Source organism: Caloramator sp. CAR-1 (assembly GCF_030546345.1).
GTDB classification, from domain to species: Bacteria; Bacillota; Clostridia; order Clostridiales; family Caloramatoraceae; genus Caloramator; species Caloramator australicus.
The window spans coordinates 1-57,671 of record NZ_JAUONW010000044.1; the positions used below are offsets into that span (position 1 = coordinate 1).

Genomic DNA, 57,671 nt, shown 5'->3' on the forward strand with positions numbered 1-57,671 from the left:
GTATATACAAGGAAGATATTGAAACATTTAGATTAAATAAAAAGAAGATAAAAGAAACAATTAAAAGAATAAATAATTCTTCACGAGAAGGAATAAATAATATAACAATATTAAATATTGGAAAAGTAACGCCAATGTATAAGATATTAAAATCAATTAAATATGAAAATATAATTTAAAGTTTAAAAGTTTACGAAAGTCTTGATTTTAAACATTTTAGGGGGTTGTCTATAAAAATTAACCTACAATATCTTGACACTATCCACTTAAAATTAAGATTTGACTTATAGGCCAAAAAAGATTTATAATTTTAAAAAACTTAAATATTAAGTGCCTGGCACTTGAAGGAGTTGATGATATGAAAAAGAGGTTGTGGACTGGACTATTAAGTCTTATTATTTTTATTACTTTTAATGTAACTGCCTTTGCAGCGACGGTTGATGAGGTTAAGGAAATATTAAAATATTACTATGTCGATGATGTTCCACAAAGCGCATTAGAGGCAGATAATGTTTATGATGTAATAAAGGCTCTTAATGACCCTTATACTCAGTATTTTACTAAAGAAGAATTTAATGATTTTATAAACAGTGTAAACAATACCTTTTCAGGCATCGGAGTTCAAATCGAAAGGGTTGATGAAGGCATTAAGATAATGACAGTATTTGAAGGTTCACCTGCAAAGGAAGTGGGACTTAAAAGTGGGGATGTTATTATAGAAGCTGACGGGACAAGCCTTGCGGGCCTTCAGGTAGAAAACGCAGTAAAGCTAATAAGGGGTCCGGAAGGAACAGTAGTTAATTTAAAGGTAAAAAGAGGAACAGACGTTTTAGAGTTTTCAGTGACAAGAAGAAAAATAGTTCTTCCAACAGTTGAATTTAAAAGAATGCATAACTTTGGATATATAACTATTTCAAGCTTTGGTGAAGATACAGATTCTTTCTTTAGGAATTACGTAGAAAAAAATTCTGATTTAGATGGTTTTGTAATAGATTTAAGAAATAATCCAGGTGGATTTTTGGAAACTGCAAGGGTAATAGGTGGATATTTTGTTGGAAAGAGAAATATAGTTTTATTAAAGGGTAAAGACTACACAGAAGAATTAGAATCACAGGATAGTGAGATTTTTAACGGTAAAAGAGTTATTATCCTTGTTAATGAAAACAGTGCATCAGCCTCTGAAGTTTTAACAGGAGCAATTAGGGATTATAAAAGGGGGCTTATAGTAGGTAACAAAACCTTTGGAAAAGGAACAGTTCAAGGTTTTGTTCCCCTTTCCGATGGAGGAATGTTAAAACTTACGATACAAAAATTTTATTCTCCTCTTGACAAAGAAATCAATAAAGTAGGAATAACTCCAGACGTTCTTGTAAAGGATGCCGATATGCAGTTAAATATTGCTGCAATACTTATGGGAAAATCAAAAACTAATGATAAACGCGGCTTTGCTATGGTTAAAATTGATAACTATTACTATGAAATAAATAAAAGCCTCCTTAACAATAAAAAATATTATGATGCATTTATGTTCCTTTTAAATAATAATTATATTAAGGAATACTATGAAGGAACTTCAGATAAATATGTTAAAGTTGCAATGATAAAGCAAAATATAGAAAAACTGGCTACAAATAAAGCTTATATTGCAAAGGTTAAAACTAAAAAGGGCTATTCATATACTATAAAGTTTAGAGCCGTTTCAGTAATGAAGAAAGGAGCATAAACATGATTTTAAAGGCTATAATACTTGGCATAATAGAAGGTCTTACAGAGTTCTTGCCTATATCCTCAACAGGCCATCTTATAATCGCCAACAAATATATAAATTTTACAGGTGAGTTTGCAAATGTATTTGACGTTGTAATACAGGTTGGAGCAATACTTGCAGTTATATTTTATTTTTGGAATAAAATCTTCCCAAGCTTTGACGATAAAAAACAGGCTAAAAGGGTTTATTCCCTTTGGTTTAAGGTTGTAGTGGGATTTTTGCCTGCTGCAGTGTTAGGGTTTTTGTTTGAAGAAAAGATTGATCAATATCTATTTAATCCCACATCGGTTGCTATTGCCCTAATATTTGGTGCCATACTTCTTATTATTGCTGAAAATAGGCTAAAAAGGGTTAGAATAAATGATACGGATAAAATGGGATATACCGATGCTGCACTGGTTGGATTATTTCAATGCCTTGCCCTATGGCCGGGAATGTCAAGGTCAGCCTCAACGATAATAGGAGGTTTACTTATTGGGCTTTCCCGTGAGGTTTCGGCTGAGTTTTCCTTCTTCCTTGCAATTCCAACCCTTGTTGGGGCATCAGTTTTAAAGCTTTTAAAATCCAGCCTTGCCTTTAGCTCAATAGAATGGATAACCCTTTTTGTAGGAACTTTAGTATCCTTTATCGTAGCACTGCTTGTTATAAAGCTTTTTATGGGGTATATTAAAAAGAAGGATTTAAAGCCCTTTGCATATTATAGAATCATCCTTGCAATAATAGTTCTTATAGTTGAACTTTTGTAGCACTATATAGTGCTACTTTTTTATGTAAATATGACATAAATCACATAAATTTTTTAAAAAACTTATGTATAATCTACTTAGAATTTGAAGGGAGGTTTTATTATGATTAGAAAAATTGTTCACATAGACGAAGAAAAGTGCAATGGATGCGGACTTTGTATTCCAAACTGTGCAGAGGGAGCACTTCAAATCATTGACGGAAAGGCAAAGCTTGTTAAGGATAGCTTTTGTGATGGACTTGGAGCATGCCTTGGACACTGCCCACAGGGTGCTATAACGATTATAGAAAGGGAAGCCGATGAATTCGATGAAAAGGCGGTTGAAGAGCATCTAAGCAGAATGGAAAACGAAAATCACGGGAAAAACCAAAAGCCTGCTCATCATAATGCTCATCACCACATTGGGGGATGCCCTGGAAGCATGATGAGGCAGATAAATAGAGAGGTAAAGGATGAAAACGTAAAGGTAGCATCAAAGCTAAGACAATGGCCTGTGCAGCTTGCACTTGTGTCACCATCTGCACCGTATCTATATAGGTCAGACCTTTTAATCGCTGCAGATTGCACAGCCTATGCCTATGGCAACTTCCACAACGACTTTATAAAGGACAGAACTGTTGTTGTTGGGTGTCCAAAGCTTGATGATAACGACTACTATACAGAAAAGCTTACCGAGATTATTAAAAACAACGATTTAGAGTCAATTACAGTTGTTAAGATGGAGGTTCCATGCTGCAGCGGAATTGCTATGGCAGCAAGGATAGCAAGGGACAGGGCAGGCGTTAATATACCTGTTAAAGTTGTTACAATAAGCGTAGATGGTGAAATATTACAAAGGGAATATCTATAATTTTCTTTACAAATACCCCCAAGAGGGGTATAATTTTTTTGTTTAAAGAAGGATATGTAGCAAAAACTGGAAATGTCAAAATGTCAAAAAGTCAAGTGGCAGGCACTAAGGAGGGAGATTATGAACACTATACAATTGATTTCCATTGCAGTATTTTTAATTACTTTTGTCCTCATCGTTACAGAAAAAATAAACAGGACAGTTGCTGCTATGATTGGAGCTATGGTTCTTCTTATTATTAGAATAATAGATCAAGGTAATGCAACCGAATTTATAGATTATACCACCGTTGGGGTTTTAGTTGGAATGATGATTGTGGTTGCGATAATAAAAAGGACAGGACTTTTTCAATATCTTGCCATAAAGGCTGCTAAAATGGTTAAGGGGGATCCGATGAAGATTATTATCCTATTTGGTATCATGACGGCAGTTCTTTCAGCTTTTTTGGATAACGTTACAACCATCCTTCTTATGATTCCAGTGACATTAGTTATATCAAAATTATTAAAGCTAAGTCCCATACCCTTCATTATGTCGGAGGTTTTGGCTTCTAATATAGGTGGAACAGCAACCTTAATAGGTGACCCGCCAAACATCATGATAGGTTCAGAGGCAGGGCTTGGATTTATGGATTTTATTATTAATTTAACACCACCAATAATAGTTATTTTAATAGTCAGCGTATATATAATTAGAGCTATTTATAAAAAAGAACTTCATGTTGAAGATGAACTAAAAAGATATATAATGGAATTAGATGAAAAAACAGCAATTGTAGATAGAAAACTTCTTGTAAAGAGCCTTACTGTTTTATTTCTTATAATACTTGGATTTTTCCTCCATGAGCATTTAGGCTATGAATCTTCAACGGTTGCCCTATCAGGTGCTACAATTCTTCTTTTAATTAGTGGGATTGAAATCGATGAAATTTTAGTTGAAGTTGAGTGGCCAACTATATTTTTCTTTATATCGCTATTTATCATAGTTGGAACCCTTGAAAAGGTTGGAGTAATAGAAATGCTTGCAAAACTTGTAATTGAATTTACAAAAGGGAACTTAATATTTACGGGGCTTGTAATCCTTTGGGCATCGGCAATCCTATCAGCCTTCCTTGACAATATACCCTTTGTTGCAACAATGATACCTCTTATAAAGGGACTTGGGGCTATTGGAGGAATAAACATAACTCCTCTTTGGTGGGCACTTTCCCTTGGGGCATGCCTTGGAGGAAATGGAACATTAATTGGTGCCTCTGCCAATGTCGTTACTGCAGGAATTATGGAAAAGGAAGGCTATAAAATCACCTTTAAGGATTTTACTAAAATAGGTTTTCCACTTATGATTATTTCAATAATAATATCAACTGTCTATTTACTTTTATTCCAATTAAGATAGAAAAGAGGGTGTGGGTATGAAGGAGATTAATGTTAAAGAAACGATGCATGAGATGCTCCTAAGGCAAATGGGGGCAAATGTTGTCTGCTTTATTGGAAAGCAGTGCTTTGTGAAATTTAATATTGAAGGATATGAAATTAGCTATGCATATAACATAAATGCTAAGGAAAAATACTTTCTTCAAAGGGTAAAGCCGTATCCTATGATTGCAGGTGTTTTTGAAGATCTTAAGGATGTGGTTGAGATGATTGAAATAGACCTTGAACAGTTTAAAAATGTTATAAAAAGTGGAAAGTTTGAAAAGTTTTTAGAGCTGAATAAGAAGATTTTAGAAACGGCAAGAAATTTAGAGGATTTATTTTTCTATTATATTGTAGATGAAAAGATGTTTGATGATATAGACCATTGTATAGAAAGGGTTAGAGACAGAATAAAAAATAGTGCTACCGAGGACAAAAGGGTCTACTTCAAAAAGGATCCAGAAACTTTATAAAAGTATAGGATTTTTCCTATACTTTTTTTATATCTCAATAGTATAATAATACTAAGAGTTGTGTTGAGGGTGATAAGATGAAAAGGATGGAGGAATTTTTAAAAGATTTTAATAGATTAACAGAAGATTTTGATAAAATCAAGAAGGAGGAGCTTTTAGATAGAATTACAATTCTTTCAAAGGAGGCGGAGGATAATGCCTTATTTGAAGTTCATAAAGCTCTTTTGAATTTACTTGTTGATTTTGATATAGACAAAGCTAGTTTAGTCATTAAAGAATGCATAGATATTATTCAAAAATATTTTTTAAGGGAGGATGAATTTTTAATAATCACAGAAGATGAACCTTCCTTTAGTGAGCTTATAAAATCCCTTAAATTAGAGGGTTTTAAAGTTTCTATTAAAAACTATGATTTCGAAGTTGTTGATTATATTTATTCAAGAAGACCAGACGTTATATTAATCGATAATGATTTAAAAAGTCATGGGATTATTACTTTAAATATATTAAACGACGAAGAAATCCTAAAAAAGATGCCTGTTGTTGCCTTTGGTAAAGGTTCTAAAGAAGAAAAATTATATTTCTTAAGTTTAGGTGTAGTTGATTATATTGAAAAAAATTTTGATGTGGATGAGGTTTTGCTTAAACTTAAAAATATATATAGACTTTCTAACACCTATATTAAAAACAATATCTATGATGTGTTTACCGGAGTTTACTCAAGGTATCATGGCGATATAATTTCAAAAAAAGAATTTTTAAGGGTTAAAAATGCAGGGGATACCTTTTTATTCATGCTTCTTGATTTTGACAACATGGCTAAAATAAATTTATCCTTAGGAAAAAGTAAAGGAAATGATATTCTAAAGGAGAGTGCTCAGGTATTCAAAAAACTTACAGCAAATAGCGATATAATCTACAGGGTTCATGGCGATTCCTTTGCCTTTATGTTTTTTAACAGATCCCTTTTGGAAGTTCTAATGCTTGCCGATAAAATGCAGAGGGAGATAAGAAAACTTGGGGAAAAATATGGAGTAAACTTAACCTTCTCAGCAGGTATTGCAGAGTTTAGAAGGGATATGGAGGACATCGATGAGCTCTTTAGCCTTGCAGAAAAGGCCCTTATAAAGGCAAAACAAGAGGGCGGTGCAAGGGTATTAACATCAAAACAAATAGTAGAATATAATAAGAAAAGAATATTAATCGTTGATGATGATAGGATAATTTTATCTATATTGAATAAAAGATATAAAAATAAGGGTTACGATTGTTTGACTGCCCAAAATGGCGAAGAGGCTCTTGAAATATTTAATAACAATAAGGACATAGATCTTATAATTACTGATTTTTATATGCCTGGAATGAATGGCGATGAATTTACTAAGGAGATAAGGAAACTAAATAAAAACGTAAAAATTATAGTTTTATCGGGGCACAAATCAGAATCTCATGTCCAAAGGGCTTTAAATGCAGGTGCTGATGAATATGTGACAAAGCCTTTTTCACCCGTTGAGCTTGATATTAGAATAAAAAAATTAATAGGTTAGTGGTGATAGTGTGGAAAGATTTGTTATTTTATCGATAATTGTTTTCTCTATTTTTATTCTTATGCTTTATTTCTATCTACTTTTTGAAAAAATAATAGAGTTAATCAAATACAGACTAAGAAAGAAATACGAAGATCATATTTTTGATTTTGTTGATAACTTGGTTTTAAATCTCGAGGAGGGAATTGTAACTGAAAATCAAATTAAAGAAATAAAAAGAATAATAGATGATAAGATAAAGATGGATCTTTTCGAAGGAAGGATAATATATTATTTTAACATTTATAAAGGAGAAATTATTAAAAAGCTTATAAAGCTCGTAGAAGATATAGGAATCGTAGATATAGAATTACAAAACTTAAAATCCAAAAATATATATAAAGTTTCCCTAACCTTGAAAAAGCTTGGGGAGTTTAGAAGCAAAAGGGCAATAGAAGGAATTTTAGAAGCTTTAAAGATAGAATCTACGGATGTTAAATATAATGCTTTTTTGGCCCTTTCTAAAATAGGAGATGAAAAAGCTTTTATTAAAGCCTTTGAAAGTCTTAGTGGGAATATACTATTATCCGAAAGGAGCTTGATTGAGATAATAGATGATTTTGAAGGAGACAAGCAGTATGTTTATAAAAAGATGTTCAACTCAAAGGATAATTACCTTGCATCAATTTTTATAAAATCTGCTTCCAACTTTATGGACATTTCTTTAAATGAAATTGCAGTAAAGTTTTTAAAAGAGGACAACAAGGAAAAAAAGATTGCAGCGATAAAGCTTATTGGAAATACTGCGGATGTTAGATTTATTGATGAAATTATAAAATGCCTTGAGGATGAGACTTGGGAGGTTAGGGCAGTTGCTGCCAAGGTTCTAGAAAGATTTTCGGATGAGAGGGCAGTAATTCCACTGGTTAAGGCTTTATCCGATAAAGTGTGGTTTGTAAGATATAACGCAGCAATATCTCTTATTAAAATTCCCGGTGGTATTGACGCAATCGATGAGGTTATGAAGGGTGAAGATAGGTTTGCAAAGGACATAATACTATATGCAGCCCAACACATCGCAGGGGACGATAAAAATTATGAAAAAGAAAAGCTTGCAAACATCCTAGAAAAATATAAAGGGTGATGATAATGATTCGAGAGATAATTTTAAAATTTAATATTTTTATCATATATTATGTTATATCTATTAACTTTATATATTTTCTTCAACTTATTCTCTCAGCCTTTAGTTTATACAGATATATAAGAAAAATTCGCTATTCTGATTATCAAAATTATACAAAATCCTCCAATATGATTCCTATTTCTATACTAGTTCCTGCATATAACGAAGAGGAAACCATAGTAGATAATGTTAAAAGCCTTTTGTATCTTAACTATCCGGAGTTTGAAGTGGTTGTGATAAATGATGGTTCTAAGGATAATACTTTAGAAAAACTAATAGAATCCTTTGAACTTAAATTAATCGATCAGCCAGTAAGAACCCTTTTAAAAACACAAAAAATAAAGGGAGTATATAGAAATTTAGATATTCCTAATCTTGTGGTAGTAGATAAGGAAAATGGAGGAAAGGCAGATGCCCTAAATGCAGGAATAAATGTTTCAAGATATCCTGTATTTGCATCAATTGATGCAGATTCTATATTAGAAACCGACTCATTAGTCAGGGTTATAATGCCTTTTATAGAGGATAAGGAAACTGTTGCTGTTGGTGGAATAGTTAGAATTGCTAATGGTTCAAAAATTAGAAGGGGGCTTATACAAAAAGTTGATCTTCCAAAGAGTAGGATTGCCCTGTTTCAAATCATTGAATATTTAAGGGCCTTTTTAACAGGCAGGATGGGTTGGGATGCCCTAAATTCCCTCCTTATAGTTTCCGGTGCCTTTGGTGCCTTTAGAAAGGATGTGGCGATTGAAGTTGGAGGATATACAACAGGAACAATCGGAGAGGATATGGAGATTATCGTAAGGCTCCATAAGTTCATGAGAAAACAAAAAAGAAAGTATAAAATTAAATTTATTCCGGATCCGGTTTGCTGGACTCAGGCTCCAGAGAATTTAAGGGACCTTAAAAGCCAAAGGAGAAGATGGCAGATAGGTCTTATGGATTCCCTTTTTAGACATAAGGAAATGTTCTTTAATCCAAAATATGGTGTGATAGGCCTTTATGCATATCCTTACTTTTTCTTTTTTGAAATGTTAGGCCCTATAATTGAAGTTGTTGGATATATTTTAATTCCTCTTTCATATATTTTTGGAATTTTAAATGTAAGATATTTTATTTTATTCTTTGCAGCAGCTGTTCTTTATGGAATACTTTTATCTATTGGTGCTATATTGCTTGAGGAATATACCTTTAATAGATATCCTTATCTTAGCCAGGTTTTAAAGCTTACTTTATATGCAATTTTAGAAAACTTCGGTTACAGGCAGCTAACAAGTCTTTATAGATTTGAAGGAATATTTAAGTTTAGACGATTGAAGCATAGTTGGGGTAAAATAAAAAGAACTAGCTTTACTAAATCCGCATAAAAAGAAAACCTCTACGCAAAATAAGCGTGGAGGTGATTTTTTTGAAAAGGCTATTTAAGAGCTTAAGTATATTGTTAATTTTTCTTTCTTTGAGCCCGGCGGTTTTTGCAAAGGAAAAATCTTATCAGGATACAAGGACCTTTGAAAGGGAAGTTATAAGGCTTGTTAATGTTGAAAGGGCCAAAGTAGGTTTAAAGCCCTTAAGTGAAAATGTTAAGCTTAGTAAAGTTGCAAGGATAAAGTCGCAGGATATGATAAATAAAAAATATTTTTCCCACTATTCCCCAACCTATGGTTCACCCTTTGATATGATGAAAAAGTTTGGAATAAGATTTAGAGCTGCAGGTGAGAATATAGCGATGGGACAGAAAACTCCAAAGGAGGTTATGAATGCCTGGATGAATTCTGCTGGCCATAGAAGAAATATATTAAATCCTAATTTTACTCAAATTGGTGTTGGAGTTGCAAAAGACTCTAAAGGAAGGCTATACTGGACACAGATGTTTATAAGACCATAAGTCGCTATCGACGGATAGCGACCTTTTTGCATAAATTTTCCATAAATTTTTTACAAATTTTAGAAGGAAAATGAAAATTTTAGTAGAATTATAGATATTGACACGTTAAATAGGGGTGGGGGATATGTTTAACATATATCTTGAAGAACTTTTGGAGGCAATGCAAAATGTTTTTTTCTTCATAGATAATTTTTGGAATATTATTTACGTTTCTCGTAATATAAAAAAAATATTAGGATATACTCCATCAGATGTAGTAGGGAATAATATAGTCGACTATATTTATAAAGATGATTTGAAAAAAACTTTTTCTGAAATAATGTATGCTATTCAAACCCGTGAGAGCAAAAGGGTAGAGTGCAGGGTGAGGATAAAAACAGGGAATTTTGTGTGGGTGGAGGCAATCTTTAGTCCTTTTTTTGATCAAGAGGGAAACTTAAGCGGATTATATGGTGTTCTAAGGGATATAGAGGATAGAAAGAAAATAATAAAGGAAAAGGACAAAAACATAGAAAAATTTAAAGCCATCATCGAATCCACAAAGGGTGGAATTTGTGTTCATGACGATAAAAATATTTTAGAAATGAATAGCTTATTCAAAAAAATGTTTAGAATTGAAGGTGAACAATGTGCAGCAGAAAAAATATTAGATTTTACAAGGAATAATTTAAAGGATCCGGATACTTTTTTTAATAGATTAGAAGGTATATTTAAAAGTAAAGGGATAAGAAATGGAAGGCTTGAAACCAAGGATGGTAAAGTTTATGAATATTACACAAAGATGATTTATAAAGATAAACATGTTTACGGTAGAATATGGCAGATATTTGATGTAACTGCTCAAGTAAAATACGAAGAAAAATTAAAGAAAAAGGAGGAGCAGTATAGAAAGTTTTTTGAATTGATGCCGGACCCTATAATCGTCCATAAAAATGGACTTATATTATATGCTAACAGGGCAGCAGAAGAAATAGTAAAGGTTGAAAATCTTGTAGGTCGATCTATGTTGGACTTTTTGCACGATGATTTTAAGAAAATTGTAATGGAAAGGGTTAAGGAGACCTATGAAAATGGAGTAACCTTACCTTGGCTTGAAGAAAAAATAATAGATATGGATGGGAATATCATTGACGTTGAAGTTGCAGCAACACCTGTTGATTTGGATGGGGAGATTGTATCCTTAGTTGTAATAAGGGATTTGAGACAAAAGAAGGAACTTGAAAGGAACAGGATGATACTCAATGAGGCTATGGAGCTTGAAAGGGTAAGAAGTGAATTTTTTGCAAATATATCCCATGAGCTAAGAACACCCCTTAATGTAATATTGGGTGCTGTCCAGCTTATGCAAATCTATATAAATAATGAAGATATTAAAACCCAGGAGAAATTATCAAAGTATGTTAAGATGATGAAACAAAACTGCTATAGACTTTTACGCCTTGTAAATAATCTTATCGATATAACCAAAATTGATTCAGGCTATTTTGAAATTCATCCACAAAATGTGGATATAATAAAGCTTGCTGAAAACATTGTGTCATCAGTTGTGGATTATGTTGAAAGGTTCGGGCTAAAAATATTTTTTAAAACGGATCGAAAAGAAAGAGTAATAGCTGTGGATCCGGATAAAATAGAAAGGATACTTTTAAATCTTATATCAAACGCCATTAAGTTCACGGATGCAGGAGGCAGTATATTTGTAAATATAAGCAACGATGAGAAGTATGTTAAAATATCAGTTAAGGATACTGGAATTGGTATTCCAAAGGAGAAGTTAGGATTAATATTTGACAGGTTTAGACAGGTAGATAAATCCTTAAGCAGAAATCATGAGGGAAGCGGAATAGGTCTTTCCCTTGTTAAAGCTTTAGTTGAAATGCATGATGGAGAAATTGCTGCAACAAGTGAGGAAGGAGAGGGAAGCGAATTTACTGTAATTCTTCCTGCAAAGACTATAGAAACAAAAGATATAAGTTTAGTTGATAGAAGTATAACCAATGGTTATGTTGAAAGAATCAATATCGAGTTTTCAGATATTTATTCATAATCTGTAACCAAAATTCCCCCGATGCATATTATAAAAATATGCGGGGGGATTTTTTATGATATATGCAGTTATATTATCCGGTGGTTTAGGACTTAGGTTTTGGCCAAAATCAAGAAAAAATTTACCCAAACAGTTCCTCAAGGTCCTTGGCGAAAAGACGATGATAGAAAATACCGTTGAAAGAATATCCAACATAATCCCTAACGACAGGATATGTATTGTAACAAATAATATTTATGTCGATAAGATAAATGAAATTTTAAAAATTAAAAGCTCCAATATATTTAAAGAGCCCTTAAACAAAGAAACGGCATCATGCATAGGCCTTGCTGCAATAAAACTTTTAAAGAGGGACTTTGAAGCCACAATGGTTGTTCTGCCTTCCGACCACGTCATAGAAGGACAGGAGGAGTTTGAAAGGGCAATCGTAAAGGCGATAGATGTTGCACAGGATGGGGATTATCTTGTAACCTTTGGAATAAACCCCACAAGGCCGGAATCAGGCTACGGATATATAGAAGTTGGTGATACGATAGAGGAAGGAGTTTACAAGGTTAAACGCTTTATAGAAAAGCCAAACGTAGACGTTGCCGCATCTTTAATTGAAAAGGGAAATTTTCTATGGAACAGCGGTATGTTCGTATGGCGTGCAGACCCACGACTTACCAAAGTGCGATAAACTGGCTGTCATATTATGGATTAATATGCTTGTTTATTTGTATTTATATTATGGTAAAATTATATAAAAGGCACTTTTTTGGAGGGATATTATGAAAAGAAGAATCCCCTTGGGAATTAGCGATTTTAAAAGCCTAATAATAGATGGATATTATTTTGTAGATAAAAGCCTTTTTGTAAAGGAAATACTTGAAGATGGAGCTCAGGTTCTATTGTTTGCACGACCAAGGCGCTTTGGAAAAACTTTGAACATGAGTATGTTAAAATATTTTTTTGATATAAATGGCGACAATAAAAGTTTATTTGAAGGCTTAAAGATATATGAGCATAAGGATATCATGGAAAGGCAGGGGAAATACCCTGTAATATATTTAACCTTTAAGGATGAAAAGTATTCAAGGTGGGAGAGCACACTAAAGGGGCTCGAGATACTTGTAAGTAAACTTTATGAAGGCTTTAGCTATCTGCTTGATAGCAGCGAATTGTCGGAACATAACAAGGAGGAGATAAGAAAAATAATAAAAAGAGAAGTAGACGATGTAGAGCTTTCAAAGAGCCTTTTGAGTTTGAGCGAATTTTTATATAGGCACCATAAATCAAAGGTAGTAATTTTAATTGATGAATATGATGTTCCGATTCAAAATGGATATCTTAATGGATTTTATGATGGAATCATTGAATTTATGAGAAATTTTTTAAGTGGAGGGCTTAAGGACAATCCATACCTTGAAAAGGCGGTTATAACAGGGATATTGAGAATATCAAAGGAGAGCATTTTTTCAGGTCTTAACAATTTAAAGGTCAATACGATGCTAAATGACCAGTATAGCGAATACTTTGGATTTACTGAAAAGGAAGTAGAAAAAATTTTAGATTACTACAGCTTAGAATCAAAGATGGATGATATTAGAGGATGGTATAACGGGTATCTTTTTGGAAAGGATGTGATTTATAATCCTTGGTCTGTTTTATACTATACCTCTAATCACAATGAAGGCTTAAGACCCTATTGGATTAATACAAGCACAAACGACATTGTTAAAATGCTTCTAACAAAAGGTGGACAGGAGGTTAAAAAGGACCTTGAGGATTTGATAAAAGGTGAAAAAATATATAAAAGGATTGACGAGAATATCATTCTTCCTGATGTCGATAAAAGTTCTGAGAGCGTATGGAGCTTTCTTCTCTACAGCGGCTATCTGAAGATTTGCCAAAAATACCTTAAGGATGGGAAAATTTATTGCTACTTAGAGATTCCAAATTTAGAGGTTAAGTATCTTTATAAGGAAGTCATCTTATCTTGGATAACGGATAATATAAGCATAAATAAGTTTGAATTGATGCTAAATAGCCTTATTAATAAAGACATAGAAACATTTGAAGATATTTTAGGAGAATATGTTCTAAAGAGTGCAAGTTATTTTGACATAGAAGGCGAAAGCGAAAGGTTTTTCCATGCATTGGTCTTAGGAATGTTAATTTCAATGGAGGGAGATTATCATATAAAATCTAACAGGGAAAGCGGATTAGGAAGATATGATATAATGATGATTCCAAAGGATAAATCAAAACCAGGGATTGTAATTGAATTTAAGAAGGTAAACACAAGAAAAAAGGAAACCCTTGAAATGGCAGCAAAAAATGCACTAGAGCAGATAAAAAACAAAAACTATAGCAGTGAATTAATAGAATTAGGGATTAGTGATATTTTAGAACTGGCAATTGTGTTTGAGGGCAAAAAGGTTATGGTGGCTGTAGAATAATAAAAAATGTAAAGGGTGATGAATGTGAAAAATGTTACGATATAAGGATTACCTACAATGGGATGAAAAGCATAGATATGAATTAATAGAAGGAGTGCCTTATCTTTTAGCATCACCATCCGTTCTTCATCAAAGAGTTGTTGGGAATATATACTTTGCCCTTAAAAATTCAATAAAGGAATGTAGTGTTTTTGTTTCGCCATTAGATGTATTACTTGTAGAAAACAACGAGTCGGCAATGGACTCTAAAAATGTAGTTCAACCAGATGTCTTTGTTGTTTGTGATGAAAGTAAGATAAAAGAAAAATACTGCATCGGGGCTCCTGATATTATCGTTGAGGTTGTTTCACCTTCAACTGCAAGTAAAGATGCCATAGAAAAATTTAATCTCTATGAAAAGTTTAAGGTTAAGGAATACTGGATGGTAAGGCCAGAAGAAAAGACAGTAACGGTTTTTAGATTAGAAAACGATAGATATGGAAGACCAGATGTATATGATGAAAATGGAGAAATAATTTTATCAACTGGAAATACAAAAATTGAGGTTAAAAAAATATTTGAGTGATTGATACTGTGGGGTGATGGGGATGGGTAGGAAAATGCCGCCGATTATAAAGTTTTTTATTCTTTTACTTGTATTAAATATTTTAATTCTTGGTTTTAAGCTAACTTTGAAAAACACAACTCCAGAAAAGTGTATTAATAATGTAATCAAGGATGCTTTAGCAGGCAATATCTCACATTATCAAAACAAAGAAAAGCTTGTGAAGATAAAGGATGCTTTTGATGAACATAAAAAACAAGGGCTTTTATATGCATTTCATAATGTATCTTATGATAAAGATAAAAAAATATATGATGTTTTGATTGCCTTCAGGAATAATACTGGCGATATTGCTTTCGAAAAACGCATAGAAATTGCAATAAAATTAAAAGAAAGGATTTTGACTTACGAATTTGATGATGCTACTATAATCTATTCAAAATAAATTTATGGGTGAGGTTAAAATGGGAGAAAATAAGTTTATTATATGCAACCATTGTAAAAGATTTATTAATGATAAAAATGATTTAGTAGTAGCTTATGATTTCCTTGTTATGAATGCATACCACTCTGAATGTTTTGCTAGGAGAGCCAAAGAGAATTTCTTTTTAAGCAAAAAACCAGTTAATGGTTTAGTATCAAATATAGTTACGGTTTTATTTGGTATAGCAGGTTTGTCGGGATTATTTACGGATTTTTATGTTTTTACTGTCATGGCTATTCTACAATTGAGCATCAGGCTATATTCATGGTTAAAGTATGAAAGTATTCTTGAAGATTAGACAAATTTATGAAAATATTTTTGGAGTGAAGTTTATGATTCAAAGTAATTTACAAGAGGTAGAAAATATTCTCAAGGAGAATATCGATAAATTACTTTCCCAGTTTGACATAAAACTTATATATATTTTTGGCTCCTATGCAAAGGGAAACAATAAAAAGGATAGCGACCTTGATATTGCAGTTTTAATGGGTGCATATTCACCCTTCGATAAATTAAACTTGATAGGAGAGTTTATGGATATTTTTAAAAGGGACGATATCGACCTTGTTATATTAAACGATGCAAATGAGGTCTTAAAGTTTCAGGTAATAAAATACGGTAAAAATATCTATAAAATAAGCGAAGATGAAAGAGTCTTATTTGAAGCAAGGGCTATGGACGAATATATGGATATGGAGTTTTTCAGAAGAAGGCAAAAGGAAATAATGGACATGGTTTTTAAGGAAAAATGGGGTGATTTAAGTGACAAGAAATATAGTTGATTTGATAAATTTTAAAATTAGAGAGCTTCAGAAAAATTTATTGCATTTAAAGCAAGCATCCTTTGAGGTTAATAAAGAAAATCTTAAGGAAGATATTATAAGATATTGGGGAATTGAGAGGGGAATACACATATGTGTAGAATGCGTTCTTGACATTGCAAACATTATAATATCCTCTTTAGGCTTAGAAAGGCCAGACAGTTACAGGGAAACTATATTAACTTTATACAAACAAGGCGTTATCCCAGAGCAGTTTGCAAAACAAATTGTAGGAATGGCATCCTTTAGAAATATACTTGTTCACGACTATACAAGGGTTGATGAGGATATTATTCTTGATGTATTAAAAAATAGACTAGACGATTTTGCAGTGTTTGCACAATATATTACAAAATGGCTTGAAGAAAATCACTAAGGCAGGTTAATCACCTGCCTCTTTGTATTTAATATCAATTGTTCCATTATCCCCATCCCAATAAATTGTATCTATTATGTCCCTAAGAAGCATTTTTTTATCTTCAAAGGATGCACTTTCAAAGAGGGTTTCAAACCTTTCCATAGATTTTACGAATTCATCGATTTTCCTTTTCCTTGTAACTTCAAGTTGATGAGTATCTTTAAGTTCTTGAAGTTTTTTCTTTAAGTTTAAGTTTTCCTTTGAAAGGGAGTCTATTTTTTGAAGAAGAACTTTAGATAAATTAGAATCTTCTGTTAGTGAAAGGGTATTTGTAAGGTTATCTATTGATTTTTCATTTTGTTTTATTTTCATGTTTATGCTTTCTATTTCTTCATTTATGGATTTAGATGAGAGACTTTCCTTATATTTTAAAAGCTCATCTATAAGTTTTTTCTTATCAAGACAAAGTCCCTTTAAAGTTTCAATTACAGCTTCTTCAATTTCCTCTCCCTTTGCATTTTTATTATCACATCTTGTTTTGCCTGAATTGAGCTTTAAAGTGCAGGTATAATAGTAGGGCCTTTCATTAGTCTTTTTATTTAACACTCCGTAGGTAACCTTCATGACGCTGCTGCATTTTGCACATCTTAAAAGGCCAGATAAAAGCCCTGATTTTGATTTGCCAAGCCTTGGGGCCTTTTCTTTGTTTTTTTCAAGGGTGCGCTGAACTTCAAGCCAATCTTTAGCTTCAATAATTCCTTCATGTTTTGCAACGGCACACACCCAAAGATTCATATCCTTAAACTCTCCTTTGCCTTTTCTTTTGTTGTAGAGTAGAAGACCTTGTTTCCCATTAGGCTCCCCTATAACTGTAATCCCTTTTTCCTCAAGGTAGTCAAAAACTTCTTTAGTTGCTTTAACATAGGCTGGATTGTTAAGTATCGTTTTAATCTTCATCTTAACAAAATCTTTTCCCCTTTTGGTTTTGATGTTGTTTTGAAGAAGATACTTTTCAACCTGACTTAATGACTTATACTTAAGATACTTTTCAAATATAAGTTTAACAAGTTCAAGTTCCTCTTTAATAGGTTCAAGTTTAAACATCTTCCTTTGTTTGCCGTCTTTATCGGTATATATAATAGGGACGCTTTTAAATCCTGTAGGGGTTTCCCCTCCAAGCCACCTTCCGCTCTTTGCAAGCTCAAGCATATTATCCTTTATTCTTTCGGCTATAGTTTCCCTTTCAAGCTGAGCAAATACGCTGGCTATATACATCATTGCCCTTCCCATTGGAGTTGAGGTATCAAACTGCTCTGAAACCGAGATAAACTCAATCCCAAGCTTTGATAGAAGCTCAATAAGGTGGGCAAAATCTGCAATGTTTCTGCTGACTCTATCTAGCCTATAGCATATAAGGACATCGAATTTTTTAGCCTTTGCATCCTTTAGCATCCTTTGAAATTCAGGCCTTTTTATGTTTTTACCCGAAAAGCCTTCATCTTCATATATTAAATACTCTGTTATTCCTATCTTTTCAAGATAGTCCTTACAGATAGAAATTTGATTATCTATCGAATCGCCTTTTCCTGTGAACTTGGATTTTCTTGAATATATTGCTGCGACCTTCACCTACACATCCTCCTGTTTTTTTGCTTCTTTCAGAACTTCGATTAAATAATCTATTTCATCTAGGCTTGTAGAAAATCTTGATTTAATAAGATCAAGAACTGCTTGAGTATATAATTCATTTAATCTTTTGGGATTTTCACTTGACGTTATAATTATTTGATTTGACATAACCCCCACCAAAAAGATTGCTATGAAAATAAGGACTCTTTATTTCAGTCTTACCATCATGGGTAATAATGATTTTGTCTATAAGGTTATACAAAGAATACGAATATATTTTTATCTCTATTTTTATCTATTGTTTTGGCTTGACTTATTTCATTTATAATTTTTCAGATATAATAATCTCATTCCAAGTGTCATCACTATTAATATAATATAAGCTTAATATAGAATTAATTACATCATATGCTAGAGATTTGTTAGAGTTATATGATTTAAGTTTGTAGAATAATCAAAAAATTTTATAAAGTATTCAATTTATGTTAATATATTGTAAAATTATATTTAGGGGTGATAAGAATGAATAACTTTAAAGAAAAAGTTGATTTTATATGGAGCATAGCTGAAATATTAAGAGGTCCTTATAGAAAAGAAGAATACAGAAATGTAATATTACCAATGTGTGTTTTAAGAAGATTTGACTGTGTTTTAGAAAATACAAAAACAATGGTTTTAGAAGAATATAAAAAAATAAAGCATCTTCCTCAAGAAGCCATTGATGAAATTTTAAATAGAAAGTCAGGATGTAATTTTAGTAATGTTAGCAAGTTTGATTTTAATAAATTATTAGCTGATCCAGATAATATCGCTGATAATTTAAAAGATTATATTAATGGATTTTCTAGAAATGCAAGAGATATAATAGAACATTTTGAATTTGATAAAGAAATAGACAAAATGGATAAAAATAATCTTTTATATCTGGTAGTAAAAAAGTTTAGCGAAATTGATTTGCATCCTGATGTAGTTTCAAATGCTGAAATGGGACTAATATTCGAAGAACTTATAAGAAGATTTTTAGAGGATGCAGAAGCAGGCGATCACTATACCCCAAGGGAAGTTATTAAATTAATGGTAAATTTATTATTTTTGGAAGATGATGATATATTAACAAAACCAGGCATAACGCAAACAATATATGACCCATGTGCAGGAACAGGAGGAATGGGTTTAATAGCACAAGAATATTTAAAAGAATTAAATCCTTTAGCAAAATTAGAATTCTTTGCCCAAGAAATAAATCCTCAGTCTTATGCAATATGTAAAGCAGATATGTTAATTAAAGGACAGAATGCTGATAATATTAAATTAGGAAATACATTGTCCCAAGATGCATTTCCAAATATGAAATTTGATTATATGATAACTAATCCGCCTTATGGAGTTGAATGGAAACCAGCAGAAGATGTAGTAAAAAGAGAACACGAAGAAAAAGGATTTAGCGGTAGATTTGGAGCAGGACTCCCAAGGATTTCAGATGGACAACTTTTATTTGTTCAGCATCTTGTTTCCAAAATGAAACCTATAACAGAAGAAAATAAGAAAGGCTCAAGAATTGCAATCATAATGAACGGTTCACCTTTATTTACTGGTGATGCAGGTTCTGGAGAGAGTGAAATAAGAAGATGGCTTATTGAAAATGATCTTGTTGAAGGAATTGTGGCATTACCTACTGAACTTTTTTACAATACTGGTATAGCAACATACATATGGATTTTAACAAATAACAAATCATCTTATAGAAAAGGTAAAATTCAACTTGTAAATGCAGTTGATTTTTACGAAAAAATGAAAAAAAGTCTTGGCAATAAAAGAAATCAAATTACAGAAAAACAAATTGAAGAAATTGTTAGGATTTATGGAGAATTTAAAGAGAATGAATATTGCAAGATATTCGATAATGAAGATTTTGGATATAGAAAAATTGTAGTTGAAAGACCTTTAAGGCTTAACTTTAAAATAGATGAAGAAAGAATCAAAAACTTACCTAATGAAACAGCATTTAAGAACTTAGCAACTTCAAAGAAAAAAGGAGAAGCAGGACTTAAAGAAATTGAAGAAGGGAAAAAACTTCAAAAAGAAATAATTGAAGCTTTATTTTCTATAAAGTCAGATAAAGTTTATAAAAAAAGAGAAGAATTTATTAAAATTTTAAAGAATCTATTTAAGGAAAAAGAAATAAATGTTAGTGCATCCCTTTTAAAATCAATATTATCTGCATTATCAGAAAAAGACGATACCGCAGATATTTGTATAGATTCAAAAGGAAATCCTGAGCCTGACCCAGATTTAAGAGATACAGAAAATGTTCCGTTAAAGGAAAATATACATGAATATTTTGAAAGGGAAGTAAAACCACATGTTCCTGATGCTTGGATAGACGAAAGCAAGACTAAAATCGGATATGAAATTCCATTTACAAGATATTTTTACAAATATAAACCATTAAGAAGTTCAGAGGAAATAATGAAGGAGATTATAGAGCTTGAACAGATTATACAGGAAAAGCTAAAGAAGGTGATTGAGTTATGAAATATAAAAGATATGAAAGGTATAAGGATTGTGGGGTAGAATGGATAGGAGAGATACCAGAGCATTGGGAAGTAAAAAAACTTAAATACCTTACAAATTGTCTTGACGGGAAAAGGATTCCTTTAAGTTCAGAACAAAGAGGAAAAATGCAAGGAGATATTCCTTATTGGGGAGCAAACGGTATTATTGATTATGTAAATGATTGGATAATTAATGAGGAAGTTGTTTTATTAGGAGAAGATGGCGCACCCTTTTTTGATAAAACTAAAGATGTTGCTTTTTATTCTAATGAGAAAATCTGGCCTAATAATCATATTCATGTATTAAAAACATCGCAATTAATAAGTGCTAAACTCTTAACATATATTTTAAATACCGTTGATTACGGAAATTATATAAATGGAAGCACCAGAGATAAGCTTACTCAATCTGATATGAAAAATATATTTATTCAATTACCTCCTGAGAATGAGCAATCAGCCATAGTCAATTTCCTCGACCAAAAAACTTCTGAAATAGAATCACTTATTAAAGATAAAGAAAAACTTATAATCTTAGTTGAAGAAAAAAGACAGGCAATAATAACAGAAGCGGTTACAAAGGGGTTGAATCCAAATGTAAAGATGAAAAATTCTGGGGTAGAGTGGATAGGGGAAATACCAGAGCATTGGGAAGTTATTCCTCTTAAGTATCTTACTAAATTTGTATCTAGAGGTGATAGCCCAGATTATGTTGAAGAAAGTTCTATAAGAGTTATAAACCAAGCCTGTATTTATTGGGATGATATAAAAATTGAAAATATTAAATTTCAAGATGATAGTAAGAAAGATATTAATGATTTTAAAGGTATGTTAAAATATGGAGATTTAATGATGAATTCAACAGGGACAGGCACTTTAGGAAGAGCAAATATATTCAAATTAAAAGGTAATTTTATTGCCGATAGTCATGTAACTATCATTAGATGCAAAAATGAATTATTGAATTTTAATTATTTAAATTATTTATTAAGAACTCAAGTTTATCAAGGTTATGTGTATAGTTCGCTTATTAATGGGGCTACTAATCAAATAGAATTATCAAGAGAGAGATTGATAAATACTCCAATTATACTTCCACCAATTGATGAACAAAAGAAAATTGTAGAATATTTGGATATGATAAAAAATCTTAACGTTAAACTTATAGAGGTAATAAAACTACAAATCGAAAGACTAAAAGAATACCGTCAATCCCTTATTTACGAAGTTGTTACAGGAAAAATTGATGTAAGAGATTTTAATATTAATAATTAACATTTACCTGGGGGGATTTTTGTGCCAATAGATTATAAAGAAAAAGGTTTTGAAAGTAATATTGAGGAAGCCTTAATAATAAAAAACGGTTATAGAGAACGTAAATTAAAAGGACAATCTTTAGATGATTTTAAAAAATATGCAATTGATGTAGAAATTTTATTTGAGTTTTTAGAAAATACTCAACCTAAGGAATTGGAAAAATTAAAAAATATACATAAAGAATCATACAAAGAAAAAATAATAGACAGAATTAACAAAGAGATAAATAAAAGAGGATTGATTGACTGTTTAAGACATGGTATTAAAGATTATGGTGTGCATCTAAGACTTGCATATAATAAGCCTGCAAATAATTTAAACTATACATTATTAAAATTATATTCAAACAACATATTTACTGTTTCTAGACAAGTTTATTATAGCCAGAAAAACAATAAAAGTGTTGATATGCTTATTATGCTTAATGGATTGCCTATTATAGTATTAGAGCTTAAGAATCCTCTTACAGGACGAACTGTTGATGATGCTAAATTACAATTTATGACAGACAGAGACCCTAAAGAGCTTTTATTCCAATTTAAAAAGAGAACAATAGTTTATTTTGCAGTAGATACAGATGAAGTTTACATGACAACTAAACTTGATAAGAATGAGACTGTATTTCTACCATTTAATAAAGGTAATAATGGAGGCAAAGGTAATCCAGAAGTAGAAGGTAATTATAAAACTCATTATCTATGGGAAGAAGTGCTTCAAAAAGATAGTTTGCTTGATATTTTATTTAACTTTGTTTTTATAAAAAAAGAGCAAATAAAAGATAGCACAGGTGAAGTCGTAGAAGAAAGGGAGATGTTAATTTTCCCAAGATACCACCAATTAGATGTTGTTAGAAAATTAGAACAGGATACTAAAATTAATGGGACAGGTAAGAGTTATTTAATTCAACATTCAGCAGGTAGTGGTAAAACAAATAGTATATCTTGGCTTGCTCACAGATTAGCAAAGCTTCATGATGATGAAAATAAACCTATATTTCATAGTGTAATTGTTATCACAGATAGAAGAGTGTTAGATAAGCAGCTTCAGGATGCTATTTATCAAATAGAACATAAAGCAGGAATGGTTGCAAAAATAGAAAAAAACTCTAATCAATTAGCACAAGCTATTATAGACGGGACAAGAATTATAGTAACAACTTTGCAAAAGTTTCCATTTATAATTGAAAAAATAAAAGGTATTGAAAAAAGAAATTATGCGATAATAATTGATGAGGCTCATTCATCTCAAACAGGCAAATCAGCTTCTGCTTTAAGGGAAGTATTGTCAGCGGAAAGTTTAGAGGAAGCAGAGAAACTGGACAATCAAGAAGAGGATGATATTGAAGAAAAAATCAATAAAGAAATAACTAAACTTGGTCCACAAAAAAATATCTCATATTATGCATTTACAGCAACTCCAAAGGCAAAAACTTTAGAATTATTTGGAGTCAAAGGCAATGATGGTAAATACTATCCTTATCATATTTATTCGATGAGACAAGCAATTGAAGAAGGGTTTATTTTAGATGTATTAAAAAACTATGTAACATATAAAACGTTTTATAAAATCGCAAAACGAATAGAAGAAGACCCTGAGGTTCCAGCTAAAAAAGCAGCAAGGGCGATTGCAAAATATGTATCACTACATCCACATAATATAGCACAGAAAACAGAGATAATGATTGAACACTTTAGACAAGTAACGAGGCATAAAATAGGCGGTAGAGCCAAAGCTATGGTTGTTACAAGCTCAAGATTACATGCCGTAAGATACAAACAAGCATTTGATAAGTATATTAAAGAAAAAGGATATAACGATTTAAAAGCTTTAGTAGCATTTTCAGGAACCGTAGTTGATGAAGGTATAGAATATTCTGAAGAAGGAATCAACGGAATAAGAGAAAAAGAATTACCTGAAAAATTTAAGGCTGATGAATATAAGATATTGCTTGTTGCTGAAAAATACCAGACAGGATTCGATGAACCGCTGCTTCATACTATGTATGTTGATAAAAAATTAGAGGGAATTAAAGCTGTTCAGACATTATCAAGATTAAATAGAACATGTAAGGGTAAAAATGATACGTTTATACTTGATTTTGTTAATGACCCAAAAGACATAAAGAAGGCTTTTCAAACTTTTTATGAAGTAACTGAATTAGAGTGTACAACAGACCCTAATATTTTATATGATTTACAAAATGAATTAAATGCAATGCAGGTGTATACAGATGAAGAAATATTGGAAGTTGTAAAGCTTGAGTTAGATAGCAAGTTAAAATCATCTAAAGGGCAGGAAAAGCTTAATTCAATTCTTGATAAAGCTGTAAGTAGATTTAAGAGCATTACAAAAGAACAACAAGAACAGTTCAAAAGCGTAGCGGCAAAGTATATAAGAACTTATTCTTTTATACTTCAAATAGGACCATTTGCGGATTCTGAGCTGCATAAGTTATATATATACTTGAATTTCCTATTAAGGAAATTACCAAAAGCAGATTCAATAAAGCTGGATTTAGCTGATGAAATCGCTTTAGAGTATTATAGAAATGAAAAGACATTCGATGGAAGTATATCCTTAGTTAAAGAAGGAGAAGCTGTTTTACAGCCCACATCATTTGGTAAGACAATACGTGAAGAAGAAAAGACAAAGTTGTCATCTATTATTGAAAAATTGAATCAAAGGTTTGGGACAGATTTTACAGAAACAGATAGATTGACATTAGACCAATTAGAACAAGACAGCATGAACAATGAAGATATAGTATTAAGTGTAAATAGCAATGATTTTGACAACTTTAAATTAGATTATACAAAAACGTTTATGGATATTCTTATTAACAGAAGAGAAGAAAATGAGAAGTTGTTCTTAAAGATAATTATGGAAGAAGATTTTAGGAATGTGATAATTGATTACTTAGCAAAGAAAGTTTATGACCAATTAAGAGCAAAATCGGTATAAAATTTGTCGGCAATCGGGTGGTTGTGGTATACCACAACCGCTCAATTGCCGATAAAAAATTTTGATTAATTATTCTTATAATGTTATAAATGGGGAGGGGAGGCTATCTAAAAGGCCGCAAATATGGGTAGATTTTTTATTGATGATGATTTTGATATATTTGATATTAAATATGCAGCATTAGAGGATACACAAACTATTAGCAGAAGAAAAAGAGTTTTTGATAAATTTAAAACGTTACATGAATGTTCTTTAAAATCTTACTGTTCACAATTAGATTTGAATCCCCATTGGAAAAAGGAACACTTAACAAGCGTTTATTTTCCTTTTGCAGAAGCTAATGGGGGTTATGTTGATTATATGCGCCTTGGATATGGAAAATCTAAAGACGCTATTTATAACATGTATAGAAAAGCTGGACTTGTGGGAGAAACAATGTCTTTTTATAAAGTAACCCAATTGCAAATAGGCATTGATTATAATGGTTGGTGGATAAACTTGTATCTTGATAAGTCGGATGTGATAGAGCATGCAAACTTAAGAATTAAGTTAATGGACAAAGCAAATTATAATAGGATATCAAAGTTAATAAATTCATTAAAAAACGATTTCGAGTTAGGATTTTTTATAGGGAGTATGCATTCTAATATTAAATATGAGAGTTACAATTCTGGAAAAACTTATTTGGATAGATATATTGATTTGTGCAAAAATAAAGAAATGTTTTCACTTTCAATAGGTATTTTTTTAGATAGATATGATAAGTATAATGATATTATTTTAATAGAAGGTTTCATAAAGGAGAAATTTTATAAGCTGTATCCTTTATATAAAGAAATTTCTTGGGCTTTATCTAATGATTATTTATAAGGAGGTAATAATTATGTGGTTTATAATTTTAACCTTAATAATCTGGGGATTTTATGTTTTTTATATGAAAAGACAATTAAAGGATGAGTTTAGATTTTCCGAATCGCTTATTCCATTAATATTGCTTTGCATTATTGCAGCAATCTGCCTGGGCGTAAATTTTGTAGCCGCAGCTATTCCAAGCCTTAATGATGGGATAGCTATTCATAGTTTTTTAGCAAGGCTGATAATTGGAGATGATAGGTGGAGCGTTCAGCTTTTTAAGGCATATTTTGACGGGGCTGTTTATGTTAGCATATTTTGGATTTTGGTTTATTCGTTATTGAAGTTATACAAAAAATAACAATATAAAAGGGAACTAAATTAAAGTCCCCTTTTATATGTTCTAAATAAAAAGAAAAGATTTATTAATAATCCTATTAGTAAAACGTAAATCGAAAAATCTGTGTAACCGATAAAAACATTATTACTAACCTGAACGTAAAGATGGTTAAAATCCATACTAACTCCTATTGGTGTAAGTTGACTAACTTTTCTAGCTTCAATGAAATACCAGATTTTTGTCCCTATAACTGTTAAAAATAATATTATGTTTGTTATTATAACTTTCTTTATAATAATCCCCCATTTAGTTATTGTTTTTTCACCTTCCAAGCAAATGGACTTTTGTGCCTCTAACAGAGCAGAATTTGTCATCAGTGATTATTTTAGTAATCTTTAGCTGGCCTTTTATTTGCTTAACAAATACCAATTCAGTTGCAACCCATTTTCTATTCATATAGCTTATCTCTGTCAATGATTCGACGATATAATTTTTTTCGTTGTTATTGTAATAAACACCCCTTACCCAATCGTTAGTTTCAGCTGGCAGATTTACAATATAATCTTGATTATTTCTTAGGTTTTCTATATCCTTATTTAAAGCTGAAGCATCATAATCGAATAGGGATAATGCTTCTCCGTAATTTTTATTATGCAAATTATCATAATATGAAGTTACTAATTCCTTTACTTTGGGTTCTAAGCGTGAATTGTTAAATGTAAAACTGTTTTTGTAGGCTATATAAATTGTTGGCAGGATTATAATTGTTATTAAAACTATCAAAATAAGTAATTTTTTTGAATACAAAATAGCACCTCCAATTAAGTTTCAATACAGTTAACATATATTAACAATTATAGCATTATATACATTAAAATAAAATATTTTAATAAAAAATTGTTGTAATCACATGACAGTAGTAATAAAATAACAAGTAAATAATTTTTTTAAGGGGAGATGGGAATGAAGGAATTAATGATTGATGATAAAAAGATTATCATAAGGCCAATTACTGTCGATGATGCAGCAGCGATGATTGATTATATGAATGTAATCGGAGGGGAATCGGATTTTTTGACCTTTGGTCCTGGTGAACTGAATATAACGATAGATACAGAAAAAAGCATAATAGAAGGTTTTACTAATAAAGATAATGCTCTGTTTATAATTGCAGTTGTAGATGGGAAAATAATTGGAGCGCTATCTTTTAGTGGCGGTGCTAGAAAAAGACTAGCCCATGCGGGAGAATTTGGGGTAAGCGTTTTAAAAGAATATTGGGGTAAAGGAATAGGACAAGAGCTCATTAAATATATGATTGATTGGGCAAAGGAGACGAAAATTATTAGAAAGATAAATTTAAGAACTAGAAGCGATAATGAAAGAGCAATTAGACTTTATAAAAAGCTTGGATTTGAAGAAGAAGGATTACTTAGAAGGGATTTTCAGATTAATGGAAAGTTTTATGATTCGTTGATGATGGGGATGTTGATTGATTAATTAAATTAATAGCCTGGCCTAATTTAGAATTTAGGGCAGGCTTTATAAATATATACGACAAAAAATTATATTATCACAACACATACTAAAAATTTTATAATTGTGCTATAATAACAATAGAAAAATAAAAATATTTAACCAACTTTGGTAAAAAGTGGTGATAGACTGCTTAGGGAGATTAAAAAGTATCTTCCGGATCTTTATAAGAATCTTATGAGGATTTATGAGTATATTGGAACTCCCGATGAAGAGAGGGTTATTAGGGAAGAATATGAAAAGATAGACGGAATTTCGATTGATTTTGGCGTTATGCAAAGAACCCACAGGGCGGTTGTTATACCAACTAATTTTGTTTGGGACGATATTGGAAGCTTTACATCCCTTGAAAGGTTCCTAAATAGAGATGAGCATGGTAATGTAATATCCAACTGCGAGGCTGCGGTTCTTGATGTAAGAAATACTACGATTATAGGCGAAAAGAGGCTTATTGCGGCCATAGGTGTTAAGGATATGCTTATTGTTGATACTGATGATGTTGTTTTGATTTGTCCAAAGGATAGAAGCCAGAGTATTAAGGATCTTGTAAAGAAGATTTCAAATATAGAGGAGTTAGAGAGATTCATATAAACTTAAACTTAGGTGCCTGGCACCTAAGTTTAAGTTTTTTTGCTAAGAAGGATTTTATCTTTTTTTGTAGAATAAATATATTACACTAAAAAGAAAAGGGTGGAATGGATGGAGTTTTTAAAGCTTATTGGAATTACTGTTTTAACAAGTATCTTGAGTAAAATAATGTTATTTTTTGTTGAACCCTTTCCTGCCATTGTTTTCGCTTCTATCTTTGCTACTATAATGACTTTTTATTTAGCCAAAAAGGAAAAAATCATTGAAAAAACGGTTGTTTCAGAGGCAAAATTTGATTTAAAAGAAATATCGAAAAAACTTGCTGAGGCAAGCAAGAATTTATACATATCAACTAACGAAATTAATAATTCCTCTAATGAAACGGTTAATTTTTCAAAAGAAATTGTAAAACTTGTAGAGGAGGATGATAAAAGTATAAATCTTATTGATGATGAATCTAGAAATATCTTAAATAATATGGATACAATAGAAGCCATTTCAAAGGAAACCAAGGACCTTTCAAATAAAAATATGAGGGTAATAGAGGAGAGCAGTAGGACTATTAAGGATATACTAAAAAATTTTAATGATATTGTAGGAATCTATAAGGAATATTTAAACATTACAGATGAACTTACAAAAACATCTGAGAGCATTTTTGAAATTTCAACAAGCATCGATGACATTGCAAATCAGACAAACCTTTTATCCTTGAATGCAAGCATCGAAGCTGCAAGGGCAGGAGAATTGGGTAGGGGATTTTTAGTTGTTGCCAATGAGGTTAGAAAACTATCGGATCAGGTAAAAAGCTTTAATATGAATATAAAAAGTTTAACTAATGATATTAAAGAATCTATAGAAAAAATGCAGAAGATAAGCTACAGCAGCAGTGAAAAAATGAAGAATATTAATGAAGTTATCATAAAGGTTAATGATGCCCTTAAGGATATATTTGATGCATCAAACAACCTTGATGTAAAGGTTGATGAAATAAAAGAGGGTTCAAAGGGTGTAAGGAATTCGGTAGAAATTACAAAGGAAAGGATAAATGTATTAAAAACCTCCCATGATAAAACTTTGGAGTATATAAAATTAACTGCTAAAATGCTCCAAAAACAAAGGGAGATGGTTGAGAATTTAAATAAGGTAATGACGGATATATCAAATCTTAGCAACAATTTTTTAGAAGATTCAATAGACGAAGATAAACAAAAAAAGTTACAGGAGATAGCAATAAAGATTAAGGAATATAAAGGTGCTAAGGATGCCGATTCACTCAAGAAACTGTGCAGGGAACTTGGGATAAACGATCTTTATTATGCTAATGAAAAGGGGATATTTGAATACGGGACTACAAAGGAAGCAATTGGTCTTAATATCTTTGAGATAGATAAAAGATATGTGGACTTTGTAAGATCCAATAAGGACTATGAAATATATCCCTTAACAAGAAGACTAGATACAGGCGAACTTTATAAATTTATAGCCATAAAAAGGGAGGATGAAAAGGGAGTTATCTCAGCAGGAATATCAATAGATAATATATTGAAGTTATAAATTTAGGATCAAATTAATTGGAAAAATATGAAAATGTCCAAATGTCAAAAAGTCAAGTGGCAGGCACTCCTTGAATAAAATATAGTATAGCAAAATTGTGGTGTAAATTATGGGGGAAGATTTAGAAAAGGCAGGGTTTATTTTAAAATATGAAAATACGAAAAATCTTTTGGAATGTGAGTTGACTCCCTTAACGGATGTTCTTTTAAAATTATCATATATATGTGTAAACTTTGCCAATACGGCGAGTATAATAAAAAATATAACTATAAATGAAACCCATGAGGTTAAGGAATTTTTAGATATAGTTTTTGATATGAGAAAGGTTGCAGATAAGCTTGAGGACATTATAGAATGTCGTTCGGAAATTATATTTAGGCTTATTAAGGCCGGGGTTTTTGATGTTAAAAATGTGTTAGATGAAGAAAAGAAATGATAAAAGCACCAATTGCTTAATGTAGTAATTGGTGCTTTTTGTTGGAAAATAATGGAAATGTCCAAATGTCAAAAAGTCAAGTGGCAGGCACCATATATATTTAATGTTTCTTTAACGGTTTTTTCCCATGTGAAAAGTTTACTTCTTTCATATCCTTTATTTGCAATATCCTCTCGAAGTTTATCATTGGAAAGGAGTTCTTCTATAGCTTTTTGAAGGGCGTCTATATCTTTAGGATCGATTAAAAGGGCTCCATCGCCTACGATTTCCGGGATGGATGTTACGTTAGATGTTATTACAGGAGTTTTACAGGACATTGCCTCCAGAGGTGGGAGGCCAAATCCTTCGTAAAGGGAAGGGTATAAAAAAATAGTTGAGGCGTTATAAAAATAGGGAAGGTCCTCGTAGGGGACATATCCTGTAAATATAACCTTTTCTTCTAAATTAAGATCAAAACACATCTTCTCGAGCTCATCCTTTTCATCCTTTGCCTGTCCTAATATTACAAGCCTTATATCCTTGCTTAAATTTTTCAAAAGCTTTGAATAGGCTAAAATTATAGATTTTACGTTTTTTCTTTTGCTAAATCCACCAAGGTAAAGAAGAAAATCAAAGTTTATGTTGTATTTTGATTTAAGATAGTTTCTGCAAAGCTCCTTATCAAGGGGTTTAAAATATTTTTCTGCTGCAAGGTAGGTCACTTTAACCTTTGATTCGTAGACGTTAAAAAATCTTATGATATCTTTTTTGGAGCAATTGGATACGGTTATTATAAGATCGGATTTTTGGATGATTTTGGGCATCTCCGTTAGGAACTTTTTAAGATAACCCTTTCCTACAGTCTCAGGCATTATATAAGGAATGAGATCATGGATGGTGGTTATTATTTTTGTTTTTTTTTCTTCGGGAAATCCTATTCCATTTTGGGGAAGATGATATACGTCAATTTTGTTTTTTACTAAGTTTTGGGGGATAAAATATTCCTCAAAAAAACGATGCCCCCTTCTTGAGGTTATAACTGCCCTTATATTTCCCTTAACCACCTCATCATAATTTTTACCGTGCCAATAGAGAATATACTCATTTTCATTGTCTAGAATCGATATATATTTAATTATGTTTTGAATATATGTTCCAATTCCAGTTCCAGCATACCAATTATATCCCCTTGCATCTATAGCAATCCTCATTTAATCACTCCTATTATGCTTATATTTTATTTATATTACAATAAGGCTAATTTTGTGCATGGATTTAATCACACAAACTAAATTTTTACATATTATAAAATAGAATTGCTTTTAAAAGTGAGCTTTATGGAAGAATTAATTAAGCTTATAGAAAATAAATATAGTATTAAAGTTTCAAATATAGAAAAATACAAAAATGTTTACAAAATAACATCAAAGGGAAGGGAATATTGCCTAAAGGTTTCAAAGTATGATAGGGAACAATTTGAGTTTATAATCGCTTGTATTACTCACCTTATTAACAATGGATTTAAAAAAGTCCTGCCAATGATAAAAACAAAGGAGGATAAAGATTATATAGAGTTACCTGAAGGTTTTGCTTTTTTAACCGATTGGGTTAATTCAAGACCTGTTGATTTTAAAAATTTAATCGAACTAAAAAGGGCCGTTGAAACATTAGGGGAACTTCATATTAAATCAAGAAATTTTCAGTTTAAAAAGGTTAAGGGAAGAAATTTATATGGAAGATGGATGGAAAAGTTTGAGAAAAGGCTAAATCAGCTGTTATTTTTCAAATCCGTTATAGTTTCAAAACCTGAAAGAACACAATTTGACAAAATTTATCTCAGACATGTTGATATTCATTATAAACAAGCCCTTGATGCTATAAAAAACCTCAATGAATCCAAATACTTTGAGATAATGGAAAACCATAAGGCATTAAAGGAGTTTTGCCATCACGATAGTGCCAACCACAATTTTTTAATAGACAATTTTTTAAATATATACATTATAGATTTTGACTACTGCATAATGGATTCCCATCTTCATGATCTTGCAAGTATCATAATAAGAAGTTTAAGATACGGCAATTGGAGCATTGATACATTAGAATATATAATTTCGATTTATTCAAATTTTACCCCAATAAATAAAGATGAACTTTATTTAATATATTGTTTTATGGAATTTCCTCAGGACTTTTGGCAGGTAGGGCTTCAATATTATGTTGAAAAGCAGCCCTGGGATGAGGAGTTTTTCTTAAAAAAGCTTTTAAAGGTTACCGATGACCATAAGGAAAGATTTAGATTTTTAAATAATTTTAAATCAATATTTTAAGGTGATGGTATGAGTGAGGAAATGGAAAAAAGGATAAAGGATATTAAGGAAGACATTAAAAAACTAAAGGAACTTAAGAAGCTTGAGAAAAAGTATGAAAAATTAAAAAGAGAAAAAGAGGAAATAGAAAGGGAAATTCAAAGGATGATGGAAATACAAAATAAAGAAAAGAAAAAAAGACATTAGGGGTGGGATGATGTTAAGGGAAGTTGATTGCAAAGAGTGGCAGATTGTTTTTGCAAGGACTTTGCAGGAATATTTGTATAAGAATGGTTTTAAAAATCTAATTGAAATTAGATATAACAAGGAAGGAAAACTATATACCATAAAGAATAAAAAGCTATATATCGATACGGAAAAGGTTGAAGGAAGAACCTTTGAGATAGATGGGGAGAAAAATATTAAAGAGTTTTGTAGGATCCTTTCTGAATTCCATGGAGCAGCTGAAGGCTTTGTTCCATCACCGGGAGTTAAGATAAATGTAAGGTGGGGGAAATTAACAGAGCGATATAAAAGGTTTTTAAAGGATTTTGAAAGAATAAAGGATAGTGAAAATAAAACCTCCTTTGAAGCTGCCCTTGAACCCTATTGGGAGGAAATTTATAAAAGGGCAAAGGAAGTCATGAAAACCTTTAGGAGTATTCAATATCTTTCAGCATTAGAGGAGAGCATGAAAAAAAGGGAAGTTTGCCTTAATACCATTTCAAAGAATACGGCGATAAAAACAAAAAGAGGAATATATTTATTTGAAATATTTGATTCAGGCTACAATATGATAGAAGAGGATATAGCAAAGCTTATAAAAAGGGGAATTCAAAAGACAGGCAAAAAAGAGATTTTTGATATAGTAGTATCTGAATATGAAAAGTATAGGGCATTGAACTTAAATTCAATAGAATATATAAAGGCCTATGTGTCCTTCCCATATAATACCCTAAAGCTTGTTTCAAAATATTTAAAGGGCAAGGAAATAGATTACGAAAAGAAACTTGAAAAGGCACTTTTAAGGGATAATCAATGCAACCTTTTGGGGGTGTAAGGGGTGGATTTAATGCCAAAGGACAAAAAATTCCTTGCTGACTTTTTTTTAGATGACAGGATGTTCGATGAGTTTGATTTAAAAGTTAATGAGGCACATCCCGTAAGGTCAGTATTTGTTCTTACGACGAATCAGGGGATAAAGATATTAAAAAAGGTTAAGTATCCTTTAGAGGATTTAGAGTTTATATATAATTCCCTAAATAAAATTAGAGAAAATTATCCCTATGTTATAAATTTTAGACTTACAAAGGAGGGAAAGCCCTATTTAATATATAACGATGAGGTATATGTTGTATTAGACTGCGTTGAAGGTAGAGAGGCTCTTTATCAAAACCCATTGGATTTAAAAAATGTAGCGATGGCCCTTGCTAAGTTTCATGAGGCATCAAGGGATATAGGCTATTACGATAAAAAAAGCTTGGTTGGCAAAATGGTGGAAAGATTATTAAATAGAATAAAGGATCTTGAAAAGTTTAAGGAAATAGCTAACATGCACTATTATAAAACAGAATTCGATAAAATATTTTTGGAAAATGTGGATATAAATATTGAAAAATCTAAGGAGGCTGTGGATTATTTAAAAGGGACACAGGACAGGCATATAAAGGACTATGTATTCTGCCACCATGATCTTGCCCATCATAATGTTTTGATGGGAAACGATGATAATGTTTATTTTTTAGATTTTGATCTTTGTATTTTGGACACAAGGGTTCACGACCTTGCTAATTTTATAAATAAGGCTCTAAAGGATAACGCCTTTACAATCGAAACGATTAATATAATATTGGATAATTACAACAAAATAAGCAAATTAACTAAGGAGGAAATAAACATTCTTTATGCATATCTTCTTTTCCCTAAGGATTTTTATGATATTTCAAGGGATTACTATTTAAGGACAAAGCAGTGGGATGAGGATGAATATGTAGAAAAGCTTATCAGAAAGGCAGCATATAAGGATGATAAGGAAAGAGTCTTAAAGGGCTTTAAAAAGATATGGTTATAGGGCTGATTAATCAGCCCTTTTCATGCTTTTAACAATATAATATATGAGTCCAAAACATAATAATATATCGCCTATGCTTACCACGTATCCTCTTATAAATTTTATTGGAATAATATCACCTAAAAACCAAAATAAAGTTTTGTCGTTTTGAAGAACATATAATCCTTCCTTTGAAACATTTATTTTATCTACAGAAGGATAAAGACCTGCTGCAACTGCTGCATCAGGGTTTACAGGCATTGCACCGCCGTTTAAAAATATCGCAAGACCATTTAGGATAAATCCAGATGTAATTATAAGAACAGCCTTATTTTTTCGATTTAAATAGGCAAATATCGATATCAAAATAAATTGAATAAGATAAAATATGTAGGTTATAAGTCCTCTTTCAATGATGCCTTTTCTAACAAGGGTGAATAAAACTATTTCAATTGAAAAGGCTATGATTGGGATATATATTCCCTTTAAATCTGAACCATCAAGCTTTTTAATATCTCCCTTAAGTAAAAGACCAATTATAATTCCTAAAATGGCAGAAAGAATGAATAGCATATTCTAACCTCTTTCTTTGCAGGATTTTTGCTTTTCACAGGCTCTAAGATAGGCCTCAACTACCTTTGGATGAAACTGAGTGCCATTGTTATTCATAAGTTCCTTCATAATCTCCTCCTGCGAAAGGGCCTTCCTATAAACTCTGTCCGTCATCATTGCATCTATAGAGTCTGCAAGTTGGAGGATGAAAACGTCAATTCCAAGCTCTTCGCCCTTTTTACTCGCCGGATATCCTTTGCCGTCATATCTTTCGTGGTGATATCTTATAATTTCTGGTATTCTTCCAAGGTCTTTAATATCCTTTACTATTTGGTATCCTATTTCAGGATGCTGCTTTATTATGTTATATTCTTCTTCAATTAATTTACCTGGTTTGTTAAGGATGGCGTCGCTTATTCCTATTTTCCCAACATCATGAAGATATGCAGCAAGCTTTAATTCTTCTATCTTGCTTTCACTGAACTTAAGCTCCCTTGCAATCATTTCAACAATCCTTGCAACGTTTCTTGAGTGTCCCTCTGTATATTTGTCCCTTGATTCAAGGGCGTGCATCAAAACCTCGATGGTTTCTATGTATTTGGATTTGGTCTCGATGTAGAGTAAAAAGGTATATCTTGTAAAAATAATTATAATCATAACTACAATAACGCCTATAACGTTAGAAGTGCTATATAAGTAAGTTAAAAAATATCCTAAAGGGGCCATAGAAAAAATGTTTAAAAATCCAAATAGGAAATTTGATTTATAGATTTTAAAAAATGAATCACTTGTTAATATTGAAAAAAGCATTGATATTATTAATGTGTGCGTTACTAAAAATATTAATGGAATTAATAAAAATTTTAAAAAATCAATAATGGCGTTATTTTTTATTGTAAGATGAGAAATAAATTTATTTGTAAATATTGATGAACAATATACTGAAATAACTACATTGCTAACATTAAATAATAATTTTTTTATTTCAATATTAAGTATATGAATGTATTTTTCACCTTGCTTAAAAATTCTTAACGCCATACCTAATCCTGCAATAATCATAGCATAAAATGTTTCAAATAAATAAATAGATGAAAAAACAATAGCAAATCCAGGACTTATTGATAATCTTTTATATATTACTAAAGAAGACTCTGTAATTATAGATAATATTATAAATAATAATATTCCTAATGAGTTTTCACTAAAAGGAACAGAATTTGTTTTATATGCACTAATTAGAATGACTATTGCTAATGTATATATAATAAACAAATATAAGTTTTGTTTTAATTTTTTCACTAATCTCCCTCCTAATACAAAAGGCCGATTATATTTTATACCCATGAAAATATTGATCCACCTGCTAAAACAAGTGTTAAAAGAGCAATGATTGCAGGTAATATTTTCTTCATGCAGATTACCCCCTTTGCGTTTTGGCTAACAGGGCTCCGCTATTGCCTGTTGCGTTGCTCCGCTAAAGAGGAAAAGGATAAATATAATCGGCCTTTTTTCACACTATTGAGTTATCTTTTCAATTCGCCTGTTTATTGCATCCAGTGTTGCTCTTGCAATTGCTTCGTTTAAATCCTTTCTTACAATGGCAGATCCCACAAGTGCCTCTTCATTTCCTGTTACAAGGGCATTAACTATCACAGTAACCACAGTTACTGTGTTTGTGGTGTTAATAAGGACATCCTGGACATCAAAAAGGTATTCCTGACCAATAATTTTTTCTACAGCCTCTAGGGTTGCCTTTGCGATAAGCTTTTTCCTATTTGCTTGTGTATTTATTCCTGAACCTTCAACGGAATATTCAGTTCCATCATACATTAAAATTACAGAATATTCTATTTTGTTTAGCAGTGTTCTTACCAATACGCTATGCAGCTTAACCCTTTTGGGGGTTACCATATCATCCGATTGGATTACCGCAATGCTTATTTTATTTTTATCTATCTTATAATCATACTTTGCAAATAAAGTGGATTCTATGTCCCTTGCGATCTGTTTTGGGGATCTTGAGCTGTTTGCAAGAACATGAATTTCACTTATTTCATCATTTTCAAAAACTACCTTACAATTCAAAACTCCTTCTATTTTATTTATTGTTTCTTGAACTAATGTAAGGTCCATTAATATCCCCCCGCCCTAAATTCTAAATATAATAATAGCATACTTTGGTTTAGACCTCAATCACAAAAAACAAAAAAAGGCCCTAAATTTAGAGCCTTATTTCGACAATTTGCTAAAAATAGTCAAAGTCTCCACCGCAGTTTTTTTCCATGTGTAGGAGGAGCTTCTTAATAGACCCCTAAGTTTTAAATCTTCATAAAGCCTTTTATCCTCAATTAATCTTAAAATGTTCTCTGCTATTTCATAGGGATTTTGAGGATTTATATAAAGGGCATCTTCCTTTAAAACTTCAGGAATGGATGTGGTGTTTGAAGCAATTACAGGAGTTCCGCAGGCCATAGCCTCAAGGGGTGGAAGGCCAAATCCCTCATAAAAGGAAGGGTAAATTAGCATATAGGAGGCATTATAAAAAAGTGGTAAGTCCTCAACAGGAATAAATCCTGGGAAAAGGCATTCATTTTTAAGTCCGAGGCTAAGGGCAAGGTCCCTGTAATCGTAGTAGGAGCGCCCCTTTTTTCCAAGGATCAAAAGCTTAAATCCCTTTATCTTATTTTTTATAAGGCTAAAGGCTTGAATTAGTCCCTTTATATTTTTCCTTGGACTAAATCCACCAACATATAGGATAAAGTCCCCTTCAAGGCTATATTTTTCTTTAATAATTTTCCTGCAATATTCCTTATTAATTGGTTTATAAATATCCTCTGCAGCAAGATAGGTTACATATATTTTGTCTAAAGGATAGCCCAATGTTTTATGGATGTCCATCTTAGAGTATTCTGATACAGTTATTATCCCATCACAAAGGGGAACTATTTTAGGGATCTCCTGAAGATATATTTTAAGATATTGGGGTCCGACGGTTTCAGGCATTTTATATGGAATTACATCATGAAGGGTTATTACGAATTTACAAGTTTTCTCATAGGGAAGACCTATTCCGTTTTGGGGAACGTGATAAATTTCTATACCTGTATCGGTTAGGATGTTTGGAACATCTACCTCCTCCCAAAAGGTTTCTTTATAGCTCTTTTCTATATGTTTAATTTTAAAATTCTCATAAAGTTCAAAGTCGAGTTTATCCTCTGGAAGGAAAAGAAGATAGTTGTTTTCCTTGTCCAAAAGGCATAAATTCTTAAGTAATTGATATGTGTAAGTTCCAATACCTGTTCCTCTATACCATATTGCAGCCCTTGCGTCAATTCCAATATTCATAAAATCACCTATAAAATATATACAATTTATAATATGAATCAATGTTTAGCTTGGTGAATATTCATAAAGAAGATGAAAAAAACATAAACATTAATAGGGGGTGGTAAAATGGTTAGGGAAACTGAAATTTCTACACAGTTTGGATTTGAAATAAGGGATCTTATTCCCCAAAGGGGAGTATATCTTATTAAAACTAACAAGGGAAACAAATGCTTAAAGAAAGTAAATTACGGTCCGCATAAGCTTATGTATATATATAAGGCTAAGGAACATATTATAAAAAACGGTTTTGATAAAATAGATAAAAATGAATTATCTTTAAAGGGACTTCCCTATGCCATAGTAAATGAAGATCTTTATGTGGTTACTGAATGGATAGATGGAAGGGAATGCGATTTTAGAAATGATGAGGATTTAAAGATTGCAGCAAAAACTTTGGCAAAATTTCATCTTGCTGCAAGGAATTTTGTTCCAGAGGATAATTTAAAGGCAAGAAATGATATTGGAAAACTTCCCTATACCTTTGAAAAAAGGCTTACAACTTTAAACAAGATGAAGGATATCGCAAGGAAAAACAAGAAAAAGACGGAGTTCGATATTTTATATCTTGATAACGTAGACTTTTATATAGAACTTGCAAAAAAGGCGATAGAAAAATTAGACCTTGATGCCTATAATAGGGTATGCCAGAAGGATTTAAACGATAAAGTTCTTTGCCATCATGATTTTACCTATCACAATATACTTATAAAAGACAATGGGGATGTTTACATCGTCGATTTTGACTACTGTAAAGAGGAAATTCAAATATATGATCTTGCAACATTAATGGTAAAGGCTCTAAAGAGGGTTGATTGGAGACTTGAAAAGGCAAATTTAATAGTGGATAACTATAATGCCGTAAAGCCTATTAGCGTTGATGAATTAAAAGTATTAAAGGCACTACTTGCCTTCCCGCAGAGATTTTGGAGGATTGCAAATAGGTATTATTACAAAGAACCAGGCTGGAGTGAGGCAAGCTTTATTAAGAAGCTAAGGGAGATTTTGGACGAGAAGGATAAGTATATAAGCTTTTTAGAAAGTTTTTGATCCGGGAAATTTCCTGGATTAAAAACTGTTGAAAGTTATTTTCTTAGCCCCGTGAAGGATTTCCCTGGCATTCGCTCATTTTGCTAAGCGATTCTAAGCTTTTCTTTGTTTTCAAAAGTCCTACCCTCGTGAGCCGACATCCGTGTCGGCCACTCGGCTCTGCACGTCCATGTGCAGAATTACGGACTCTTGCAAAGTCGAAAAGCAAGAATTGCTAGAGCTCATGAGAGATGCCTTTCTGAAATCCATTCACGGGGCTCTTGCAAAACCAAAAACTAAAAAGAGTTTTCCTATAATTTGTAATCCGGGAAATTTCCCGGATTTTTTTGTCAAAAGGAAGGTTTATTACATATTATGGTATTATAGAAATCTTTGGAGTATGTTTATGGAGGAGTTAAAGGTAGGGGATATAGTAGTAAGAAAATCCTATGGTGGGGATGTGTATTTTAAAATAACTCAAATCGTAAAAAGAGAGGATGGAACAAAGCTTTATATTTTAAAAGGAATAGAGCTGAGGATAATTGCAGATGCCCTTGGGGAGGACCTTTTAAGGCCTGATCTTAACAAGATTGCAGAATACGATGAGGTATTTAATAGAAAGGTTAACGCAAAGATTAAAAAGATTCTTTTAAGCAGGAAAGTTCCCTTTAAAGGTAAAAGGGGGGAAGTTAAAGAAGAAAAGGGGATAGTAGGAAGGCCGGGTAGGGTTTTGCATATCGATGGGGATGAGGAATATTTAAATATTTGCCTTAGAGGTTATAAAAAGCTTGGTATAAATGTCGTTGGAAGGTTTGTTCCAGAATCAGATCAGCCTAACGTAGTTATAGACCTTTTAAGAGAGATAAAACCCGACATATTGGTTTTAACAGGGCACGACAGCATAGCAAAGGGGACACAGAATTTTAAGGATATAAACAATTATAGAAATTCAAGATATTTTGCTGAGGCTGTAAAAAGGGCAAGGGATTATGAACCCTCCTATGACGACCTTGTTATATTCGCAGGGGCCTGCCAATCCTATTATGAAGTGTTGATTGAGGCAGGTGCTAATTTTGCAAGTTCACCATCAAGGGTTTTAATCCATGCGATGGATCCTGTTTTTGTCTGCGAAAAAATCGCCTTTTCCAGTATAACAAAATTTTTATCCCCAAATGAAGTTTTAGAGAGCACCATAACCGGCGAAAAGGGTATAGGTGGTTTAGAAACCAGAGGAAAATACAGAGAATCTTCCCACAAGATTTAGGGGTGGTCATATGGAGGATATTAAAGTTAAAGTTAAAGATGAAGTTTATGGACTTGAAGAAGCAGCTTTATATTTATTTGCTAAAATTAAAGAACTATATGAATATGAAAGGGAAACCCTAAAGGCCCTTGCTGTTTTAATAAGGAGCAAAATTGCAAGGAATATAAGGAATTTAGAAGGGTGCAAGGAGGATTTAAGTTTAAATAAAGATGATTTTGATAAACTTGATGATAAGTTAAAGGAGAAGTTAAAGAAGGCAATTGAGGAAACAAAGGGGATAATTGCAAAATACAATGGCAGGATAGTTGACCTATATTATACTAAAAATTGTTCTGGAGCAACTGCAAATTCTGAGGATGTTTTAGGATACCATATAGGATATTTAAGGAGGGTTTTTTGCGATTTATGCAGGGCAAAGAAGGATGAAGTGGAAGTTGAGGTTAAAAGGATAATGGAGCTTTTTAACCTTCCTTCAGCTAGCTATAAGGAAAAAGTAGAGGGACTTATAGAAGAGGTTGAAAGGGATGAAATGGGGAGAATAAAAAAGTTAAAATTTATGAATAAAAATTTAAGCGGTAAGGATTTTGTAGAAGGGTTGAATTTAAAGAGCAATAGGCTATATTTTCTACAAAAAAGCATCGGAGTTAAAGAAATAGGTGAGGGCCTTGGACTTGGAGTTTGCCTTGATGGTGCTGATGCAATGGCAAAGATGGGGAAAAATTATGAGGATGTTTTAAAATACTATTATACAGGGATAGAGCTTATTAAACTCGATAAGGATTATATCTTAAATAACTTTAATAATAAAAAAATACTAATCGACCCAGGGCATGGTGGGGATGATACGGGAAATATATCCGATATAGCTGAAAAGGATATAAATCTTAAAGTTTCACTTTATCTTAAAGAATATTTGGAGAAAAAGTCCTGCAGTGTAGTTATGACAAGGGATAAAGATGAATATTTATCTCTACAAAAAAGGGTTGATATTATCAACAAAGAAAGGCCAAATTTTTTTATTTCAATTCACATGAATCATTTTTATAACGATACGGTAAATGGAAGTGTATCCTATTGCTATAAAGATGATGATGAGGCTATAGAACTTTCAAATCTTATTTTGAAAAATCTTAATAAAGATCTTAACTTAAAAAACAGAGGGGTAAGGGTTGGGGACTATTTTATTTTAAGGGAATCCAAGGTTAGTGGGATTATATTAGAATGCCTGTATATGACAGGCAGGGAGGATAGAGCGTTTTTGAATGAGGAGGGCTATAAAAAAATAGCAGATTGTATATATAAGGCCATTTGTGAGTTTTACGGGATAAATTTCTAATAGAATCCTTGTCAAACTCTATAGTTGATAATAATAAAAAGATTAAATGAATAATAAAGAGAAAAAAGAGAGTTATATTTAAATGATTGTAGAAAAAGACATTAATTCTTTTGTTGACACATTATAAAAAACTTGTTAGAATATTTAAATTAATTATTGACGAAACACCCTCAATGGTGTAAAATATTGTAGTGGAAAGAGGGTGTTTCTTATGAGAGGAAGAGATCTTTTAAATGCCATCAAAAAAGATATTGATGAGCATGTTGGCGAGAGGGTCGTTGTTAAGGCTAACAACGGTCGTAAAAAGTTTACAGTAAAAGAAGGCATCCTTGAGAAAACATATCCTCACATATTCATAGTAAAGGTCGAAGGAAGCGATAATACAACTCGAACGATATCCTACAGCTATTCAGATATATTGACGCAAACAGTCCAGATAATATTCAAGAATAAAAACGTAGCAATGTAAAAAGAAGGCCTTTTGGCCTTCTTTTTTATTTTGTAACAGAAAAGCCGCTAAAAGGCGGCTTTTCTGTGGGGTTATGGGTTTGGCAGCTATTTTTTAGGGGGATAAACAAAGGTTATCGACAAAATATTATTATAAAGAAATAAAATTTTATGTCAACATTTTTAAAGAAAGAAGTAATATTTTTAATTTTACGAATATATATTATATTAGGTAAATTAGGGTGGGAGGGATTAAATTGTCAGTTGAATATGTAAAGGATGTAATAAATTACGAGGAACTTATAGGAGAAGGCCAATCCCAGACTATGGTTAATGGGGATATAGTAATATCCGAAAGGGATGGAGATGTTTCTAAAGTTCTTTATTGTGATGGAGAGGCTGTAGTTTTAAATTGTCAGGTAGTGGAGGATAGGGTAATACTTGAAGGCAGGATGAACTTTAGAGTTTATTATTCCTCTAACGATACAAGGAACATATATAAAGTTGAAGCATCCTCAAATTTTACCCATAATATCCAAATTCCAGGCGCAAGAAATGAACACAGCCCAAAAGTAGAAGCAGAAATAGAACATATGGAATATCAGGTTACTACAAATAAAAAAATAAGGGTTAATGCTGTTATTAATCTTAAAGGACATGTTTATAATAGAGCTACAAAGGAAACTATTGTAGACATCAAGGGACAGGATGTTCAGATGCTAAGGGAAAGCGTAGAAATAGATGAATACTTAAGGGATGTAAAGGAAGAATCCATGATAAAGGCAGAAATAACTTCTGAAAAGGAAATAGAAGAAATAGTTAAAACAGAGGTTTTTGTTTATAAGAGGGATTATCAAGTTCTTGATGGCAAAGTTTTAATCAACGCAACGGCAAAGGCAAGAATGCTTGTAAAGAGTAAGGATGGAGAATACTTCATGTTAGAGCAAGATATCCCCTTTAGCCATGAAGTTGTAGCTGAAGAAGTAAAACCAAACATGAAGATAGATGTTATGTGTAAAGTTAAAGAAACTTATGCAGAGGTTTCAGAAAACGAAGAAGGGGAAAGAAAGATAGTTTCAGTTCAGGCAAATGTAGAAATTTATGTTAAGGTTTATTCGACTAGGCAGCTACAAAATATATTGGATGCCTACTCGTCTGATTCAAGGTATGAATTTGAGAAGGAAAACATAAAATGCTTTTCATACCATGATGAGGCTACGGATTCACAGGTTTTAAAGGATAGAATAACTGTTCCTGAGGATGAAGCGATTGTTGAAGTTAAATATGTCGATGCAAAGCCAGTGATAACCGAGGTTAAGGTTTTAGAGGATAAAGCAACCTGTGAAGGTATTTTAAGATGTAATCTTGTTTATGTAAAGGCAAAGGAAGAACCAGAACTTGAAGGATATGAAGAGGAACTCCCCTTTAAGTTTACTTTAGATATTCCTATGGCAAAAATAGATATGCTTCCAACCTATTCAGTTAAACTTGAGAGCCTAAGCTATGAAAAATTTGCCGATAAGGAAGTTAACGTAAAGGCTAACCTTGTATGCCATATGAAGCTTTATAAAAAGAGCGTTTATGATATATTAAAATCCCTAAATGAAATCGACATAACAGAAATGATAAAGAACATGCCAAGCCTTGTTATATATACTGTTCAGCCCCATGACACCCTCTGGAAGATAGCAAAAAAATACGGAACCAAAGTAGAGGATATAGTAAAGCTAAATGATATTGAAAATCCGGATTATATCGAACCAGGGATGAAAATTATAGTTCCTAAAAAGACATTTATGAAATAATTTGAGGGACGGTTCATTACTATTATAAATTTGTTAAAGACAAATTTTGTAATGAACCGTCCCTTGAAGTTATTTGGAAAATAATATATAATTTTTTTAAGCTAAGCGAGGTGATGGTGTGGAGAGGATAGAAATAAAGTGCCCTGCAAAGGTTAATTTATCCCTTGATGTGGTTGGGAAGAGGAATGATGGATATCACCTTTTAAGGATGATAAATCAGAGCGTATCCTTATATGATTATTTGACTATAGAAAAAATAAAAAGCGGAATCATCATAACTTCCGATAAAAATGATATTCCCCTTGATGAGTCTAACACCTGCTATAGGGCAGCGGATTTAATCTTTAAAAAATTCGGTATAGACTATGGAGTCAAAATTCACCTTAAAAAGAATATTCCCCACGGTGCAGGCCTTGGAGGGGGAAGCTCAGATGCGGCTGGGGTTATTAAGGCTTTAAATGAACTTTATGACCTTAAAATGAGTAAGGAGCAGATGATGGAAATAGGGCTTAAGGTTGGTGCTGATGTTCCCTTCTCAATAATGAACAGAACAAGCCTTGTGGAGGGGATAGGAGAGATCATAAGCCCTATTGAAAAGATAGAAAATCTACATATAGTCATTGCAAAACCTAATATAAATATATCAACAAAGGAAGTTTATTCTAAGCTTAGACTAGATGAAATCAATAAAAGGCCTAACATAGATAAAATGGTAGAATACATAAGAAATAAGAATTACAAGATGATGGCATCTAATATGGTAAACGTCCTTGAAACTGTTACTTTAAATGAATACCCTATATTGTTAGAAATTAAAAATATAATGATGGAGTTTGAGGCAGAAGGAAGCATAATGACGGGAAGCGGCTCGGCAGTTATCGGTATTTTTGAGGATGAAGAAAAGGTTAAGGTTTGTTATAATAGATTAAGGGATTACATTAAGGATGTATTTTTAGTTAAAACGGTAAATGAAGGGGTGTAATTAATGGTTAATGCTTTAATTCTTGCGGGGGATAAGGGTGAGGATGGAAAACCAAAGGCCCTTTTAGAGATTAAGGGACGTTTTATGATAGAATATGTGATAGATGCCTTGAGGGATTCAGGTGTTGTTGACAATGTATATGTTGTTGGAGATGAGATATTAAAGGATAAAATAGGGCATGTTGTTGATGGTTTTATTAAATCCAACGGCGAAATGTTGGATAACATAAAATATAGCGTAAAGGCAATAGGCGATTATGAAAGGCCCCTTTTAGTTTGCACATCGGATATACCTTTAATAAAGGGGGATGCGGTTAGGGATTTTGTTTTAGAGTGTAGTAGAGAAAATTTAGATGTTGGATATCCTATAATAGACAAAAGCCTTAATGATGAAAAATATCCGGATGTTAAAAGAACCTATGTAAAGATGAAGGAAGGGACCTTTACAGGAGGAAACATAGTTTTTTTAAACCCAAACGTTGTTGAAAGGGCAACAAAAAAGGCGGAGGAGCTTATAGCCTTTAGAAAAAAGCCCTTGAAGATGGGAAAAGTTTTAGGTTTATCCTTTTTACTAAGGCTTGCCCTTGGCATTCTAACAATTCCTGCTGTTGAAAAAAAGATTTGTGATATGTTTGAGGTTAAAGGAAGGGCAATATTTACAAAATACCCTGAGATAGGGAATGATGTTGATAAAAAAGAGGATATAGATTTTGTAAATAGATACATAAGCTGATGGCTTTTGCCATCAGCTTTTTTGTATATTTTTTGTGTAGTTTGGAAAACTAAAAGAGGGAGATGATATTGTGAAGGTGGTTATAAAATTTTTAAAGGATGTTTTCAATCTCAAGGTTTTTATTCTATTTTTAATTTCAAGTGTTTTTTTATATTATGACAGTTTGGATTACAACAAAAGAGCCTTGCATTATGAAGCAAAATTTGCAAAGTATTGTGCTATTTTTTCTATAGCAATAGCAATTATCCTTTATATTGTAACCAAAATACTTCCTTGATGGAGTGATTTTTATGAGAAGAAAAAGGGAAGTTACATATACATACACCCCTGAATCTAAGACAAAGATTAGTAAAAACTTAAATGAAAATATAGAGATTATAAAAACCATCCTTAAGGATTGCGATGATGTTGTTTTTAGGGAATTTGAAGTGGGTGGGGATGATAAGATAAGGATGTTTTTGTTTTACGTTGATGGAATGGCAGATAAGCTTCTTTTAGATGAATTTGTCCTAATGCCCCTTATGATATCCTCAAGGGAAGTTCCACCAAGCTTTGATGAGATTAAGTATAAGCTTTTTGAGGTTACAAAGGACAATACGATGGCTGTTACTGACTTTAAAGAGGTTGACATTATTGAAGATCTTATTATGGAGGTTTTAAGCGGTGATACAGGACTTTTAATAGATTATACAGAAAAGGCCCTATTAATTGCAACAAAGGCCTTTCCAACAAGAAGTGTTGCAGAACCTTCAGCAGAAACGGTAATAAGGGGACCAAGGGATGGTTTTACTGAAACTATTAGAATAAATACCACCCTCATAAGAAGAAGGGTAAGGGATCCAAGGTTTAAAATAAAGCAAAAGAGGATTGGAGTAAGGTCAAAGACGGACATCGCAATAATGTATATAGATGATATCGTAGACAAAAGGGTTTTGGATGAGTTAAATAGAAGGCTTGATAAGATAAATATAGATGCCATTATAGATAGCGGATATCTTCAGCAGCTTATAGAAGAGAGGGCCTTTTCTATTTTCCCTCAAGTTCAAACGACGGAAAGGCCGGACGTTGTTGCAGCGGCAATTTATGAGGGAAGGGTAGGGATTTTAGTTGACAATTCTCCCTTTGCCCTAATCATTCCTGTTACTATGAATGCTTTTTTTCAGTCGGGGGAGGATTATTATTCAAGACCAGTTATCTCAAGCTTTGTAAGGTTTATAAGGCTTTTAGCTGGGGCACTATCTATATTGTCACCATCCCTATATATAGCTATAACTTCCTTTCATCCACAGATAATACCTGCAAAGCTTGCCTTATCCATTGCAGCAACGAGGGAGGGAGTTCCTTTTCCAGCCTTTATTGAGGCAATATTAATGGAAATCACCTTTGAACTTTTAAGGGAGGCTGGAGTTAGGCTGCCAAGGCCTATAGGCTCTACAATAGGCATTGTTGGAGGTCTTGTTATCGGGCAGGCAGCAGTATCTGCAGGAATAGTAAGCCCTATTATGGTTATAGTAGTTGCGATAACTGCAATTTCAAGCTTTAGTATAACTAATTATGAGCTTGCAACGGCTTTAAGGCTTTTAAGGTTTATATTCATGATAGCGGCATCAATTTATGGCCTTTACGGAATCGTTCTTGCTTATATAGGGACTTTAATTTATACAGTTAACATAAAAAGCTTTGGAACACCTTTTCTTGCACCTATGGCTCCATTTTATTTTGAAGATATGCAGGATGCAGAGTTTAAGCTGCCATTAAGGTATATGAAAAGAAGGCCAATGCATTTTGACCCTAATGATTTAATAAGGCAGGGTGATGAAGATGGTTCCCAATGATGATAAAATATCTGCATTTCAGGTAGGTCTTATTGTTTATTTAACTCCTATTGGTGTTGGGATTTTTACTTTGCCGGCTACCCTTGCAAATGATGTTGAAACAAACGGATGGATCAGTTTAATTTTAGGCGGATTATTTTGCATGCTCATAATTTATTTTATCTGTGATGTTGGGAAAAAATATTCAAATCTTGGCTTGGTTGAAACTTTAAAGTTTTTATTTGGAAAGGTTTTAGGAACCATTCTTGCCTTTCCGGTATTTCTTTACTATATAGTTTTTACTGCGATGGAGATAAGGATATTTGGTGAAACTACTAAAATGTATCTTCTTTTTAAAACACCCCTTGAATATATCATGGTTCCAATATTGATTTTGGCAATGATTCTTACTCGAAATGGTATAGAACCCATAGCAAGGTTTTTTGAGGCGACCTTTTTCCTGATTGCCTTCACACTGGTTTTAGTTATATTAATCTACCTTCCAAAGAGCGACTATTCTAATCTTTTGCCTATTTTAAAGGTTGAACCATTAAAATTAATTAAATCGGTTAGTGATAGTCTTTTTTCGCTTTCGGGCTTTGAGGTTTTGTTTTTGCTCTTTCCCTTTATAAGAAGGCCTGATAAGGCACTTAAGAGTTCATTAATTGCTATTTCTTTTATAACCCTACTTTATGTTATAATATTCATCCAGTGTATTGCAAGGTTTGGGGGTGATTATACCACTACTCTTTTATATCCTACGCTATCCCTTATAAAATCTTCAGATATTCCAGGTGCCTTCATAGAAGGTATTGAAGGTTTGTTGTTTTCCCTTTGGATAGTGCTCATATTTACTACAATAGTAATGCTCATTTTTGCCTACAGCATAGTTGGTTCTAACTTAATTAAACAAAAGGAGATAAAACACACAGCAATATTGTTTTTACCTATGATATATGTAATTTCTTTAATTCCTGATAGTATAGCTGAAACCTTTGAGTTTACAGATAAATTAGTTATATTTCTTGGATATTATACAATAATAGCTTTACCGATAATTATGTTTATCGCATCGAAGATAAAGGGGGCAAGAGGATGAAAAGGCTTATAATGCTTTTATTAGTCCCTCTTATTTTAACAGGATGCTGGGATAAGACGGAGATTGAGGATAGGATGTTTATATATGCAATTGCCGTTGACAAAGTTGAGGACAAAAAAAGTGAAAATGAATTAAAGCCTTTTTATGAGTTCCAAAATCAAAATCTTGAGGTTACATTTTTAGTTCCAAATCCATCAAAGATTCAAGGTGGCGAAGCGGATGTCCTTGAGGAGATTACCGTAAGGGCACAGGACCTTCCAGAGGCTGTGGGTATGATAAGAAAAAAGCAGAATAGAGAACCCTTTTTTGGTCATGAAAAGCTTTTGATTTTAGGTGAAAAATTATTAAGGGATGAGGAATCGTTAAAGGAGGTTTTAGATTGGATAGATAGGGATCCTAAAAAGAACAGGTCCGCCTTCGTAGTTGCAACTAAGGATATCAAGGAGCTTATTGGTGTTAATCCAAAGCTTGAAAAACTTTTACCTTCATATATAATAGGAATTTTAAAAAATGAAATGGTTGTTGCCACTATGATTAGCGTCAGCTTAAATGAATTCTTGGGAAATATAAAATCCAGTGGCATGGCTATGATTCCTATTATTAAAAGGCAAAAGGATGAGATTGCTATAAAAAATGTAGCTCTGATAAAGGATTTTAAATATATAGGTGAGCTTGATGACAGATATATAAGGGGATACTCGTTATTTTGTAACAAACTGAAGGAGGGCAAAAAATTATTTAATTATAAAGTCAATATTGTATCATATAACATAACATCCTCTAGTGCGAAAATAAAGCTTAACGAAGAAAATGGAAGGCTGGTATTTACTGTTGATGTTGAAATGGAGGGGGATATCGAGGATTATTTAATAAATGAAGATATATTAAAATCTGATATTATAAGGGATTTGCAGGATAGCGTATCAAAACAATTTGAAATAGAACTTAAAGAGGTTGTAAGGCATTTTCAAGAGGATATAGGATTTGATTATTTGAATTTAAAGAGCTGGACGAAAAAGCATAAATATAATCTATTTAAAAAATACGAAAAAAATTGGGATGAAGCCTTTAGGAATGCAAAATTTAATTTTAAAGTTAAATCCTATATAAGAAGAGTTGGAGTAATAAGGTGAATAAAATTTAAAAAAGGGGAAATACTCTATGTTAAAGGTAAAATAAGGGGGACAAAGTATGAAAAGGATTTTAGCACTTTTAATTTGCATTATAGTTTTTGTCTTGCCATTTTTAGTAGGATCAATTCAAAGGACAGATGGTATTATTAGATTCCATGTTATTGCAAACAGCGACAGTTTAGATGATCAGAATGTGAAATTAAAGGTGAGGGATGAAATTTTAAGGGAAGTTTATCCTAAAATTAAGGATATAAAGGATTATAATGAAAGCTTTAAGATACTTTCTAAAAACATTTCAAGGATTGAAGACATTGCCAATAAGGTTTTAGAGGAAAATGGGTTTGATTATAAATCAAGGGTTTATCTAGGAAATTTTAATTTTCCTGTAAAAAAATATGGCGATGTAGTTGTTCCTCCAGGGGAATATATGGCCTTAAGGGTTGTTCTTGGAAATGGGGAGGGTAAAAATTGGTGGTGTGTCATGTTTCCACCCCTATGTTTTATAGACATCACAAGAGGAAAAATTGATCCTAAAAGCGAAGAAATGCTAAAAAGGGCCCTTGAGGAAAATAGCGTTGAGACTTTTAAAGGAAACAAAAGAAATAAATTGGAGCTTAGGTTAAAAAGCTTAGAAATAATTTCAAATACAATAAAAAGGGCAAAGATGGGACTTAGATGAATTCCTTCTTTGCCATTTTTATTAATAGATCCCCTACATCCTTTGCTGCATTTGGCTTTGACTTTTCCTTTGCCATATCCTGCATGTATTTTAATCTTAAGGGGCTTGAGATTATCTGGTTTATTATTGAAGGAATGTTATCTACCTTTTTAACATAGGCAGCAATGCCACAGTTTAAAAGATATTCCGTATTTTTTTCCTCTTGCCCGGGTATAGGATTTGAAAGGATTAAGGGAAGTCCTTTAACCAATGCTTCGCTTATTGTAAGCCCACCAGGTTTTGTTATAAGAAGGTCGCTGGCGGACATCAAAAGATTAACCTTATCGGTGTATCCTAATATTTTAGTTTTCTTGTTGGATTTTAACGAAAGATTTAAAAGCTGATTTTTTAAAATGGTATTATATCCCGTAACGGCTATTATTTGAATATCAAGATTGCTAAAAATAAGTTTTTCAAATATTTCTTTTATATTTCCAATTCCAAGGCCTCCACCCATTAAAAGTAGAGTTAATTTATCCTCAAGCTGTAAAATTTCCCTTGCTTCTTTTTTAGGGATTTCTGTTAAAAAGGCGGAAGATACTGGAATTCCAATAGGATATATATTTTCTTTTGCAACCCCAAGGTTTAAAAGGTCGTCTATAAAATCCTCATTTGGAATTATATAGGCATCGATATATTCGTGAATCCAAAAAGGATGTGGTGCATAATCCGTAAGTATTGCAGCAACAGGGATATTGGTTTTACCCTTTCTTTTTAAAATCGACATCATTTCTATTGCAAAGGGATGGGTGCAGAGGATAACATCCGGCATCATTTCTTCTAATAGATTTTTTAGTTTGATTGAAAAAAGGTCATGAATTAAATTTGAAATGGAGGCTAAAGCATCCTCGTTTTCAGAGTAGTAGTAAAGCTTTCCATAAAGTTTGGGAGTCTTTTTTAAGGATTTTAAATAGCCACCAATTATTAGCTTGTCAACTATAGGATTTATATATTTTAGAGCATCTATCATTTCAAATTCAACTTGAATGTTATTTCTTATGTAGTATTCCTTTACGGCCTCTGCTGCCTTTTGATGCCCCTTTCCTGCTGAAATTGTTAGGGATAGAATTTTCAAATTAATCACCTCTTGTTTTATTATATAGCATTTTTAAGGCAATTTGGCTAATATTACAAAGGATTAACATAAACTTAAAAAAATATTTAATTTAATACATATTATTGAAAAAAATGTAAAAAATATCTTTAGAATTGTTTTTAAGGAGGGGTGTTATGAGAAAGTTAGTTCAAATATTCCTTCCACTTTTAATAGTATTTTTAATAGCTCAATTAGTTATTCAAATAAAGGATATAGAAGCGGCTTCATACAAAGTAGGTTCTAAAGGAGATATAGTTAAAAAAATTGAGGAAAAGCTAAAGGCATTAGGGTATTTTAAAGGAAATCCTGATAATTATTTCGGTCAAGATACTCAGGGTGCGGTAAAAAGGTTTCAAAGGGCAAAGGGGCTTAAGGTGGATGGAATAGTAGGTAGCAATACTTTAAGGGCCCTTGGAATAAATGAAGGCAAGACAAGTGCTAAACCCCAAAGGACCGATGTTAACCTTCTTGCAAGGGCAATAAACGGTGAAGCAAGAGGAGAGCCTTATATAGGGCAGGTGGCAGTAGGGGCAGTTATAGTTAATAGAACAAGGGATCCAAGGTTCCCTAAAACTATTGCAGGAGTTATCTATCAGCCTGGGGCCTTTACGGCTGTTGCCGATGGTCAGATAAATGCAAAGCTGGAGCCAACACCACAAAAGGCTGCCAACGATGCTCTAAATGGATGGGACCCATCAGGCGGTGCAATATATTATTATAATCCAGCAAAGACGACAAATAAGTGGATATGGTCAAGACCAGTGATAAAAAGAATAGGAAAGCATGTTTTCTGCAGATAGGAGGGTTAGTATGTTTAACAAAAGGTCCTTTCTTGCGATTGTGGTTTCTATAATTGTAGTTGGAACATCTACATATAGCTTTTTGCTTTATCTTGATAGAAAGGAGTTTAGAAATTACCTTCAGGGGCAATATCAAAAGAACTTATATGAGCTTATTTCAAACGTTGAAGGAATACAGGTTTCTCTGTCAAAGTCAAGGGTAACATCATCACCAAAACAGGCCCTAATACTTTTTAGCGATATTTGGAGGCAGGCAAGTATAGCACAGGATAAGCTAAATTCCCTTCCTATAAACCACAGTGCAATAGCTCAGACAACAAAATTTTTAACTCAGGTGGGTGATTTTTGCTTTGCCCTTTTAAAGACTATAAACTCTGGCCAGAGCCTTTCTGAGGCAGATATGAATACCGTTGATAAGCTGACGGATTTTGCAGGATACCTAAACAATGAGCTGCATCAGCTTGAAAGGGAGATAAGTGAGGGGAATATAGACTGGACGGAAATTAAAGATGCAGGTTCATCGATGTTTAGAAGGAACCTTGCGGAAACGGTTGATATGAAATTTGAAAGGATTGCAAAGGAACTTCAGGAGTATCCAACATTAATTTATGATGGACCGTTTTCAGAAAACGTATTAAATATAAAGCCAAGGGTTTTAAAGGAAAAGGAAGTTTCTTTAGAAGAAGCTAAAAGAATTGCCAAAAAGATTATAGGAGAGGATAGGGTAGAGTCAATTTCAATTTATAGCGACAAGACCAGCGATAAGGTTCCTGCCTATGCCCTTTCTGTTAAAGTAAAGGGTAGAAGGGGCGATGACATAAACATCGACATAAGCAAAAACGGTGGTAACCTAATCTATATGCTTGACCCAAGAGAAATAGGAAAGCAAAGGATTAAAATAGAAAAGGCAATAAAGATTGGTTTAAAATTTTTAGAAGATAACGGATATGAATCCATGATTCCTACGTATTCTCTAAAATATGACAATGTTGCCGTCATAAACTATGTTTATGTTCAAGATAAGGTTTTAGTATATCCTGATCAGGTTAAGTTAAAAATTGCCCTTGATAATGGTGATATAGTTGGAATAGAGGCACAGCATTATTTGATTGCCCATACAAAAAGGAATATCCCAAAGCCAAGGATAACAGCTAGCGAGGCAAGGCAAAATGTAAGCCAAAAGCTTGATATAAAGAACGTCAGGTTAACGATTATTCCAATGGAATCTTTAAAGGAAGTATTCTGCTACGAGTTTTATGGAACCTATAAGGGAGAGAAATATTTAGTGTATATTAATGCGCAGGATGGAACGGAGGAGAAGATATTAAAAATCATAGATACTCCCAATGGAGAGCTTACTATGTAGCATTTGAAAATATTTCATGGTTAAGGGATTTGTTTTGGGGGAAAATATAAATAGGAACAAAACAGGGGGGATAAAGATGTCAAGAAGGCATGGGATTATGTCAGATGCCTTAAAATACGAGCTTGCAAAGGAGCTCGGCGTTTACGATATCGTTCAAAGAGAAGGCTGGGGTTCAGTTCCATCGAGGGATTGCGGCAACTTAGTTGCGGCAGCAATAAGATATGCTTCAAAGCTTGTGGAGGAGAAAAGGTAAGTGGGTGCTTTTGCACCCGCTTAATTTTTTAATTTTTGGGGGACAGTTCTCAATTGTTTTAAATATTAAACAATTTTATAGGGACAGTTCTTAATTGTTTTAAATAACAAAAAATTTTAAGAGAAACTGTTGAAAAATTTATTTTTTGATTCACACCGCCAAGCAATTCCCTGGTATTTGCTCAATTTGCTAAGCAATTGTAATTGCCATAGCTAATAGGAGATACCTTTTCTAATCCTGCCCTAATCCTGCCGAGATTATTGCAAGTCTGAACGCCAAAGAGAGTTTGTCTAGGATCTGAATATTTTAGCAAACATTCTTTAACTATTTCTAAGTAAACAATTTTTAGCATTCCAACCCTAATATACACTTACTTAAAGCATATTTTTTTCTTTACAAACTTACCTTGTTGTTTTATTATGTATTTGTTATTAATAAGGACGAATTTTAAGTATAATTATATATAGTAACAGATAAAGGTAGGGGATTATATTGGATACAAGACCGATTGGGGTATTCGATTCAGGAATTGGTGGTCTTACTGTAGTTAAGGAAATCATGGAATTTTTGCCAAATGAAAATATAGTTTATTTTGGTGATACAGCAAGGGTTCCATATGGAACAAAATCCGCTGAAACGGTTACAAGATATGCCTTTCAAAACACAAGATTTTTGCTAACCAAGGATGTTAAGGCTATAGTTGTTGCCTGCAATACAGCATCAGCGGTGAGCCTTGATGCCCTTCAGGAATCCTTTGATATTCCTATAATAGGAGTTATAAAACCTGGAGCTTTTGCTGCCGTTAAGGCAACTTTAAATAAAAAAATCGGCATTATAGGGACAGAAGGAACAGTAAATAGCAGGGCCTATGAAAGAGCCATTCGAAAGCTACTTCCGGAAGCTGAAATTTATGCTTATCCATGCCCGTTATTTGTCCCAATCGTTGAGGAAGGATGGGCAAATACAAAGGTTTCCTATATGGTTGCGGAGGAATATTTAAAGCCCCTTAAGGATTCTAACATCGACTCTTTGGTTATGGGATGCACCCATTACCCACTTCTTATGAAGGTTGTTGATGATGTGCTAGAGCATAAGGTTAAGCTTATTAATCCTGCAAGGGAAACGGCATTGGAATTAAAAAATATATTAACTGAAAAGGGAATAGAAAACAGTCAAAATGTAGCTGCACAATATGAATACTATGTTAGCGATAATCCGGAAAAATTTAAAAAAGTTGGAGGCAATTTTTTAGAGCATGATATAATAAATATAAAAAAGATAGATATTGAAAAATATTGATAAAGGTGATGATAAGATGAAAAAGAAGGCATTAATTTCAGTCAAGACAATTCAAAATATAGATGGAGAAAAGGAAGTTGTTGAACTAATTACAGAAGGTGAATATTATAAATCAGGAAGTCAATATATTGCTGAATATGATGAGACAGAAATTTCTGGCATGGAAGGGACAAGAACCACTCTAAAAATGGAAAAGGATAGGGTTAGCATTGTAAGAAGAGGAACTACCAATTCAGATATTGAATTTAAAAAGGGCCAAACTACTGTTAGCCTATATAGCACACCCTTTGGGGTTTTAAACATTATGATTAAACCAACCCTTGTTAAGGTTGATGTTGATGAAAACGGTGGGAAGGTTAAACTGGAATATAAGGTTAATACAAATGATACTGGATATATTGACAACCTTTTAGAATTAAACATTAAAACTTCAGAAGGACAAAACTAGCACCTTTTTGGGTGCTATTTTTTTACTTAAAGCTATTTTAAAGTTAAAGTTTAAGTTTAAGTGGCGACTAAACTTGTCATGAATTTACTTTAACATAAAATTTTGTCATAGTATCTTGCGACAAACTTTCTTATTTTTAGATAAATTATTCTGTTGTTTATATTGGAATATGATGCTAATATAATTTTATGAAAATTTAAAATGGGGTGAAGAAATGGAATATTTTATAGGTAAAAGCAACAAAATAAAAGAAATAAAGGATTATGCACAAAAAATTTCTAATTCTCCATCCCCACTTTTAATCTATGGTGAAACAGGAACTGGAAAAGAGGTTTTAGTAAAATATATCCATGATATTGGCAATAGAAGGGCAAAGCCCTTAATTAGCCAAAATTGTGCTGCAGTTCCTTCCAATCTTTTGGAAAGCATATTATTTGGAACTGTAAGGGGAGCCTTCACAGAGGCCCTTGATAAAAAGGGGATTTTTGAAATGGCAAATGGAGGAATATTATATTTGGATGAGCTAAATTCCATGCCAATAGAACTTCAGGGAAAGCTTCTTAGGGTTTTAGAGGATGGAGTCGTAAGAAGGATTGGGGATTTAAAGGAAGTTAAAGTCGATGTTAGAGTAATAGCCTCAACTAATGTCGAACCTGAAATTTGTATCGAAAAAGGTTTATTAAGAAGGGATCTTTTTTATAGGCTTAGTGTATTTTACATACAATTGCCTGAGCTTAAAGAAAGAAAAGAGGATATAATAGAATTATGTGATTATTTTATAAATGCATTTAATAGAAAATTTAATAAAAACATTTTAGGCATATCCCAGGAGGCACTTGAGTTTTTTTATAACTATGATTGGCCAGGCAACATTAGAGAGCTTAGAAACGTAATCGAAGCAATAATGAATATAAAGGATGAAGGCTTTATAACTCCTAAAGACCTTCCTCATTATATAAAAAGGGAGCATAAGGGGCTTGAGGAATTAGTAAGTGAATATGAAAAAAGGCTCATCAAAGAGGCACTAGCTTTGTATAATGGAAATGTATCAAAAGCAGCTAATTTTTTAAAGATTCCAAGGCAGACTTTACAGTATAAAATTAAAAAGTTAGGCATATGAATATTATTAAGTTAAACTTAGGAGGGATAACATGAGAATTAAATGGTTGGGACATGCATGCTTTAAGATAACATCAGCAAAGGGGGTAAGAATTTTAACGGATCCCTTTGATGATAATGTAGGATATCCACTTCCACAGGTTGAAGCAGATATAGTAACCGTTAGCCATCAACATTTTGACCATAACTTTATAGATTGCGTTAAGGGAAACTTTGAGGTGGTAAGTAAGGTTGGAAATTTTTATGTCAAGGACATAAATATTACAGGAGTTCATACATATCACGATGAGGAAAATGGCAAAAAAAGAGGCGATAACATCGTCTATGTTTTTGATGTTGATGG

The 57,671-nt window shown here is 32.4% G+C and carries 59 protein-coding genes (1 of these 59 running past the window's edge); 49 read left to right on the forward strand and 10 right to left on the reverse strand.

All coding sequences use genetic code 11. The features are described from left to right. Positions 1-358: 358 nt before the first annotated feature. The 17 genes from Q3V94_RS11785 to Q3V94_RS11865 all read left to right on the forward strand — a co-directional run bounded on the left by Q3V94_RS11785 (position 359) and on the right by Q3V94_RS11865 (position 16,561). Positions 359-1,723, forward strand: a complete 1,365-nt coding sequence (locus Q3V94_RS11785) for a S41 family peptidase (protein WP_303527960.1) — start codon at positions 359-361, stop codon at positions 1,721-1,723. 2 nt (positions 1,724-1,725) lie between these two features. After that, a complete protein-coding gene (locus Q3V94_RS11790) occupies positions 1,726-2,514 on the forward strand; it encodes an undecaprenyl-diphosphate phosphatase (RefSeq protein ID WP_303527962.1) in 789 nt (262 codons plus the stop codon). A 102-nt stretch (positions 2,515-2,616) separates the two neighbouring features. Continuing rightward, positions 2,617-3,363 carry an ATP-binding protein gene (locus tag Q3V94_RS11795; protein WP_303527966.1) on the forward strand — a complete coding sequence of 249 codons (747 nt, stop codon included), beginning with the start codon at positions 2,617-2,619 and terminating at the stop codon, positions 3,361-3,363. A gap of 120 nt (positions 3,364-3,483) precedes the next feature. Next, the gene (locus tag Q3V94_RS11800) at positions 3,484-4,758 is read left to right on the forward strand and encodes an ArsB/NhaD family transporter (protein WP_303527969.1); all 1,275 of its coding nucleotides are present in this window, start codon (positions 3,484-3,486) and stop codon (positions 4,756-4,758) included. Between the two features lie 16 nt (positions 4,759-4,774). Next, complete coding sequence (locus tag Q3V94_RS11805; protein WP_008909771.1) at positions 4,775-5,251, forward strand: hypothetical protein; 477 nt, start codon at positions 4,775-4,777, stop codon at positions 5,249-5,251. Positions 5,252-5,328: 77 nt separating this feature from the next. Then, positions 5,329-6,798, forward strand: a complete 1,470-nt coding sequence (locus Q3V94_RS11810; RefSeq protein WP_008909772.1) for a response regulator — start codon at positions 5,329-5,331, stop codon at positions 6,796-6,798. Positions 6,799-6,808: 10 nt separating this feature from the next. After that, positions 6,809-7,921, forward strand: coding sequence for a HEAT repeat domain-containing protein (locus Q3V94_RS11815; protein ID WP_008909773.1), 1,113 nt, complete (start codon positions 6,809-6,811; stop codon positions 7,919-7,921). A 5-nt stretch (positions 7,922-7,926) separates the two neighbouring features. Then, the gene (locus tag Q3V94_RS11820) at positions 7,927-9,330 is read left to right on the forward strand and encodes a glycosyltransferase (protein ID WP_303527974.1); all 1,404 of its coding nucleotides are present in this window, start codon (positions 7,927-7,929) and stop codon (positions 9,328-9,330) included. An 89-nt stretch (positions 9,331-9,419) separates the two neighbouring features. After that, positions 9,420-9,848, forward strand: coding sequence for a CAP domain-containing protein (locus Q3V94_RS11825; RefSeq protein WP_341350040.1), 429 nt, complete (start codon positions 9,420-9,422; stop codon positions 9,846-9,848). Between the two features lie 124 nt (positions 9,849-9,972). Next, positions 9,973-11,895: a PAS domain S-box protein gene (locus tag Q3V94_RS11830; protein WP_303527976.1), complete on the forward strand. Its 1,923-nt coding sequence runs from the start codon at positions 9,973-9,975 to the stop codon at positions 11,893-11,895. A 55-nt stretch (positions 11,896-11,950) separates the two neighbouring features. Beyond that, the gene (locus Q3V94_RS11835; protein WP_008908773.1) at positions 11,951-12,574 is read left to right on the forward strand and encodes a mannose-1-phosphate guanylyltransferase; all 624 of its coding nucleotides are present in this window, start codon (positions 11,951-11,953) and stop codon (positions 12,572-12,574) included. Positions 12,575-12,665: 91 nt separating this feature from the next. Then, the gene (locus Q3V94_RS11840; RefSeq protein WP_303527978.1) at positions 12,666-14,336 is read left to right on the forward strand and encodes an AAA family ATPase; all 1,671 of its coding nucleotides are present in this window, start codon (positions 12,666-12,668) and stop codon (positions 14,334-14,336) included. Between the two features lie 31 nt (positions 14,337-14,367). Beyond that, the gene (locus Q3V94_RS11845) at positions 14,368-14,901 is read left to right on the forward strand and encodes a Uma2 family endonuclease (RefSeq protein ID WP_303527980.1); all 534 of its coding nucleotides are present in this window, start codon (positions 14,368-14,370) and stop codon (positions 14,899-14,901) included. 22 nt (positions 14,902-14,923) lie between these two features. Next, positions 14,924-15,325, forward strand: a complete 402-nt coding sequence (locus tag Q3V94_RS11850; protein WP_303527982.1) for a hypothetical protein — start codon at positions 14,924-14,926, stop codon at positions 15,323-15,325. Between the two features lie 4 nt (positions 15,326-15,329). Further along, positions 15,330-15,662, forward strand: a complete 333-nt coding sequence (locus Q3V94_RS11855) for a hypothetical protein (RefSeq protein ID WP_303527984.1) — start codon at positions 15,330-15,332, stop codon at positions 15,660-15,662. A 34-nt stretch (positions 15,663-15,696) separates the two neighbouring features. Beyond that, positions 15,697-16,146, forward strand: a complete 450-nt coding sequence (locus tag Q3V94_RS11860; RefSeq protein WP_303527986.1) for a nucleotidyltransferase domain-containing protein — start codon at positions 15,697-15,699, stop codon at positions 16,144-16,146. Beyond that, on the forward strand, positions 16,127-16,561 hold the full coding sequence (locus tag Q3V94_RS11865; RefSeq protein ID WP_303527987.1) for a DUF86 domain-containing protein: 435 nt from the start codon (positions 16,127-16,129) through the stop codon (positions 16,559-16,561). Before Q3V94_RS11860 ends, Q3V94_RS11865 begins: the two co-directional genes overlap by 20 nt. 6 nt (positions 16,562-16,567) lie before the next feature. Here the strand turns inward: Q3V94_RS11865 and Q3V94_RS11870 are convergent, their stop codons facing one another. Together Q3V94_RS11870 and Q3V94_RS11875 are read right to left on the reverse strand one after the other, a co-directional pair. Further along, the gene (locus Q3V94_RS11870; RefSeq protein ID WP_303527990.1) at positions 16,568-18,172 is read right to left on the reverse strand and encodes a recombinase family protein; all 1,605 of its coding nucleotides are present in this window, start codon (positions 18,170-18,172) and stop codon (positions 16,568-16,570) included. Beyond that, positions 18,173-18,340, reverse strand: a complete 168-nt coding sequence (locus Q3V94_RS11875) for a hypothetical protein (protein WP_303527992.1) — start codon at positions 18,338-18,340, stop codon at positions 18,173-18,175. 354 nt (positions 18,341-18,694) lie between these two features. On the opposite strand from Q3V94_RS11875, the gene Q3V94_RS11880 reads away from it, so the two are divergent. The 5 genes from Q3V94_RS11880 to Q3V94_RS11900 all read left to right on the forward strand — a co-directional run bounded on the left by Q3V94_RS11880 (position 18,695) and on the right by Q3V94_RS11900 (position 26,218). Beyond that, positions 18,695-20,707, forward strand: coding sequence for a class I SAM-dependent DNA methyltransferase (locus Q3V94_RS11880; RefSeq protein ID WP_303527994.1), 2,013 nt, complete (start codon positions 18,695-18,697; stop codon positions 20,705-20,707). Beyond that, on the forward strand, positions 20,704-22,002 hold the full coding sequence (locus tag Q3V94_RS11885) for a restriction endonuclease subunit S (protein WP_303527995.1): 1,299 nt from the start codon (positions 20,704-20,706) through the stop codon (positions 22,000-22,002). The genes Q3V94_RS11880 and Q3V94_RS11885 overlap by 4 nt, the downstream gene beginning before the upstream one ends. 21 nt (positions 22,003-22,023) lie before the next feature. Then, entirely contained in the window at positions 22,024-25,005 is a 2,982-nt protein-coding gene (locus Q3V94_RS11890) for a type I restriction endonuclease subunit R (protein WP_303527996.1), read from the forward strand. A gap of 123 nt (positions 25,006-25,128) precedes the next feature. Then, positions 25,129-25,875, forward strand: a complete 747-nt coding sequence (locus Q3V94_RS11895; protein ID WP_303527997.1) for a hypothetical protein — start codon at positions 25,129-25,131, stop codon at positions 25,873-25,875. 13 nt (positions 25,876-25,888) lie between these two features. Next, positions 25,889-26,218, forward strand: a complete 330-nt coding sequence (locus tag Q3V94_RS11900; protein WP_303527998.1) for a hypothetical protein — start codon at positions 25,889-25,891, stop codon at positions 26,216-26,218. Positions 26,219-26,238: 20 nt separating this feature from the next. Here the strand turns inward: Q3V94_RS11900 and Q3V94_RS11905 are convergent, their stop codons facing one another. Then, complete coding sequence (locus tag Q3V94_RS11905) at positions 26,239-26,529, reverse strand: hypothetical protein (protein ID WP_303527999.1); 291 nt, start codon at positions 26,527-26,529, stop codon at positions 26,239-26,241. Further along, complete coding sequence (locus Q3V94_RS11910; RefSeq protein WP_303528000.1) at positions 26,519-27,004, reverse strand: hypothetical protein; 486 nt, start codon at positions 27,002-27,004, stop codon at positions 26,519-26,521. The genes Q3V94_RS11905 and Q3V94_RS11910 overlap by 11 nt, the downstream gene beginning before the upstream one ends. A 156-nt stretch (positions 27,005-27,160) precedes the next feature. On the opposite strand from Q3V94_RS11910, the gene Q3V94_RS11915 reads away from it, so the two are divergent. The 4 genes from Q3V94_RS11915 to Q3V94_RS11930 all read left to right on the forward strand — a co-directional run bounded on the left by Q3V94_RS11915 (position 27,161) and on the right by Q3V94_RS11930 (position 30,311). Beyond that, positions 27,161-27,694 carry a GNAT family N-acetyltransferase gene (locus Q3V94_RS11915; protein ID WP_303528001.1) on the forward strand — a complete coding sequence of 178 codons (534 nt, stop codon included), beginning with the start codon at positions 27,161-27,163 and terminating at the stop codon, positions 27,692-27,694. A gap of 144 nt (positions 27,695-27,838) precedes the next feature. Next, on the forward strand, positions 27,839-28,321 hold the full coding sequence (locus Q3V94_RS11920; RefSeq protein ID WP_303528002.1) for a mannose-6-phosphate isomerase: 483 nt from the start codon (positions 27,839-27,841) through the stop codon (positions 28,319-28,321). 108 nt (positions 28,322-28,429) lie between these two features. Continuing rightward, on the forward strand, positions 28,430-29,875 hold the full coding sequence (locus Q3V94_RS11925) for a methyl-accepting chemotaxis protein (RefSeq protein ID WP_303528003.1): 1,446 nt from the start codon (positions 28,430-28,432) through the stop codon (positions 29,873-29,875). Between the two features lie 109 nt (positions 29,876-29,984). Beyond that, positions 29,985-30,311 carry a hypothetical protein gene (locus Q3V94_RS11930; RefSeq protein ID WP_008908424.1) on the forward strand — a complete coding sequence of 109 codons (327 nt, stop codon included), beginning with the start codon at positions 29,985-29,987 and terminating at the stop codon, positions 30,309-30,311. A gap of 68 nt (positions 30,312-30,379) precedes the next feature. On the opposite strand, the gene Q3V94_RS11935 is transcribed toward Q3V94_RS11930, so the two are convergent. Continuing rightward, a complete protein-coding gene (locus Q3V94_RS11935) occupies positions 30,380-31,501 on the reverse strand; it encodes a glycosyltransferase family 1 protein (protein ID WP_303528004.1) in 1,122 nt (373 codons plus the stop codon). 126 nt (positions 31,502-31,627) lie between these two features. Between Q3V94_RS11935 and Q3V94_RS11940 the strand changes: the two genes are divergently transcribed. From Q3V94_RS11940 to Q3V94_RS11955, 4 genes are read left to right on the forward strand one after another with little or no spacing between them, the layout of a single operon-like run. Next, positions 31,628-32,620, forward strand: coding sequence for a CotS family spore coat protein (locus Q3V94_RS11940; protein WP_303528005.1), 993 nt, complete (start codon positions 31,628-31,630; stop codon positions 32,618-32,620). Between the two features lie 9 nt (positions 32,621-32,629). Beyond that, the gene (locus Q3V94_RS11945) at positions 32,630-32,806 is read left to right on the forward strand and encodes a hypothetical protein (RefSeq protein ID WP_303528006.1); all 177 of its coding nucleotides are present in this window, start codon (positions 32,630-32,632) and stop codon (positions 32,804-32,806) included. Between the two features lie 10 nt (positions 32,807-32,816). Next, entirely contained in the window at positions 32,817-33,659 is an 843-nt protein-coding gene (locus Q3V94_RS11950) for a hypothetical protein (RefSeq protein WP_303528007.1), read from the forward strand. A gap of 12 nt (positions 33,660-33,671) precedes the next feature. Then, positions 33,672-34,670: a CotS family spore coat protein gene (locus Q3V94_RS11955; RefSeq protein ID WP_303528008.1), complete on the forward strand. Its 999-nt coding sequence runs from the start codon at positions 33,672-33,674 to the stop codon at positions 34,668-34,670. Positions 34,671-34,676: 6 nt separating this feature from the next. On the opposite strand, the gene Q3V94_RS11960 is transcribed toward Q3V94_RS11955, so the two are convergent. From Q3V94_RS11960 to Q3V94_RS11975, 4 genes are all read right to left on the reverse strand, one after another. Next, positions 34,677-35,222 (reverse strand): DUF5317 domain-containing protein, encoded by a 546-nt coding sequence (locus Q3V94_RS11960; RefSeq protein WP_303528010.1) that lies wholly within the window; start codon positions 35,220-35,222, stop codon positions 34,677-34,679. A gap of 3 nt (positions 35,223-35,225) precedes the next feature. Next, positions 35,226-36,503: an HD-GYP domain-containing protein gene (locus Q3V94_RS11965; protein WP_303528012.1), complete on the reverse strand. Its 1,278-nt coding sequence runs from the start codon at positions 36,501-36,503 to the stop codon at positions 35,226-35,228. Between the two features lie 216 nt (positions 36,504-36,719). Continuing rightward, a complete protein-coding gene (locus Q3V94_RS11970; RefSeq protein WP_303528013.1) occupies positions 36,720-37,337 on the reverse strand; it encodes a hypothetical protein in 618 nt (205 codons plus the stop codon). Between the two features lie 96 nt (positions 37,338-37,433). After that, entirely contained in the window at positions 37,434-38,549 is a 1,116-nt protein-coding gene (locus tag Q3V94_RS11975; RefSeq protein WP_303528015.1) for a glycosyltransferase family 1 protein, read from the reverse strand. Positions 38,550-38,657: 108 nt separating this feature from the next. Here Q3V94_RS11975 and Q3V94_RS11980 point away from each other — a divergent pair, with 108 nt between their 5' ends. The 12 genes from Q3V94_RS11980 (at position 38,658) to spoIIR (ending at position 50,908) form a co-directional block, all read left to right on the forward strand. Next, positions 38,658-39,638 carry a CotS family spore coat protein gene (locus Q3V94_RS11980; protein WP_303528017.1) on the forward strand — a complete coding sequence of 327 codons (981 nt, stop codon included), beginning with the start codon at positions 38,658-38,660 and terminating at the stop codon, positions 39,636-39,638. A gap of 385 nt (positions 39,639-40,023) precedes the next feature. Beyond that, a complete protein-coding gene (yabG, locus tag Q3V94_RS11985; protein WP_303528019.1) occupies positions 40,024-40,881 on the forward strand; it encodes a sporulation peptidase YabG in 858 nt (285 codons plus the stop codon). A gap of 10 nt (positions 40,882-40,891) precedes the next feature. Continuing rightward, the gene (locus Q3V94_RS11990; RefSeq protein WP_303528021.1) at positions 40,892-42,217 is read left to right on the forward strand and encodes an N-acetylmuramoyl-L-alanine amidase; all 1,326 of its coding nucleotides are present in this window, start codon (positions 40,892-40,894) and stop codon (positions 42,215-42,217) included. Positions 42,218-42,428: 211 nt separating this feature from the next. Next, positions 42,429-42,686, forward strand: a complete 258-nt coding sequence (locus tag Q3V94_RS11995; protein ID WP_040306060.1) for a Veg family protein — start codon at positions 42,429-42,431, stop codon at positions 42,684-42,686. 235 nt (positions 42,687-42,921) lie between these two features. Further along, a complete protein-coding gene (locus Q3V94_RS12000; RefSeq protein ID WP_303528025.1) occupies positions 42,922-44,469 on the forward strand; it encodes an SPOCS domain-containing protein in 1,548 nt (515 codons plus the stop codon). Positions 44,470-44,587: 118 nt separating this feature from the next. Continuing rightward, on the forward strand, positions 44,588-45,451 hold the full coding sequence (gene ispE, locus Q3V94_RS12005; protein WP_303528027.1) for a 4-(cytidine 5'-diphospho)-2-C-methyl-D-erythritol kinase: 864 nt from the start codon (positions 44,588-44,590) through the stop codon (positions 45,449-45,451). Between the two features lie 3 nt (positions 45,452-45,454). Beyond that, a complete protein-coding gene (locus Q3V94_RS12010; RefSeq protein ID WP_303528030.1) occupies positions 45,455-46,183 on the forward strand; it encodes a nucleotidyltransferase family protein in 729 nt (242 codons plus the stop codon). A 70-nt stretch (positions 46,184-46,253) separates the two neighbouring features. Continuing rightward, entirely contained in the window at positions 46,254-46,460 is a 207-nt protein-coding gene (locus tag Q3V94_RS12015) for a CLC_0170 family protein (protein ID WP_303528033.1), read from the forward strand. A gap of 13 nt (positions 46,461-46,473) precedes the next feature. Continuing rightward, entirely contained in the window at positions 46,474-48,018 is a 1,545-nt protein-coding gene (locus Q3V94_RS12020; RefSeq protein ID WP_303528036.1) for a spore germination protein, read from the forward strand. Beyond that, positions 48,005-49,096 (forward strand): endospore germination permease, encoded by a 1,092-nt coding sequence (locus tag Q3V94_RS12025; protein ID WP_303528039.1) that lies wholly within the window; start codon positions 48,005-48,007, stop codon positions 49,094-49,096. The genes Q3V94_RS12020 and Q3V94_RS12025 overlap by 14 nt, the downstream gene beginning before the upstream one ends. Next, a complete protein-coding gene (locus tag Q3V94_RS12030) occupies positions 49,093-50,229 on the forward strand; it encodes a Ger(x)C family spore germination protein (protein ID WP_303528041.1) in 1,137 nt (378 codons plus the stop codon). The genes Q3V94_RS12025 and Q3V94_RS12030 overlap by 4 nt, the downstream gene beginning before the upstream one ends. 58 nt (positions 50,230-50,287) lie before the next feature. Continuing rightward, positions 50,288-50,908, forward strand: a complete 621-nt coding sequence (gene spoIIR, locus Q3V94_RS12035) for a stage II sporulation protein R (RefSeq protein WP_303528044.1) — start codon at positions 50,288-50,290, stop codon at positions 50,906-50,908. Here spoIIR and Q3V94_RS12040 read toward each other — a convergent pair. Beyond that, complete coding sequence (locus tag Q3V94_RS12040) at positions 50,901-52,022, reverse strand: glycosyltransferase (RefSeq protein ID WP_008908231.1); 1,122 nt, start codon at positions 52,020-52,022, stop codon at positions 50,901-50,903. The genes spoIIR and Q3V94_RS12040 overlap by 8 nt on opposite strands. Before the next feature lie 155 nt (positions 52,023-52,177). On the opposite strand from Q3V94_RS12040, the gene sleB reads away from it, so the two are divergent. From sleB to Q3V94_RS12075, 7 genes are all read left to right on the forward strand, one after another. Beyond that, entirely contained in the window at positions 52,178-52,843 is a 666-nt protein-coding gene (sleB, locus tag Q3V94_RS12045; protein WP_303528047.1) for a spore cortex-lytic enzyme, read from the forward strand. 10 nt (positions 52,844-52,853) lie between these two features. Next, entirely contained in the window at positions 52,854-54,209 is a 1,356-nt protein-coding gene (ypeB, locus tag Q3V94_RS12050) for a germination protein YpeB (RefSeq protein ID WP_303528050.1), read from the forward strand. A gap of 76 nt (positions 54,210-54,285) precedes the next feature. Next, complete coding sequence (locus Q3V94_RS12055) at positions 54,286-54,462, forward strand: small, acid-soluble spore protein, alpha/beta type (RefSeq protein ID WP_008908234.1); 177 nt, start codon at positions 54,286-54,288, stop codon at positions 54,460-54,462. A 492-nt stretch (positions 54,463-54,954) separates the two neighbouring features. Beyond that, the gene (gene murI / locus Q3V94_RS12060) at positions 54,955-55,761 is read left to right on the forward strand and encodes a glutamate racemase (protein ID WP_303528053.1); all 807 of its coding nucleotides are present in this window, start codon (positions 54,955-54,957) and stop codon (positions 55,759-55,761) included. Positions 55,762-55,777: 16 nt separating this feature from the next. Next, on the forward strand, positions 55,778-56,209 hold the full coding sequence (locus tag Q3V94_RS12065; protein WP_008908236.1) for a DUF1934 domain-containing protein: 432 nt from the start codon (positions 55,778-55,780) through the stop codon (positions 56,207-56,209). A gap of 214 nt (positions 56,210-56,423) precedes the next feature. Beyond that, the gene (locus Q3V94_RS12070; protein ID WP_008908237.1) at positions 56,424-57,329 is read left to right on the forward strand and encodes a sigma-54-dependent Fis family transcriptional regulator; all 906 of its coding nucleotides are present in this window, start codon (positions 56,424-56,426) and stop codon (positions 57,327-57,329) included. Positions 57,330-57,360: 31 nt separating this feature from the next. After that, positions 57,361-57,671: the 5' end (the start) of an MBL fold metallo-hydrolase gene (locus Q3V94_RS12075; RefSeq protein WP_303528059.1), read on the forward strand. It continues 331 nt past the right edge of the window; 311 of the gene's 642 nt are visible here — the first part of the coding sequence; it begins with the start codon at positions 57,361-57,363; its stop codon lies off the right edge, out of view.

Bases quoted from the DNA above. Each gene is read 5' to 3' on its own strand.
- Q3V94_RS11970 (WP_303528013.1), bottom strand. From the start codon at position 37,337: ATGGACCTTACATTAGTTCAAGAAACAATAAATAAAATAGAAGGAGTT.
- Q3V94_RS11975 (WP_303528015.1), bottom strand. From the start codon at position 38,549: ATGAATATTGGAATTGACGCAAGGGCTGCAATATGGTATAGAGGAACA.
- Q3V94_RS11805 (WP_008909771.1), top strand. From the start codon at position 4,775: ATGAAGGAGATTAATGTTAAAGAAACGATGCATGAGATGCTCCTAAGG.
- Q3V94_RS11875 (WP_303527992.1), bottom strand. From the start codon at position 18,340: ATGTCAAATCAAATAATTATAACGTCAAGTGAAAATCCCAAAAGATTA.
- Q3V94_RS11830 (WP_303527976.1), top strand. From the start codon at position 9,973: ATGTTTAACATATATCTTGAAGAACTTTTGGAGGCAATGCAAAATGTT.
- Q3V94_RS11785 (WP_303527960.1), top strand. From the start codon at position 359: ATGAAAAAGAGGTTGTGGACTGGACTATTAAGTCTTATTATTTTTATT.
- Q3V94_RS11840 (WP_303527978.1), top strand. From the start codon at position 12,666: ATGAAAAGAAGAATCCCCTTGGGAATTAGCGATTTTAAAAGCCTAATA.
- Q3V94_RS11880 (WP_303527994.1), top strand. From the start codon at position 18,695: ATGAATAACTTTAAAGAAAAAGTTGATTTTATATGGAGCATAGCTGAA.
- Q3V94_RS11810 (WP_008909772.1), top strand. From the start codon at position 5,329: ATGAAAAGGATGGAGGAATTTTTAAAAGATTTTAATAGATTAACAGAA.
- Q3V94_RS11835 (WP_008908773.1), top strand. From the start codon at position 11,951: ATGATATATGCAGTTATATTATCCGGTGGTTTAGGACTTAGGTTTTGG.
- ypeB (WP_303528050.1), top strand. From the start codon at position 52,854: ATGTTTAACAAAAGGTCCTTTCTTGCGATTGTGGTTTCTATAATTGTA.
- Q3V94_RS12070 (WP_008908237.1), top strand. From the start codon at position 56,424: ATGGAATATTTTATAGGTAAAAGCAACAAAATAAAAGAAATAAAGGAT.
- Q3V94_RS11945 (WP_303528006.1), top strand. From the start codon at position 32,630: ATGAGTGAGGAAATGGAAAAAAGGATAAAGGATATTAAGGAAGACATT.
- Q3V94_RS11860 (WP_303527986.1), top strand. From the start codon at position 15,697: ATGATTCAAAGTAATTTACAAGAGGTAGAAAATATTCTCAAGGAGAAT.
- Q3V94_RS12030 (WP_303528041.1), top strand. From the start codon at position 49,093: ATGAAAAGGCTTATAATGCTTTTATTAGTCCCTCTTATTTTAACAGGA.
- Q3V94_RS12020 (WP_303528036.1), top strand. From the start codon at position 46,474: ATGAGAAGAAAAAGGGAAGTTACATATACATACACCCCTGAATCTAAG.
- Q3V94_RS11930 (WP_008908424.1), top strand. From the start codon at position 29,985: ATGGGGGAAGATTTAGAAAAGGCAGGGTTTATTTTAAAATATGAAAAT.
- Q3V94_RS11925 (WP_303528003.1), top strand. From the start codon at position 28,430: ATGGAGTTTTTAAAGCTTATTGGAATTACTGTTTTAACAAGTATCTTG.
- Q3V94_RS11895 (WP_303527997.1), top strand. From the start codon at position 25,129: ATGGGTAGATTTTTTATTGATGATGATTTTGATATATTTGATATTAAA.
- Q3V94_RS11915 (WP_303528001.1), top strand. From the start codon at position 27,161: ATGAAGGAATTAATGATTGATGATAAAAAGATTATCATAAGGCCAATT.
- Q3V94_RS11790 (WP_303527962.1), top strand. From the start codon at position 1,726: ATGATTTTAAAGGCTATAATACTTGGCATAATAGAAGGTCTTACAGAG.
- Q3V94_RS11950 (WP_303528007.1), top strand. From the start codon at position 32,817: ATGTTAAGGGAAGTTGATTGCAAAGAGTGGCAGATTGTTTTTGCAAGG.
- Q3V94_RS12065 (WP_008908236.1), top strand. From the start codon at position 55,778: ATGAAAAAGAAGGCATTAATTTCAGTCAAGACAATTCAAAATATAGAT.
- Q3V94_RS11800 (WP_303527969.1), top strand. From the start codon at position 3,484: ATGAACACTATACAATTGATTTCCATTGCAGTATTTTTAATTACTTTT.
- Q3V94_RS11960 (WP_303528010.1), bottom strand. From the start codon at position 35,222: ATGCTATTCATTCTTTCTGCCATTTTAGGAATTATAATTGGTCTTTTA.
- Q3V94_RS11885 (WP_303527995.1), top strand. From the start codon at position 20,704: ATGAAATATAAAAGATATGAAAGGTATAAGGATTGTGGGGTAGAATGG.
- Q3V94_RS11820 (WP_303527974.1), top strand. From the start codon at position 7,927: ATGATTCGAGAGATAATTTTAAAATTTAATATTTTTATCATATATTAT.
- Q3V94_RS11795 (WP_303527966.1), top strand. From the start codon at position 2,617: ATGATTAGAAAAATTGTTCACATAGACGAAGAAAAGTGCAATGGATGC.
- Q3V94_RS11935 (WP_303528004.1), bottom strand. From the start codon at position 31,501: ATGAGGATTGCTATAGATGCAAGGGGATATAATTGGTATGCTGGAACT.
- Q3V94_RS11990 (WP_303528021.1), top strand. From the start codon at position 40,892: ATGGAGGATATTAAAGTTAAAGTTAAAGATGAAGTTTATGGACTTGAA.
- Q3V94_RS11900 (WP_303527998.1), top strand. From the start codon at position 25,889: ATGTGGTTTATAATTTTAACCTTAATAATCTGGGGATTTTATGTTTTT.
- spoIIR (WP_303528044.1), top strand. From the start codon at position 50,288: ATGAAAAGGATTTTAGCACTTTTAATTTGCATTATAGTTTTTGTCTTG.
- Q3V94_RS12055 (WP_008908234.1), top strand. From the start codon at position 54,286: ATGTCAAGAAGGCATGGGATTATGTCAGATGCCTTAAAATACGAGCTT.
- Q3V94_RS11850 (WP_303527982.1), top strand. From the start codon at position 14,924: ATGGGTAGGAAAATGCCGCCGATTATAAAGTTTTTTATTCTTTTACTT.
- Q3V94_RS12010 (WP_303528030.1), top strand. From the start codon at position 45,455: ATGGTTAATGCTTTAATTCTTGCGGGGGATAAGGGTGAGGATGGAAAA.
- Q3V94_RS11980 (WP_303528017.1), top strand. From the start codon at position 38,658: ATGGTTAGGGAAACTGAAATTTCTACACAGTTTGGATTTGAAATAAGG.
- sleB (WP_303528047.1), top strand. From the start codon at position 52,178: ATGAGAAAGTTAGTTCAAATATTCCTTCCACTTTTAATAGTATTTTTA.
- Q3V94_RS11845 (WP_303527980.1), top strand. From the start codon at position 14,368: ATGTTACGATATAAGGATTACCTACAATGGGATGAAAAGCATAGATAT.
- Q3V94_RS12025 (WP_303528039.1), top strand. From the start codon at position 48,005: ATGGTTCCCAATGATGATAAAATATCTGCATTTCAGGTAGGTCTTATT.
- Q3V94_RS11995 (WP_040306060.1), top strand. From the start codon at position 42,429: ATGAGAGGAAGAGATCTTTTAAATGCCATCAAAAAAGATATTGATGAG.
- Q3V94_RS11955 (WP_303528008.1), top strand. From the start codon at position 33,672: ATGCCAAAGGACAAAAAATTCCTTGCTGACTTTTTTTTAGATGACAGG.
- yabG (WP_303528019.1), top strand. From the start codon at position 40,024: ATGGAGGAGTTAAAGGTAGGGGATATAGTAGTAAGAAAATCCTATGGT.
- Q3V94_RS11855 (WP_303527984.1), top strand. From the start codon at position 15,330: ATGGGTGAGGTTAAAATGGGAGAAAATAAGTTTATTATATGCAACCAT.
- Q3V94_RS11940 (WP_303528005.1), top strand. From the start codon at position 31,628: ATGGAAGAATTAATTAAGCTTATAGAAAATAAATATAGTATTAAAGTT.